The sequence below is a fragment of the Bacillus sp. AF62 genome, from assembly GCF_050312695.1.
GTDB lineage: Bacteria > Bacillota > Bacilli > Bacillales > Bacillaceae_G > Bacillus_A > Bacillus_A cereus.
Genome location: NZ_JBNPJZ010000055.1, coordinates 1 through 50,584, shown reverse-complemented (window position 1 = coordinate 50,584; position 50,584 = coordinate 1). Strand labels below are relative to the sequence as shown.

The window sequence follows — 50,584 nt, the reverse complement described above, 5'->3', positions numbered from 1 at the left end:
ACTGGTTCCACTGGACTTACTGGCTCCACTGGGCCTACTGGAACTACTGGCTCTACCGGTTCCACTGGAACTACTGGGGCTACTGGTTCCACTGGGGCTACTGGCTCTACTGGGCCTACCGGGGCGGCTAGTGTAGGATTAACAAACTATCTATATGTTTTTGATACTACTAACCAATCAATTGCAGTAGGAAGTAATGTTACTTTTAACACAAATGGACCTATAACAGGAACTGCCCTTAGCCACATCACAGGTACTGGAAATATTATAATTAATACACTAGGAACATATGTAGCAGAGTTTCAATTACAAGCATCTCGCGAAAACCAATTCTCCCTCGAACTAAATGGTACACCAATTTCAGGTGGACGTTTTGGTACGGGGTCACCACATACAATAAATCAAGGTACTGCTGCTTTTACCGTAACAGTTGTTCCTTCAACATTGACTTTAATAAATAACACCTCTTCAGCAGGTACTATCACTCTCTCAAATAGTGATGGTGGCTCTTTAACAAATGTATCTGCAAGTATAAGTATTTTTCAGGTCGGATAATTAATTTGGTTAGAAAAGTAATTCATAAAGTTTACAAATAAAAAAATGAGGCTTCTCTTTTCTAGAGAAACCTCATTTTTTTTATTAAATTTTAAACTGACTCGTATACAAATCAAAATAAAACCCTCTATCTTCCATGAGAGATTCATGATTCCCTCTTTCTAAAATATTTCCATCTTTTATAACAAGAATTTGATCTGCTTTTTCAATTGTTTTAAGTCGATGAGCGATCACAAAACTTGTGCGACCTCTCATTAAATTATTTAGTCCTGCTTGTATTTGTAATTCTGTTCTTGTATCAATATTTGATGTCGCTTCATCGAGAATTAATATATCTGCATCTGCTAAAATTGCTCGTGCAATCGCTAGAAGTTGTTTTTGTCCTTGACTTAAATTCGATCCTTCTGAAGCAATTTCTGTTTCATATTGATTTGGCAAATGCTTAATAAAAGAATGTGCAGATGCTGCCTTAGCTGCAGTGATAACTTCTTCATCACTAGCATCTAAGCGTCCATAACGGATATTATCCATAATCGAACCAGCAAATAAATACGTATCCTGTAAAACTACTCCTATTTTACTTCGTAAAGAATTAATATCATAATCTTTTATATCTTTTCCATCAATATGAATTTGTCCTTGCTGTATATCGTAAAAGCGAGTTAACAAATTAATGATTGTTGTTTTCCCTGATCCAGTTGGACCAACTAAAGCAATTGTCTCTCCTGGCTGCGCTTTAAGACTCACTTCTTTTAAAATCGTTTTATTTTCTGCGTAGCCAAATGAAACATTCTCAAGTGCAACATGCCCTTGTAAATTTTGTACAACGAATGCGTCTTTTTTATTTTGAATTTCTGGTACCTCATCCATAATTTCAAAAACACGTTCTCCACCAGCAACTGCCGCTTGAATTGTATTCATTAAAGTCGCAAATTGACTTAGCGGTCTTGAGAATTGACGAGAATAATTAATAAAAGCCGCAATAACTCCTACTGTTGTCATTCCGTTTAAAACCATAACTGATCCAGTCCCAATGACAAGCCCCATACCTAAGTTATTAATAAAGTTCATACTTGGAAAAATAAAAGCTGAAAATGTATCAGCCTTCGTAGCTGAAACTCTTAGCTGTTCATTAATTTTATTGAAATTTTGTACAGTTTCTTTTTCTTTTCCGTACAACGTTGTAACATCCGCACCTGTAATTGCTTCCTCAATAAATCCATTTAATTCACCTAAATCTTTTTGACGCTTCGCAAAGTTTTTACCACTATATGCAACTAGTTTTTTTGTAACGTAAAACATAATAGGTACTGTAATTAAAGTTACAATTGCTAAAATCCAATTTAAGGCGAACATTGCAATCGTTACACCTATAAAAGTTAACGCTGATGAAATGATTTGTACAACACTTTGTGTCAAAGCTTGATTCAAATTATCTATATCATTTGTCACACGGCTCATTAAATCACCTTGGGAACGCACATCAAAGAACCGTAAAGAAAGCGTTTGGATTTTCTCAAAAATATCTTGTCGTATTTTTTGAATTGTTTTTAATGCAACGTTAATCATGACAAATGTTTGTAACCATGTTAAAAGTACAGTTACACCGTAAATCACGATAAGTAACATACACATTCTTGCTGTACCACTTAAATCTTTCGGTACAATATATTGATCTATAATAACTCCCATAAAATAGGGACCTAATAATCCAAGTAATGTAGTAACAACGACTAGAAATATAACAAACATAAGAGCAGCTTTTTGATAGCCCATATAGTTCCATACCCGCATTACAGTTCCTTGAGCATTTTTAGCTTTTCCCATCTTTGGGGTGTTTCGTCCACCTTTATTAGCAAATTGCCCTTGAAAATTACGCATGTTCTTCCCCACCTTCTTTATCCAAATTACCACCTTGGGAAAGATAAATTTCCTGATAAACCTCACTTTGTTCTAACAATTGTTCATGTGTACCATTGCCAACTAATTCACCATTATCTAATACAAGTATTTTATCCGCATCCATTATGGAAGAAATTTTGGACGCAATTAATAAAGTTGTTGTGCCTTTATATTTTGTTTTTAAAGCTATTTGAATAGTAGCCTCTGATTTTGCATCAACTGCTGATGTAGAATCATCTAATATGAGAATCGGTGGCTTTCTCACAAGTGCCCTTGCAATTGATACACGTTGTTTTTGTCCACCTGATAGATTTGTCGCGCCTTGTGTTAAATTATATTGATAAGATTCTTCCAGCTTATTGATAAACTCAGTCGCACAAGCTGATGCAGCTGCTACTTCCAGCTCGTCATGTGTTGCATCTTCTTTACCATAACGTAAATTTTCTTCTATACTGCCTGAGAACAACAACGCCTTCTGAGGTACAAACCCTATTGAAGCACGAAGTTTTTGCAAATCATATTTTTTAACATCTATTCCATCTATACATATTTCACCATGATCCACATCATATAGACGTGGTAACAGTTTCGCTAAGGTAGATTTACCACTTCCAGTTGATCCAATAATCCCTACTTTTTCACCTTTTTGAATGCTAAACGAAATATCTTTTAAAACGTATTCATTATTTTTCGTATAGCTATAACTAACATTTTTAAATTCGATATTTCCTTCAATTTTCTCAGGTTCGATCGCATTCGCTTCGCTTATAATATCAACCTCGGTATTTAACACTTGCTGTACACGATCCGCAGATGGAAAAGCTCGCGCAATTTGAATAAATACCATGCTAATCGACATAAGTGACATTAAAATGATATTCAAGTAATTAATAAATGCCAAAATCGCTCCTACTTGGAGCGTTCCATCGAATACTTTTTCTCCACCAATCCATAATGTTGCGACAATCCCGCCACTTACAACTAGCATAATGATTGGCATCATTAAAGAAATAAGTTGCACAGCTCGAATATTTATCTTCGTTAAATTTGTATTTACATTTCCAAATTGAGCGATTTCGTATTTTTGTCTTACATACGCTTTTATAACACGCACACCAGATAAATTTTCTTGTAGCTTTGTATTCACTTTGTCTAATGCCTCTTGCACCTTTTTAAATGTACCACTTGCTTTACTTGCAATTAAAATAATCGCAAGTAATAAAATCGGAACAACTACAAGTAATATTGGAAATAACTCTCGCGCTGTTACAAAAACAATAATTATACTTCCGATAAATAACAGTGGACCACGAACGAGAACACGTAATGTCATCGTCATTGCCGATTGAATGGAAGTGATATCATTTGTCACGATTGTTAATAATTTACCTGTTCCAAATGAGTCCCGATTATTACTAGAAAATGTTTCTATTTTCGCAAACACATCTTTTCGTATGTCTGTAGCGAAATTAACAGCTGCTTTTGTAGAATACATCATACACCCAAGCCCTCCAACTAAACCGAGTGCTGCTGCTCCTATCATAAGAAGCCCCATTTTTATTACATAATTTAAATCCCGATTTGCAATCCCAACATCAATGATATGTTGCATAATAGTCGGTTGAATTAAGTCCATCGCAACCTCAAGTACCATAAATAGCGGCCCAATAATAGCGAAGAACATGTATGGTTTTAAATACTGTAATAACTTACGAAATGATTTCATACATAATCTCCTTTTCCCATGAAATTACCACTGAATAATTCATATCCCTCCTTATTTAAGCGATATTTTTTGTAATTTCTTCATTACTTCTATTATATTATGTAAATTAATATTTAACATTATTAAATGATAAGTATTAATGACTTTCTGGTCAATAAATGTGCTTTATATTATGTAAATACAAAAACCGCATTCTTAATGAAAAGAATACGGTTTTTAATCTATATTTCTTCAATTGTAAAATGTAAAAACTCAGTCTCAAATCCCTTATTTTTAGAAGGACTACACGTGTAAAAACCTATTTTAATAGGCTCATTCCCTATATCCTCCATTAAATGAGCGATTCTTATTTGTTCCCACTGATGGCTCTTTTTCACATATATTGTATAATCACCGCGTTTTCGAATAATTCGAAAACGAAGTTGTTGCTTAGCTGCTTCAGTTGGATAATCTTGCGTTGACCAGTCAGAATATCCATTATTCGTTACGACAGCACCTAAGTGAGATGGCCCTTCAGGGATATATTCTAAAGATGTTTTTAACCAACAGTTCTCCGAAATCATAACAAAAAGACCTGCTTGATCGAATTTTGAATTTGGATTCATACGTAACTGAACTTCAGCTTGAAAGTCTGTCATCATCTCATTATAAAATACATGACCATTCATTACTTCAAAACCATAATGTGTTTTAAGCCAAAAATCAGTTTCTGCTTTCGAACGGACAATAAACGCATGATTATCATTAATTTTATAGTATTCAGGTACATTCATTATAGTGAGTTGCTCAATATGTTCTGGTATATACGATATATTCATAGCTCCTCCATAATAAAGCATTTATATAGACATTTAAAACTCCGCTAATACTGGGAATTTATAACCTTTAAAATCTAACTCTTTATCACTTCGAACCATTAAATACTTGCTAGACTGTACTTCTGTAAACTGTACATCCTCAACCCCTAATTGATCCGGAGAAAAATAAAATTCGATTTCCGTAAACCTTTCATTGATTTCTCCACATAATTCATCTAAAACCGGAAGTACTGGCGCAAATACTCCAAATAATTTCAACTTTTCATTTTCTACTTCATAAACGATTAGAGCATCTAGTTTCTCTGAATAATACAATTTCTCATTCCATTCCGAATCATACATATTCAAATAAAATGAAGGATGGAAGTTTAAAGTTGAAAAACTATTTGAAAGTCTTTGGCTACTATCAATAGTTTCATGTATTAACTGTCTATTCTCTATATTATAGTAATCTAACTTTTTAAGTAGTGAATCGTTATTATTAATATTTTTATCATATGGTATAGTCATCAAATATTCCTGCACAACTTTAAATCCAAATGCTGTATATAGTTCAGGGTTTTCCGTAAACAATAATGCACATTCACATTTCTTATCGATTTCTTCTATCATTTTACCCATTAATTGTGTCATTAACCCTTGTCTACGGAAATTAGGGTGTGTCATTACTGATTGAATACCCGCCGCATTTATTTTTTCACCATTAATTAATAATGGGAGTGAAAATGCCGCAACATTTGCAATCACTTTATCTTCTTGTAAAAACGATAAAGCTTTATATGTATCATCCCAATATCCTTTATCCGAAAAATCATTCAATGTTTGAGTTTTAATTCCAAACACTTCTTCAAATAAAGGAAATAACTGCTCTCTTTTCGGTTCTTCTATTAGAAGACTTGCCAATTTTTCAACATTCCCCATGTTGTACCTCCAAATGTTAAATTCCATTAAATTAGATATACTTATATGACCTACTCTTAAAAATAGAGGTCTTACCAATCAATATACTATCATAAAACATAAAAAAAAAGTCTAATTAATTTTATGTTTTGACTATTTGAAAATAAGTCGAATAAAACAATATTAAGATTTCTGGATATTAATTAGTTTATTATATAAAAATAGCGCTTTCTAATTAGCTTTTACTAATAGAAATACACTATTTATAATAAAATTTTTTTATTCTTTTATCCCTTCAAGTCTTTCCTTCGTATTAATTTCTTCTCCACTTATACGCTTTTCAAAAGACTTTCTCCAACTACTTGAAAGTGCATTTACTTCTAATATTCTTTTTACCCCTTCAATATTTTGTTTTTCCTTATGCATGATACGATTAGCAAACGCTATTGAAACACCTTTCGGATCAGACTGTAGACTTTTTAATGTATCGACTGATGATACCCACCCTTCTTTTAATACACGAAAATAAAATCCTGTATATCCTGTTTCTTGAAAATATAGTGGTAACTTTGGAATATTATATTTTTTTGCTAATTTAAAACAAGGTTGCCTTGGTTGTGTTACCTGTACGATTGCCTCTCCGAGCTCAAACGTATCACCAATACAAACATCCTCTTCGCGCATACCACTAACTGTTATATTTTCTCCGAAAGCCCCATATACAAGATCTTGATTCAATTCTTTTTCCCAGTATGGATAGTGATCACCAGTATAAACACAAACTGCTTTAACTACTCCTCCATGATGAACTAAGTCCGCCTGTCCATCTCCATTAAATTTTACAAAGGATAAATATACCGGTTCCTTTACTTGTTTCTTATTTATGCCTGTATGAATTACTTTTCCGCCGTATATAACCTCTTTTGGTAATCCTATATTTAAAGATAATAATTGATATTCATTAGCCATTCTATTTCCTCCTTTACAGGTGTTACATGTATTTTCTCTCGATTAATTTTTACAACCCTCTCTGTTACATAAAGATGATTATAAAACCTCTAAAATCATTGTTCAATTCAATTATTTATATAATAATGATAGGTATAACCTATCATTATACTTGAGGTGATTCCAATCGAATTACGACAACTTGAATACTTTTTAGCTGTTTCAAAAGAATTACATTTCACAAAAGCAGCTGAAAAATTAAATATTTCACAGCCTTCACTAAGTCAACAAATACGTGCATTAGAGCATGAAGTAGGAATGCCACTTTTCGATCGAATTGGTAAAAAAATATCATTAACTGAAGCAGGGAAGATTTTATTATCACATAGTAAAACCATTTTTCATGAAGTCGAACAAGCTCGTTCAGCTATTCAAGACCTAAACGGATTACAGCAAGGTTCCTTAACAATAGGGGCTTTGTTAACCGTCGTAAATTATTTACTACCACCAGCTATTTTAAATTTTAATAATTTATATCCCAATATAGAACTTTCTGTATTAGGGCTTCGTACAGGAGATATTCGTGAAAAATTATTACAAAACGAACTAGATATTGGAATTACATTTCTCCCGGTGCAAGATAAAGAGATTATCTCCATCCCTCTATACACAAGCGATCTTACATTAGTCGTGCCCACTGGTCATCGATTAGCTGAACGTAACCATGTATCTATTGCTGAATTACAGAACTACCCTTTAATTCTTTTGCCTAAAAATTTCTTTTTAACCGAACTAATTACATCTCATTGTCAAAAATTCAACTTTAAACCAAGGCCAATTTTAGAAATTAGTACGATGGAATCTTTAATCCAAATGGTTTCCAAAGGAATGGGAATTACAGTGTTACCCAAACCATATATAGACTTTTTACAAAATAAAAACATTCAAGCTATTAAAATAGAAAACCCTACTCCAATAATTGAAATAGGGCTAATTTATAGAAAAGATAAATATATGTGTGCTGCAACTCGAGAATTTATTGAGCAACTAAAAATCACAGTACGTTCTTTCCAAAACTAAACAAAAGAGATTATCCTATGAAACCGTTTCACAACAATTTAGTAGAATAATCTCTTTTCAAAACAAAGTAAACATTATATTTAACTCTTATAAACTTTAATGTACCTTTTTAGATATTGGAATATATTTAGTAAAATATGCACCAACTAGCAATAATACAATTGAAAATAACCAAGTAAAAGCACCGCCAAAATGAAACCAATATGCAAACATATTTAAGATTGCAAGTGAAAAGAAGCAAATAGAAGTTAACGAACTTTTCAATCCTTTTATCCCAGATTTTTTTCTCTTTTGATAAGCAATATACATCGCAATGACAAGAAAAAAGATAAGAACAAATGGTAACATAACTTTTAGTATTGATAATCCCTCCAGTATAAATGCACTCTTTACATCACCATCTTATCCCATTTATCTTTTAGGTATCAATTCATTCTTATCTTCCTTCCAAAAGTCAGTATAAGTTTTATTTTTAAAGTTCACGTTCACCTCAGAAAACGGCATACTTCCTCCAACTTTCAATGAATACCAGTCGTTTAAAAGTGGTGATCCGAAACAAATCTTCATTGTACGATCATGTAAATCGAATAATACAGAATGTAAAGTTCCAAACCATTCTTCATAGTTATGCACAGTAAGTCCAGCAGGATATTCTTCTTCTACTAACTTTTTTAAAGACTCTATGCTTACTTGTTCACATCTATTTAAATGCTCATGTAAAAGGTGATATCTCTTTGTTGATTGTTCTAATTTCCTATTATTTAATTTCTGAATTGATGAACTAACTGCATGGTTTGTTGATACAATAAAAGCTTGTTTTTCACCATCAATCGTTATTGTGGATTTATGACCGTCAAATATTTCAATATATGCTGCATTTAAAGGATCAGCTATTATTAAATTAATATTACTAGCAATTGGGATTTCTTCTATTAGTAACTTAGCTTCCTGCACATTTTTACATTTCTCCAACAACAATCGAATTACCGCAAAACATTGTAAACCACTCACCATTGGCTTTCTTAAACCTGCAATATTTCCTACTGGTTGACCACATGCTGAAAATGTAACAGCTAATCCATGCTCGTTTATCCCTTCCGTTCGGCCAAAATATTGAGTAGAAAAGCCACTATGTGCATACGCACCTTCAACATGAGTTGAACAAAAACGCATATCATCTATTACTGGTGACAAATCATAATTCCTTAATACATATGTGTGCTCTAAATCGGTCTTTTTAGGTAATACTGCACAATGACTACAACCTGCTTTCAATAGTGTTTGATAGTAATACATCATATTTTTTGAAGGAATTTTTAACACTTCACAAAACCCCTCAATTTCTTCATTTATGCCTGGACAATGTTTGTTTAGTATATTTCTCGATTCTGTCCAATGGTTATTAGATATTACATTTTCTTCGTGTATAAATTGCGGGATGAGATACGGATTTTGTTTCACGAATTCCCCTTGTTGCTTTCCAATCTCATAATAACTTCCTTTTAATGATGAAAAATACCCCTTTACTTGATACATCAAACTCCCCCTCACATTGGATATATCCATATCGTACCAAATGGATTTCATTCATCCTTGATGTTTTTTACTATCTTTCTTTAACACCATCCCATTTTAATATCTCCACTAATAATTATTTACTAGACAATTAAAGTTTTGTTAATATTGCTGTAATAGCTTTATTTCAAAATAAAGTAGTTTGGATATCAAATGAGCAAAATACTTTGTTAAACCCACTTATAAGCAATCATCTAATTCATGAAATCAAAAAACTTATTTATCAAAATAAAAGGAGAATTTATGTATAAGTAGTTGCAAACCAATTGATAAATTAACTATTGAGGACCTAAAACAAAACCCCATTTGGGAATGGGCAATAGATGAAGAGGAAAACGAAGAACATGACGAAACATGGGTAAAACCAGCGGCAACTACTAATTTTACAGAAGAATTAAACGGTTCAATCGTACTAGGCGAATTATTCTTACATAATGGTGAAAAATTCCCTATGATGTGTGAAATTGATATTGAAGGTGACGAGGCCGTAATTCGTTCTGTTGTTTATTATAAGGAAGCAAAAAATGAGTATATTTCTATAGAAGATATTGTGAAAACGGTCGAAATGCCGTTATCGATTATTATTAATCTTACAATTCATGCAGAATCCAAAACCTTACGCTTCACTGCACATAAAGTAGATATTTATAAAAATTCAATAACGACTAATTTTAATTAAAGTTGGCCGAAATAAAGAAAACAATTATGAAATACAAACTGGGGAATCATTAACGATTCCCCAGTTTTTTAAACTATATTAAAGTATCCCCTTTTCCACTAAAGTCTCTGCGATTTGAACTGAATTCCAAGCCGCACCTTTTAATAGGTTATCGGAAACAATCCAGAGGTGGAATCCGTTTGGCGTATCAGGATCTTTACGTATTCTTCCGACAAATGTATCTATTTTCCCTTCTGCATATAATGGCATTGGATACAACTGTTCACTAGGGGTATCCTGCAAAATAACACCTGGTGCATCCATTAGTATTTCCTTGATTTCCGCAACGCTTGCTTCTTTTTCCAGTTCTATATAAACCGATTCTGAATGCCCCGATACAACTGGAACACGTACACAAGTAGCTGCCATTTTCAGGTTTTCATCTTCTAATATTTTCTTCGTTTCTTGAATCATTTTGACTTCTTCAAAAGTGAAATCATTGTCTGTAAATATATCTACTTGAGGCAGTACATTAAACGCTATTGGATAATGTTTTTTATCTTTTTTCACCGGTAATATATCACTCTTCACTTCTTCACCTGCAAGTATAGACTTAGCCTGCTCTTTTAATTCATGAATCGCATGAATTCCAGAACCAGATACAGCTTGGTATGTTGAAACGATAATTCGTTCTAATCCGAATGATTTTCGTATTGGCTGAAGTGCTGTTACCATCTGTAATGCTGAACAATTCGGAACTGCAATGATACCGTTATGTTCCTTTAAAGTATGTGCATTTACTTCTGGAACAACGAGTGGTACATCGTGCACCATTCGGTACTCACTCGTGTTATCAATTACAATCGCACCGCTAGAAACTGCATGAGTTACAAATTGTCTAGATACCTCTCCACCAGCGCTAAAAAAAGCAATATCTACACCTTCAAAGCTAGTTGTTTTTGCCTCTTGTATAATTATCTCTCGTCCTTTAAATTGCACTGTCTTACCAGCAGATCGTTTTGACGAAAGCAATGTAACTTCAACTATATTAAACTTCATTTCATTCTCTAACAGTTCAATAATTTTCTGCCCTACTGCACCTGTAGCCCCAACAACAGCTACATGATAACTCTTTTTGATCATCTTTTCTCCTCCAATATCACTTGAATGAATATTTCTACAATTTCATTTTATAAGGGATTTAATCATTTGGAAAATTGAAATACATGATATAATCATTCACAAATCATGATAATAAAGGAGGGACCATTTATGGAGATGAGACACGTTAAAACATTTTGTGCCATCGTTAAGTATGGTGGTTTTTCTAAAGCTGCTCATGCGCTAGGTTATGCACAATCTACTGTTACAGCACATATGAAAGCTTTAGAAAACGATTTACATATCCCTCTTTTCGATCGGTTAGGAAAAAAAGTACTACTTACAAAAGCGGGTCATCAATTTCACCCTTATGCTTTAGAATTACTTGCAATATATGAAAAAGCACAAGAAATCCCCCAAAATACCGATCATTTGGAAGGGACATTAAGTATTACATCTAATGAATCATTAGCGGTGTACCGATTACCACAATTATTACGTACTTACAAACAGAAAAATCCGAAAGTAAATATCGTACTGGAAACAAACACAAATGAACAAGCATTACAAAAATTACGTGAAGGAGAAACAGATGTTATCTTCATAATTGGAGAAAGTATAGAACATAATGATTTTATTACGCGCACTTTTAGTAATGAAACATTTGGATGGATTCTACCCGCTTATTCCGCTGCACACGCAAATCCATTTCAGTTATTACAGGACACCCAGTTTATTTTTACAGAACAAAGCTGCGGGTATAGACCGATGGTAGATCGTTTTTTACGTCAAAGCGGGAATATTCCAGATAAAACATTTGAAACTTCCAGTGTTGAAGTCATTAAACAATCTGTTATGTGTGAGTTAGGTATTTCAATTCTTCCTTATATCGTTGTACAAGAAAGTTGTCAAAAAGAACAACTGTGTTTTCAGCCTATCGAAACTCCAGCAGTTATTCAAAGTCATGTCATCTATCATAAATCTAGATGGATTGCTCCGGTGTTACAGTCGTTTCTTTCCTTACTTGAACGAGATTAAGATATTAAGAAGTACATATAAAAAGAGTAATTGCCTAATAAGCAATTACTCTCTTACATTAATTAGTATATTATTTATTAGTCTGTCCGCCACCTGCAATTAATTTACTCCCTGAATATGTACCTTTGTTCATAAACACTTGATTAATTAATTCTTTTTGCTCAGCTTCCGACATTACTCCTTTTCCTTCTCCTAAATTCCCACTTTGTAATTTCCAAATCTTATTGTGATCTGCATCAACCTTTTCATATTTTCCTTGTTTCCATCGTTCTAAAATTTCTACATATGTACTTCCCTGTACAAGATCATTACTCTTTACAATATCAATTAAGCTTTCAATCCGCTCTTGTGTAATAAAAATATAGCCCCACTTTTGATCAGCTTTCGCTTTTTGATGTGCCATTTCATGTAATGCTGTCTGTATGTTCTCATCTGTCCATTTAAAATTTTTATTAAAACCACTATTTGGCAATGAATAATTGCCATTCTCTAAAAGCTTTGCATCTTCTGCTTTTACGTTACTATCAGCTAATACTTCTACTGCTGGAGCAGCTGGTGATGCCTTTTTCGCAGCTGGTTTACTATTATTTAAATAATGCAGCATACCATATGTTAAACCTACTCCGATTACCGCCATACCAGCTAGAATACCTATTATTTTAAATAGTGTTTTCATCGCGCTTGTTTCCTCCCAAATATCTCTGTTCTGACTACCTAATTATTTTTTATATAAAAACTGTTACTTCATTTAAAATATCGCATCCCATCCCCTATCATATTATTTATATATACTTTCTCATATTGTATTTCTTTTTCTTTAAAATTAAAAGATTATTCTGTTAAATATTGAAAGTATTCTACAAATTTTTCCTTTATATTTATAAAGAAGCAAAAAAAACAACGAGCGCGTTCTACAACACTCGTTGTTTTTACTTTATGCACGATTTTCTTTTAACCACTTCGTAATAGCATCTAACCTCGAAACATCAAAACTTCTTTCTTCACACACGTTCAAATTTTTTGAGTTTCTCACTATTTCTAATTCATTATTTCTTACACTTTTCGCCTCAATTAATTTACAATACCCATCTGTAACAGTATTTAAATTTTCATAATAACGCTGAAACGATTTTGATATATGTAAATGTTTTTCAAAGTTTCTCCTTCTTTTCGTTTCATCATATACTTTCCGCTTTCTAAGTTCTCCATCGTTCGTATATAAATAAAAATATTGATCCGGAAAACCAATTTCCCTATTTAACATCTTTTCTTTATAAAAATTTTCTATTAAAGATAATGGCTGATTAAATATATCAAAATGAAAACACCAATTATAACTAAGTGGCTGAAATATATCACCATCAAGTATTACTAATTCATATTGCTCTGACTTCTGAACAGCTATATTCCAGCGCTCAACTTGTTTTTCAAAATACCATGTTCTATGTTCATTTTTTGGCCTTTCAAATAAAGAATTCACTTCAGGTATTATATAAGCACCATAATTCTTTTCTAATTCACGGCACGTGGTACTTTTACCAACAGCGCTTGCTCCCTCAAATGCTATTATCCCCATAGTTTCTCCCTCTTTCATTAACTAAAATTTCGTTGTTTCACTTTTCTTCCCCATAACTTTCTCCATAAAACAATTGAAGCAATAGCGAGCATGATTGTTGTAATGATACTACCTTCAATTCCGAACGTGCCTCCATGAAGGAATTCGGGGCCATTTGTTATAGACTTAAAAATTGGAGTAGAATATACAGTTGTGCCACTAACTGCAAAACCATATACATTATATTGAGCCCAGTTCCAAATTGAGTGCCATGCACATATTCCCCACAGACCGTCTTCTTTCAATACGTATAAAGCTGCGAAAACACCCACTAATATTATATTCGATATAGATAATATTGTAATTCCCGGATTAAGTAGATGAAGAAATCCAAATAAAAATGAAGTTACAATTATTCCAACCCATATACGACTTCTAACAGAAAGAACCGGGAATAACCAACCTCGTACAATAATTTCTTCCGTTGCCCCTTGTATTAAAAATGCAACTAGAGATCCTACTATTCCTACTATCACTGTTGAGGTAATATGTTGTACTTGCAATTTCACACTCCCCATTAATAATAGTAGAATAACTGGCGTTGAAATAAATACAAACCCCATTAACGCACCTTTTAAATAATTTCTCATCCATTTCTCTTTCCAAAAACCAATGGATGAAAAAGGTCTTTTTTCTACAAAACGAACCCATATAAATAAAATAAATATAGCTCCGCCAAACGTTAACACCATTCTAACATTGTCATAAATACCTTTCATGAATATCGTTTCAGCTTTTGGTAAAAATAACATAAATAACATAAAAAGTTCGCCTAAAGTCAAAAATATAATGGCTAATATTACAGCAAAGACTGGGTGGACCTTTTTTCTCCCTGCTTTTGCTGCTTCAATTATTATAAATGAATTATTTTTCACTTTCTTTTCTCCTTTTATAATATTTAACTACCAACAGTAACAACCATATTTTACCACAAAAAATACATTATTAATATTTACTCTAAGTTTTTCTTACATGATTTTGCATAAATCCAAATTAGGAATAATATATAAATAAAAGAGGTGCCTTTGTGCCTTTACTATTATCACCCAGATTACTCAGTGGTATTACCAGCACTTGCTATTTCCCACCATTTGTTGTAAGATAGTAATTAAGGTCAATTTAACACTATATTTTCTTTGCATATTATCAAGTATCAATCAGGGACATTTTGTACTCCTTATGGGTTTTTGATAATATGTGAACTTTTATTTTCATTCAAATAAGGCCGATCATATTGTAATTTTTCTACTTTTAGGAGGCATTACCATGACATTAACAGGTAAAGTAAAATGGTTTAACAGCGAAAAAGGTTTCGGTTTCATCGAAGTTGCAGACGGTAACGACGTATTCGTTCACTTCTCAGCTATCACTGGCGACGGCTTCAAGTCTCTTGACGAAGGTCAAGAAGTTAGCTTCGAAGTTGAAGAAGGTAACCGCGGACCTCAAGCTAAAAACGTTGTAAAGCTATAATTCAAACAATAAAAAGGTTGTTACCAGCAAGGTTAACAACCTTTTTAATATATAACTAAAATTTTTTACATAAAAGGAGTGGTTACATGTATCGCAATCGAAAGAACGATGTAGCAGAAGTACCACCAGAACAAACCCCTGTTTGGGAATGTGAATCAGAGGATTGTTTAGGATGGATGAGAAAGAACTTTTCATTTGAAGAAGAGCCTAAATGCCCTTTATGTAAAAGTAGCATGAAAAGCGGAGAACGTTTATTACCTAAATTAGGTTAATTTATAATAAAAAAAAACCTCTTTTAATTAAGAGGTTTTTTTTATTATAAATTTATGTCTTCAATATCAGTTCGCACTATAGAATACAATAATGCATCGTGTTGCTTATTTCCTTGATGAATATATCCGCGCAATAGACCTTCCTTTTGAAAGCCGATTTTAGATAACATTCTACAAGAAGTAACATTTTCAGGATATGTAATAGCTCCAATTCTAAACAAACCCAAATCTTTAAACCCATAATCAATAATTTCTCGAGACGCTTCTGACGCATAACCATTTCCCCAATAACGAGGATGCAGGTCATATCCAATCTCAGATCGTTTACTCCATAATTGTAAATTGTTTAGTCCAATTGTTCCTATTAAAACGTTCGTTTCTTTTAACACAATTCCCCATCGTATTGCCTTTTTCTCAAAGTAATTTTTCGAAAAAGATTCGATCATACGTGAAGCTTGTCCAAACTCCGTAAAAGAATTCATACCGTAATAACACGTTACTTCATCCAATGAAAAGATTTCATATATTTTTTGACAATAAGATTGTTCTATTTCAACTAAACGTAAGCGTTCTGTTTCTAATATAGGAAATGCCATAGGATCACTCCTTTCTCTCTACTCATTCATTATATCAGAAAAAATATTTATAATTACTAAAGTCCTTATTGTTCCATAAATCAAACATTTCTAATGACGCATTCCCTCTTTATTCTATATACACGAATTGGATACCTTCTGATTACTACTCAAACATTACGCTATAATTTCCATAAATCGAATTTCAAATTATCAAGAACTGTAAAAAAAATTGTTTCTTCATTTTCTCCTTCCAAACAACCACCCTACCCCATACATTTATGGTAAAATATAGTTAATATATTATTTTATTGTGGAGGTGTAAATTTCCTATGTATATATTCATCGGCTTATCCCTCTTACTCATATTACTTATTTTTTTATTCGCAAAAAAATTCACACCAAACTCTTTCATGATGACTAACTTTAAAGGCAATAGCTTTAAGACATTTTCAATCGGTATTTTAATCGCTGCCATACTCTCACTTTCATATGGAACTTATCATGCAGTAACATATCAACCTAGTTATTTAGATATTAAATTAAAAAATCAAAACTACACTGTTTTCGGTAATGTAGGCGAATTCGGTTATTTCTCCGAAGAATTATTAAAAAAAGATACTGAAGTTCAACTATATTTCGTCTCTTGGAAAAAAATGCAGTTAAAAAATCCGGTAATACTTATAGAATATCCTTCAGGAAAACAAGAAACATGGAAGCCAAATATCGTATTAATACCGATAAGTAAATTACAAGAAAAACATGATATAAAAGATATTTATCAACTATCACCGTATTCATTTAAAGAATCTGGAGAAATAACATTAACAATAAAAGAAAACAATGTAAAAAACAATAAAATTTCCATTCAAATAAAATAAATAAAAACTGTTCCTTCATTTTGCTGAAGGAACAGTTTTTATTTATTCTACAGTATTATTTATTTAATGTAGCCATTATTTCATTGGCAATATTCTTTCCATTTCCAATACACGCACCAATTCCAACACCGTAATATGAGGCACCAGCTAAATATACATTTGGATAAAGATTTGTCATTTTTTCTTGCAATGCTTGAACCGCTTGATTATGTTCTAAATGATATTTCGGCATTAAATCTTTCCAATTTGTAACTTCAACTACTTCTGGTTCACCTTTAATTCCGAGACTCTTTTCAATATCATATAAAGCTACTCGTACTAATTCTTCTTCATTGTAATCCTTGATTGTTTCATATACCGGATTGGTACTCTTATAAAACATTCTAACTAATAATTTTTGTTTACCCGATGTATGTTTCCACTTTCGACTTGTCCATGTACAAGCATCACAATGTAAATCACTGTTTTCCGTTACAATAAACCCCGTACCGTCAGCTGGTAGTTGTTCATCTAGTATGTCAAATCCTAAATAAATACTAATAAGAGATGAGTTTTTAAATGTATTAAACTGCTCATTTAACTCATTAGACTGTAATAAAGTTTGCGCTATATCATGTGGAGCTGCTAAAACAACATAATCTGCTTGTATTGTTTCATGATTTGCAAAAGAAATCTCATATCGATCTTCTTGTTTACTTACAGCCGTCGTTATAGCACCTTTTTTTACGACAGTTTCAGTCAGCACTTCTTCTAAGCGATTAATTATCGTAGATAATCCACCCTTAAATGATACGAATTTTTTATTTCCTGCTGATTGAAATTGTTTTTTATTCTCTTCAAAACCTTTAATAATACTTCCATACTTATTTTTATAATCCAGTAAATACGGTAATGTAGATGCCATTGTAAGCTCATTCAATTTACCAGAATATACGCCTGAAAGCACAGGAGCAATTTGTCTTTCCACTAACTCTTTCCCTAAAAAGCTTTCTAAAAATAGAGCAAGTGATGTATCTTTCGTAAACTCTTTATTTTTCGTTATGAAATCTTTTAAAGCTACGATTTTCCCCTTCGTTGAGACTAGCGTACTGCTAAACAACGACCGGGCACTCATCGGTATCCCAAATATAGTATCAGAAGGAATTGGATGTAACATGTTTTCAGAATATATGTAAGAAATACCCGTTTCATTATATACCATTTCATTTTCTAAATTTAAATCTTTTACAAGTGGCATAACATGTTCATTACGAGCAACGATTGAATCCGCCCCTGACTCCATAATGAAATCCTTTTCTTCCACACTATGGATTTTACCACCTAAATACTCTTCTTTCTCAATAAGAATTAAATTTAAATCGATATTATAATCCTTTTTTAATTTTTCTAAATAAAACATAGTAGAAAGTCCCGTTATACCTCCACCGATAACAACAACTGTTTTCATATGTGCTGCGCTCCTAACCGATACAATTAATAATTCCTTTTTATTATAACCAAAAGTCCTTATATTCGACTAGCAAGTTGCGCATTCTGTAAGAAATTAGACAATATATTTTAATATATTTTCAAATTACCTAATAAAAAAGAACTATAACATTTACAAACCCCGTCATAGTTCTCTTTATTTTAAAAACATAAAGTAATTGATTAATTTGTCTAGTTCTTGACTCAATGCCAATACTTTTTCATGTTGAATTCCATAATCCGATACTAAATATAAAAGTTCTTCTTTTTTTATTTCAATTACTTTCTCCAATTTCGCTAGTTCCATGTCGTTTTACATCTCTCCAAAAATAAAATGTATGTATTTCAGTATAGCCTACTTACATAATTAGTAAAAGTAAAATACGCATGTAAAATCTTACATATTTGAAAAAATAATATACTACTAACAAAAAAAGAAACTAGATTAAACTTCCTTTTACAGATCATTAACGTTCATTAAGAATTAATAACATAACGGAATTTTTCTAATGTGATATCTTTATAATTTGGAGCTCTCTGTATATGATTAAAATAACTATATGAGAATTTAAATACATGACCAAAATCCCAATCGAATTCACTATAGTCTTTTATCCAAAATATATTTTCAGTTGGTAAAATATTTGCACGTTTAGATTGAATTAAAGGTAATCGATCTATAGGTGAGTGTAAAGTTATTTCCGTATTCAGCTTGAGCTTTTGGCTAGCTCTTAGTACGTATACTAGTTTTAAAAGCGGACGTATCCCTCGTTGAAATATATCTATATGTCCTAAATCGTACATTATATTAATTGCGTGGGAGTATGTAAGCAAATGGCCAATTAAATCATGATGTGATTCCGCTCGATAAATACTATTAAATTTCGATAACTCATTTAAAATGAACTGAGATACTTGTGTTGGATTATTCAATTCACTTTGTATCTCCTCTTCAAAACTTAATTGTTTTACTTCTTTCGTCGTATAACCAATCCACGATCTACCTGGAATTGTTTTTCGAAATGATAAAATAAGAGTAGTAATCCCTTCAATTGCTTGATTATCACCCCATTTTTGTAGCTCTTTCATAGCTAATAAACTCAATGACGCATAAATGACGTTATGCCCCACCCAATGAAGCTCATCAATCGTTTGTTCTAAAGATTTTATAATCATATTTTCCGCAATCTGAAAATCTATTTCTTTTTTATCATCAATCATCTCACCAATTTTTTTCTTGTTCAGCATCATCCTTGTTTGCGAATACATATTACGAGCTGTTTCTTCATCAATATTATTATCTTTCATAAAAAAATAACTAGCAATTGCAGCTGCTCCAAAATGTGCATGCCAAATATCATTTGTTTCTTTTTTACATTGAGAAATAATTGAAAGACCGCCTTTTAAAATACTTTTGTTTTCCATTTTTTTCCTCTCCTAATAAAAATCACTATATTTTCATCCTAAAGATGGTGTCAGGACAAATAAAATGTGATTCGATTCATCACTTTTATTCAAAAATCGATGCTTCACATTCGGTGGAATACGTACAACATCGCCTTCTTCTAAAAAATATTCTTTTCCCTCCAATTCCACATACACTTCCCCTTTCATAATAACAGCAATCTCTTCCTTATCTTCATGGGAATAATGGCTTTCTGTTGTATTTGCTTGTTTATTTAAATCCATCATTAACATTTCAATACGTGCTTTCATAAAATCAGGTGTTAATACATCATATACAATGTGATCATTGTTTTCCCGATATACTTTTTTTCGATCTTTTTTCTTAGAAATGAGCGAATCTGTATCAATATCGTTAATAAAAAGTGTAAACAGCGGTACATTTAATGCTTTTGCAATTAATTCCAAAACATTTAAAGAAGGATTAGCATGTCCTCTTTCAATTTGGCTAATTAGTGATGTACTAATCCCCGCATAATCAGCGAAATCACGAATTGTCATATTATTTTTCTTACGATAACTTAATACCGTTTGTCCAAGCCTATCATGTATCATAGTAAAACTTCCTTTCGTCCATCATAATGCATGTTTCGTTGTCTTTGTGCTGACATACTAAACAAAGGCAAATAACCCTTCCCTATTATCTCTGGGACTTATATACTTACTTTTGTACATTATATCGCATTAAGTTTATTATAATAAACATTCTATCGGAGGGACAAACTTTGAAATCAACTATTCTTTCATATTGCAGCTTATTTTTTGGTGTATTCGCCTTATCAACTTCAGCAATTTTTGTAAAATTGGCAGATGCTCCTGCGACAATCATTGCTTTTTACCGATTATTCTTTGCCACACTAATTCTGTTACCGTTATTACTATTTAATAAAAATAGTCGAAATGAGCTAAAAACTTTAACGAAAAAACAATGGGCACTTGGATTCGTATCTGGGCTATTTTTAGCTGCACATTATGTACTATGGTTTGAATCATTACAATATACTTCTGTAGCAAGCTCTACAGTTATCGTAACGTTACAACCTTTGTTCTCAATGATTGGTGGTTATTTTTTATTTAAGGAGAGATTTACGAAAGGAGCAGTTATTGGTTGCCTCATCGCTATTTCAGGTAGTATCATCATTGGCTGGCAAGATTTCCAAATTAGTGGAGAAGCTTTATATGGAGATATTTTAGCATTTATTGCTGCCGGTATCATTACTGCTTATTTTTTCATTAGCCAACACGTTCGTAAAGATTTGTCACTTATACCCTATTCAGTAATTAGTTATGGAAGTAGTGCTGGCTTTCTTGGCATATTTGCTTTCACGCAACAAGAATCTTTCATCCATTACTCTACACAAACTTGGTTGTGCTTTATTGGATTAGCTTTCATTGCTACAATTTTAGGACAAACCATTTTTAATTGGTTATTAAAATGGATGAGTGCTACTGTAATTTCAATGAGTATTTTAGGTGAAACAATTGGCACTTGTATACTAGCGTACTTTATATTACATGAGACCATTTCTTTACAACAAGGACTAGGAATTACCGTTATTTTTATCGGTTTAGTATTATTTTTATTGCAGCCAAGTTCTAATAAAAAAGCATGACAGTATACTGTCATGCTTTTAACTATTCATTATGTACAATTAAACCATTCGGTCTAAAACGACTCATCATAATTTCATTAATAAACTTTCCATGAGCTTTCAAATTCCCTATCTTTACTCCCTCTTCTACAAATCCAAATTTTTCATATAAAGCTTTTGCTTTTGGATTCGTTTCTAACACACCTAGTTCTACTCTCTCTAACATTAACCAATTATCAGCCAAATCAAGCATCTTCGTAAGAAGTACTCTCCCAATTCCTTTATTATGATATTCACTGTCTACCCCAATGAATAAATCGCCTGAATGAGATCTTCGGCCCAGACTTTGTGTTAAACCTACAAACCCAACAACTTCTCCATCATATTCTGCAACAAATTCAAATTGATTTGGTGCTAAATTTCGAATTCTATTTTCCATAGCTTCTACACGCATGCTAGGTAAGAAAACCATATACGGTAAAACGCCATCCTGTATACATATACGATGAATTGCTCTAGCATCTTGTATTTCTACTGCTCTAACGTTGATTCCCATCTTTCTCTCCTCCATATAAATAACAATATATTTGTGTGTATTCTAGAAACGTTCACGAATGACCTTCTCGCCCGTATTTCTTTATGTCATTTTTACATAATTATTTCGATATAATACTTAATTTCCAAAAAGATTAACGACTATATGGATTTGGTTAACTTTTCACCTTGTTATATAAATCAAGCAAATTTTCAATCAGAATACCATTTAGTTTCATGCCGACTATATCACAATTTTCTATTTCAATATTTTTCAGATTACTATTACTTATAGTGCTACCTTCCAAATCACATTTATCGAATACAATAGGTTCCTTCTCATCTCCGAGACTTGTATTTTTAAATTGCACTCCACCTAAAGTCACCAAATTAAATTTACTGCCAGAAAGATTTAAATCTGCATATGATGACCTTCTAAAATTTATATTTCTAAACTTGGATTGACTTACATTACAATTACTCATATTCATATTCATTATATTGCTACCAACAAATGAACTGTTTTTTAAATTCACTTGATAATACTCTGTATTTGCTAAATTACAGTTTTCGTATTGACTATTTTTCATATCTTTATTTGTAACTACACTCGCTTTGTTTGAGCTTGTTTTTATTCTTTTCACGTAACAATACTCATCTTCCGATTCAAAAATCATTTGGTAACCCATCTTTTTATAAAAGTGATGATTGTTAATTTGTCTACTAGATGTTTCGAGATCCCAAATCTTTATGTTCGGATATTCCTTTTCTATTAATTTCATAACATGTGATCCAATTCCTTTTCCTTGATAAACAGGATCTACAAAAATACGATCAATTCGACCGTACGACTTACCAGAAATCGTAACTATTATCCCTCCGATTATTTCTTTATCCATTACAACTTTGAAAGAATCCAATTCTTCAATGGAATATTCCATCATTTCAACTGAAGAATATCCTGGCGGTTGAATGTTATAATCAATGACATCATCTTGGCCGTATAGCCATTGTTTTGCTTCTGCATCAAATGTTCTTTTCATTATTTCTGTTAATTTCTCAGCATCTAAAATTGTAGCTTTTTCTATAGATATTTTCGTCATTTTCGTTTTCCCCTTCATTATTACAAACCAACCATTTTTGTGAATGGCATAATTATCAATTCACTTTTGTTTTTAATGCTTTTCCCATTATTACATATGGTACATCATTTTTACTTGGATGAACTGGTTCTAATACATTTACCCAATCTAATCTTTCATATAACGAACGTGCTTTTTCATTGTTTATTTGTGTTGTTAAAACACTCGTTCTATTTGGAATCCCTTCTAATAATTCATTATGTAATTTCGTTCCAAGACCTTCATTTTGATATTGTGGGTGGACTGCTAACTCTACAAATTCAAAACAATCTTGTAACCATTCGTCTACTTGCTCTAGATGTAACGCTTCTCTCATTAATTGATTATAGTACTGTCCCTCGATTGAGCGATAACCATAAGTAAAACCAACTACTTCATTTTCATCATTTATTGCTACTATACCTTTAAAACCTGTATATTCTATATGCCTGTTCATTCTCTCGATCATTTCATTGAAATTTGTTTTCTCAAATACTTTACAATACAAATTTGCCATATTCTCAATTAGGATCTCATCTTTTTCAATGCTTATGAACTTCACTTTATTACCCCCTATTAAAACATTTATATCCTTAAATTTTTAAAAACAAAGAAAATTAACACTAATCACCCTCTTTACTATTAAACTACAAATCACCCTATATTTTCCACGATTACTTAGTATTAATGAATAATAAAAAGAGACCATGTAATATAAACATGGTCTCTTCTTTTATTCATTTTCAATTTTATCCCGCTATTTGCCGGGCAGTAAGACCCCCACCTCAAAATTCAGCGAAAGCAAAGAAGTTAGGTGGGGGTCGGGCTAATAATCAGCGGGGGCTGACACCCCACTGATTAAAGTTTCACTTTATATAATTAAAAATTAGATATTACTTAAGCCACTCGTTGCAAGTATTACTTAACTGCTGTAAATCTTCTATAAATTGACTCGCATCATATCCATCACAAACCGAATGATGTACTTGTAATGAAACTGGTAGCATAACCTTGTTTCCATCGTTAAAATATTTCCCACAAGTTATAATTGGCAATAGAAAATTTTCATCATTATTAATATTAAGATTAAATCCAGTAAAACTAGTCCAAGGTATGCTAGAAATCGGAAATACATTAGGCGGAATATTTTCTTTCGTGAAAAGACCATGAACACTAGCATAGCATCTCATATCGTCTTCATAATTATTATAGAAAGTGCGGAAATCACTTGAATAATCCGTCCATATACTTGAAAAAGACTTATCATCTTTATGAAAGATTGTATAACTCGGTATCATTTCCTCCCAATAGCCTACAACTCCTTCATCGTTAAAACATGTTCGAAATTTTTTATGATTATTTACTACTCTAGAAATTAAATATATAAAAACGGGATAAAATTTTATTCCCTTTTGATATACTTTCCCTAATAACATCGTGATATCAACATTCACAGTCATACTAAATGTACATTTCAACTTTAAATAATGCTCAAAATGCTGCTCTCTATTCCAATCTTCTCTATCAATTACATGAAACTTCATTCTAATAGCCTCCTAAAATTTTCTTTTTATTTTAGAAGGCTAATTCCCTTGCTTTCACCATAATTGTTCACTCCTAACAGTTTACATTTGACCCTAATTATTTATTTATATAACATATGTAAGAATCAATTCACATATTTCTGGAAATCCATCCACATACTATAGATAAATCAAATGAAATTTGGAGGATACATACATGAATGACAAAAATATGAATAAAAAAGAACATGTTACTGAAAACACTACATCTATTCAAAATAATACTACTGCAAACCTTACTATCGAAGAACAAGCAATGAACGGCTTATACGGAATGCCCGAAACAACAATTGAAGATGCTGATCACGCTGCAGCTGATGATTTGACTTCAAAAAATTAATTAACTACATTGAAAAAAGCCAAGGGAAATATCCTTGGCTTTTTTCACTATGCATCCACCTTTTGTATTTCTTCACTCTTTCTTGAAAGTTTACCTGGCCAAAAAGCAAATCGACCTAAAACTACTGTAATCGCGGGTACAAGTAACGGTCTTACGATAAACGTATCTAGTAATACGCCAATTGCAGTTACAATACCAAATTGAACTAATACTTGAATTGGAAGTGTACCTAACACAGCAAAAGTTCCTGCTAAAATTAAACCTGCCGATGTAATAACACTACCTGTTTGTATTACACCATTTTTTACTGCATCCAAGTGATTTTGTGTCTTTCTGTTTTTCCATATTTCTGAAACCATAAAGATATTATAATCTTCACCTAAAGCAACTAAAAATACGAATGCGTACAACGGTATCGCACCTTGAATGGCCGGCGCTCCCATACCGTAATGAAGTAATATCCATCCTGCTCCTAACGCTGAGAAGAATGATAGGACAACGGTTACAATTAAATAAATCGTCGCAACAACCGATCGTAAATAGACAAGTAATAGTAAAGCGATAATGCTAATCATTACTGGAATAATTACTGATTCATCACGTTCCGTAATTTGCTTTGTATCATATAATGAAGCTGTTTCTCCACCAATCCACAATTGCTCTTCAGCATTACTAATCCCAGCATCTTTTAATACTTTTTCTACATTACTTTTCAATTTAGGAATTTGATCTAACGCTTCAATTGAGTATGGATTTTCCGCTAAAGAAACTTCATACATTTGTATTTGCTTATTTTCTTTTCCCTCTTTTGGCTCTTTCACTGTATTTACGAAAGAAAATTTCTCTAGTTCTTGTTTAATAGGAAGCTCTTTGCCTTTCGTATCAACAACAACTTTTACTGGTGCTAGTTCACCAGCTGAGAAATGATCACTAATTAACGTAAACCCTTCACGAGAAGGCATATCCTTTGGAAACGACTCTAATAAGTCATATGTGTATTGAATACGTGGTACGAATGAAGCCAATCCGCCTAATACAAATACAGTTAGCATAATTATTGTCCACGGTCTTCGTACTACAATATCTCCAAGTTTTTTACTAAAGGAGCCTTTTGATTTTTCAACTTTTACAGCTCTCTTTTTCTTTCTTGCAAACTCCTCATTCATTGAAGTTGTTCTCGGTATAAACGGGAAAAATGCAATTCTACCGAAAATTAATAATAGTGCTGGTAAAATCGTTAAAGCCGCGATTCCCATTATAAATACAGCAACACTAAATGGTACTGCAAATCGATGAAAGGCACCATAATGAGCAAGTAGTAATGTTCCTAATCCAAGTACAACAGTTAACGCACTCATTATTATTGCACCGCCAGATGCTTTAATCGCAAGTTGCAATGCTTTATATTTACTTTCTTCTTCTAACAAGTACTCTCTATATCTCGAAATTAAAAATAGACAATAGTCCGTTCCAGCGCCAAACAATAATACTGTCATAATTGATATCGCTTGGGCATCTACTTTAATCCATCCGTGATCAGCTAAAAAACCGAGTGTAGGACTAATAATACCGTATGCAAAGCCAACAACAAGTATAGGTAAAATCGCTAAAATTGGTGAACGATACAGTAAAATTAACAAAACTAACACTAGTAGTACAGTAGCGACTAACAATTTCACATCTGCTTGACTAAATAAACTAACTGCATCCGTTTGAATACCTACAGGTCCTGATAATCGAACATGTAAACCAGATTCACTTATTTTTTGTTTAAATGGATCTTCATCTACCTTACTATTCACTATTTTTCTAAACTCTTCAAGATTTCCTTTTAATATATCCGTACCAGCAGATTTATTAAAAAATACCGGTGTAACAAATGATGTACCATCTTTTGACGCACTTTTTGATAATACTTGCTCTGGGATTGTATCAAATGGTGGTAACGTTGATTGTTCTTTTAAAGGACTAGCTTTTAACTCCTTATAAACATCTTGTATGAGTTTATAATCCTGTGACTGTAATCCACCATCTCTATACCATACTACTAACAACGGATTCCCTGCATTATTCGGAAACTCTTTTTTCATAAGCGCTTCCGCTTGCTGTGACATAGCTGTTTCAGGTAAATTTTTCGGATTCGGCTCTTTCGTACTGTTTACTTGTGGTAACGTAAATGAAAGTAATAATGTAATAAGAATCCACACCGATAAAGTGATCCACTGCGTATTTCTCCCTGCTACAAGCCTCCCTAACATATGTAACGGGTGCTTTTTCATAAAAACCCACCTTCCTTTTTTCCTCCATTATTAATTATATATACTGGTCGGTTAATTAATCAAGAATGATTGAAAATTATGTTATAATTATCTCAATCATAAATGTCAGGAGCGAATGTATTTGGAACAAAAACAACGTCCTCTCGGAAGGCCGCGTCAAAATAAAAATACAAAATCTACAAAAGAAACCATTTTAGAAGTAGCAACTCGCTTATTTCTTACACAAAATTATCAAGTCGTTTCTATGGATGAGGTCGCAAAAGTTTGTGGTGTTACGAAAGCAACTGTCTACTATTACTATTCAACAAAAGCCGATTTATTTACCGCTACTATGATCGAAATGATGGTACGTATACGTGAGAATATGTCTCAAATACTCTCTACAAACAAAACGTTAGAAGAAAGATTATTAGACTTCGCTAAAGTTTACTTACACGCAACGATGGATATTGATATGAAAAATTTTATGAAAGATGCAAAACTGTCGTTATCTGAAGAACAATTGAAACAATTAAAAAATGCTGAAGATAATATGTATGAAGTACTAGAAAAAGCACTCGATAATGCGATGCACATCGGAGAAATCCCGAAAGGAAACGCTAAATTTGCGGCCCATGCTTTCGTATCTTTATTATCAATTGGGAATTTTAAAGATGAAAATCACAATCCTATTCTTGCAAATATAGATGAATTATCACAAGAAATCGTTTCTTTTTATTGGAACGGATTAGGTCATTCATATTAAACTGATTTGCTTTAATAAAAGAGCATGTTTGAATTTTTTCAAACATGCTCTTTTATAATTTATTTATATACTAATAATCAGATTATACTTCAATGCTGTTTAACACAAAATTTCACTTTAACTTTTACAAATTTTGAAGTTGAACATTTATATTCCCCTTACTAAATCCCCCATGGTAACAAACTACAGATTCAATATGTAAATTTAAATACTTCTTCAAAGACTGCCGTGCTTCCATAATATTTAAAGTTGTTGGGGCATGAATTCCTCCTAACACTCCATTCACACTATACATCGAGTCTCCAGCGACAAGAATTTTGCTTTGTTTCAAATATAAACTAATATGACCCGGAGTATGCCCTGGAGTATGAAGAATTAGTATTCCACCGCAATACGGAAGTTCTTGCCCGTCAATCACAGTATCACTCACTTTTCCTTTTGGTCGGTTCTCTATATTTCCGTCCTTCAATAAAGGTAAATCCCCCTCGATATATGGCTTATCTAGTTCGTGCGCATAAACTTTAATATTACTTCGACAGCGCTGCAACAACTCCGGAAGACTACCTATATGATCAATATCCTGATGCGTCAAAATCACGACTTTTAACTTATCAAATGATACCCCAACCTTTTCCATCTCTACTTGTATATCTTCAATTTGTCCTGGGAAACCCGTATCTATTAATACTGCCATTTCATCATTCCATAAAAGAATTGGATGAATAACAAATTCTTGAAATTCAAGTTGTAACATTTCTATCCCTTTAGCAATCTCCATACAGCCATTCTCCTTTATGTTGAAGTTTGAAAATATGTACGAGTAAACTGAAAATATAAAGTGAAACTTTAATCAGTGGGGGTTTTACTACCCGGCAAATAGCGGGATAAAGCACCTCTATCTTATAATATGTTTTGTCATCCCAATAGAGAATGCTTCAAACCCTATAGATTCATAGTAAGATTGCAACTTTTCTACACACATAAGTTGTGGAATAACCTTGTTTTGTTCACAGTGCTGGATTAATCGTTTCACTATTTCTTTTCCGATGCCACTAGACTGATATTTTGGCAATACACCAACTCCACAAATAATGCCTGTTATGACTCCATCTGATATGACACGCCCCATCCCTACTAACCTCTTATCATCAAAAACATAAATTGCATACCAACTTTGCTTACACATTCGTTCTAACTCGTTAACCGTTAATTTAAGAGAATTCCATCCTAAAGATTCGTATAAGGATAATAATCCATTAAAATCTGTAGGATGTTCACTTGTGTAGCGTATACTATTTTCCATGTAAATACTCCCTATTCTCTGGCTTGTTTATATTTCATAAAATTCCCTTTACACAAATCTGATTGATGTAAAAATAACTAGAACAAACTTCAATAAGAAAGATAGAATTCCTTCTCAATATAAAGTAAAAAGAAGTTATCTCACTTAAGATAACTTCTTTTATATAAGACTCTCATTATATTATCAACCAAAAAATATACAACTGCATACGATTAGCACAAACAAAACTAATAAACCATTTGAGAAATAACCCATAGAATACTACCCCTTTATTTCATTATGTAAAAGATTTTATCATAAAATTATTTACAACATAATAACCGAAAAAGACATTGTATTCATTAGTTATATACGTTTAGTAATATTTTTTTTCGGTTATATTCTCCTTACCTAAAACCACTTCTCGCACCCTTATAATTCAGTCCACATAAATTCAAAAAAACAGTTATTAGTAAACATTCATTTACTATAAAGAGTAATTTTAATTGATTTATAGTAAATTTAGTAATAAAATAATAACTAAATTCATAAAGGAATCAAAAACAATGACCCAAAACGAATTATTAAACGAATACATGAATTTATTATTAAATATGTCAGGTACTTTTAAATTACTATCGGAGAAATCCTCAGAATTTACACATTTAGAACAACACGTAGTAGAGTATATCGCCCAGCAAAAGGTGCCTGTAAACTTAAAAATGATTGCTAGTTATTTAAACATCCCTAAACAACAATTAAGTGTAACAGTGCGTAACTTAGAACAAAACGGATACATCATAAAAAAGCAAGATATGGTAGACAAAAGAGCTATATTAATCTCTCTGACAGAAAAAGCCGAAAAAGTACATTATGAGAGATGGAAACAAATATATAATAATTTCACAGTAAACCTCGAAAAGTTATCTGAAGAAGATAGACGGGATTTAACTTATGGACTATATAAAACAAATACAATGCTCTCAAAAATGTTAAATAACGACTAGATATATTGTTTATTATTAAACGGAGGATGTTTCATGGTTAAAGAATTAGATTTGCAATCTGTACAAGGTACAATGCTTATTCCACTATGGGGAAGAGCATATGGCAGTGAGAAAAATAAGGATATTTTAGATGATATAGAAGCTATTCGAATAATTAAAGAATGTGATTTTGACTTCTCAACAATAGCAAATACATTTGGCGAATACGGATGTATCACATACATTACCCGTGCACGAAAAATTGACGATACGATAAAACAATTTATAATAAAACACCCGAATGCTACTATTGTAAACATCGGTTCCGGACTAGACACTACTTTTTCAAGAATCGATAACGGTACAATACATTGGTACAATCTTGATTTGCCCGATGCAATCTCTTTTCGCAAAACTTTAATTGAAGATACCCCTAGAAACATTAGCATTGCTAAATCATTTTTTGATACTTCTTGGTTTGACGATATAAAATATAATCCAAACGACGGTATTCTTTTTATATCAGCAGGTGTGTTTTATTACTTTAAAGAAGAAGATTTAAAAAAGATCGTAGTCGCTATGTCAAAACGTTTCCCTGCAGGAGAATTATATTTTGACGCTGAATCAAAGTTCGCACTGAATCTTTCGAATGCTACTGTAAAAAAATCTGGTAATAACGGTGCTATGATGTATTTTTACGTAAATAATCCAAAATCAATAGAAAAATGGTCCTCTACAATAAAAGTATTGAGCTGCTCCCCTTTCTTTAAAGATATAGCTACAAATAAAGATTGGGACGGTAGTACGCGTATAATGATGAGAATTGTAAACTTAATAAAAATGTTGAAGTTTGTTCATTTACGGTTCAAAAAATAAAAAAGTAAAGAAGAGCTCAATACATTTATACTTAGGTCATAAATGTTAATTTTAATAAAATCAAAGGCAGAAACATAATTGTGAAGTGAAACTTTAATCAGTGGGGGCTTTGCTCATCCCCCACTGATTATTAGCCCTCACCAATCGAGCTTTTACGGGCAGCCCGAACCCCACCTAACTTCTTTGCTCTCGCTGAATTTTGAGGTAGGGGTCTTACTGCCCGACAAATAGCGGGATAAAATCTTGCATGCACTTTACGTAGGAGCTAAAATATTGAATCTCATCGATTTCCAAATCATGTACACCATCTTGCAACATATGTTGAATCACTTACCCTCTCTTCTTATAACCCACTTACTACTTTTTAATTATATATGTTCTGACCGTCAACAGCTTTTACCTTTAAATTCTTTAGACCCTATCCTTTCTTATATGAATAGCTTTCTTATTCGAAAATAGATTTTTAAAAATACCTACTCCCACAATTAATAAACCTATACCAACTAATTTATTTGTAATGGAATGCTCTCCATTCCAAATAATCCAAATGTATCAATACATAACGCAACGACCAATTGAGTAATAAGACTAATTAGCACCGTATATGCTGGACCTAAACTCTTTATTGCACCCATTATACAAATAATTAACCCGATGCCAAACAGTCCACTTACATAAAACAAATAATTTGCAGTATACACTTTAATGCTAATACTGTTTTCTGTAATGATATAAAATAGAATAGAACTAATGAGACCTATTCCAAGGACACATGTAGTCGTTAACCACTGTCCTACATTTTCATTTACTTTTGCATTAAAAATAGATTGTAAGCTAATTAATATTCCTGCTAGTATAGCTAAACTAAATCCAATCAAAATCTTCCTCTCCCTTTCATTGCTCATATATATTATTTTTAGCGACTTCCTTCATTCTAGAAAAATCTTTAATGACAATAACTCCATTACTTTTTTCAATTAATTTTTCATTATAAAATCTTTGTAATACCCGAATTACGTGCCTATAACTTACCCCTATAAAGTCTGCAATACTCGTTACCGAAGTCGTATCCAAATCCCCTTTGTACATATTTCCGTTACTATCTGTTGAAATTGAAAGTAAATAACTAGCTACACGTACTTCTACAGGATAAAGTAAATTAAGAGCAGTAAAACGAGTCGATATTTTTAACGTGTTCGCAATGTTTTCAAGTAAGAATTTCATAAATATAGGATCATGTAATAACTTGTTTCTAATAACCGTATTAGAAATGGAAATCGCTACAACATCTGAACAAGCTTCAACGACATTATGTGCTTTGCTATTTTGAATTAATTCAATATCACCAACAATTGCGAGTGGATTGATAAAGCGAAGGATTAGTTTCTTCCCTTCAGGTGTAATCGTATAAACTTTTACTTTACCTTTAACAACAAAATATAAACGATCCATTTCGTCATCTATATTGCAAATAAGCTCGCCTTTTTCAAAATGATTTAATTGAAAATATGCTGTATCTATTTCTGAAAAAACCTCGAGCGTTTTATTGATTTTCAAATAATGCGTAATTAAACCTGATCTATTCTCCATATTCATTTCCTCCTTTCATTTACATATTAAATACAACAATACCTATAATCATTAATATTGTTCCCACAATATGATATCTCTCCATCTGTATCTTTTTTATATGAAACAGTCCTTTCATTTCAATAACTGTTGCCGTTAACAATTGAGCAACCATTAGTGTGCCAGCTGTCAATGTAACTCCTAGTGAATATATCGCCATAGTTTCTGCACAAATAATGAATCCACCAAATGCACCCGTTACTAAATATATTTTTTTTACACTCTTTAAATCCGTTACTTTCTCTTCTTTCTTTAACAAAAATACAGTTGTTGCAATAATGAATCCAATTAAATGGGTTATAATACTCGTCGACCATATACCGATATGTGAACTAAGTTTCGCATTAAAGGTTCCTTGAAGTGTTATAAATATCCCCGCAAAAACAGCAAATAGAATACCTTTCAAAAAATCATCTCCTCATCCTTTATTTCTGACTTAATTAAAAACCATCATCCTATAATGGCAAAAGGACAAATGTCACATCACTATGAAAATAACTTGGAATGAAAAAAACACACCTCAAAAATGCGAGATGCGTTTTTTAATTATTTATATATAATGTTTTATAAATAAAATTGCGCTACATTAAAAGATTTCTTTTTCATAACAAACTTTGCAAATAAGAAACGTACAAGCGGTCCCATAATAATTAATTGTAATGGATATGCCATTATGAAATTTTTAATAAAAATCGAAAAATAAATTGAAACAAATGAATCTCCTTGTAGTCCACCATGTAAATGCATCATAGCCATACCGAAAAATGACATAAAGAACACCATTCCGATTACCATAGTTGTCGCCATTGCAACGATAATATTTATTTTCTTAGATTTATCAAATGGCAACATGAATACAATTTTTTTCGCACAAGGTCCAACTATACTTATTTCAATTAATAGCGCAATAATAAAGCCAATTAATAGTTCTAATGCAATCTCTTTAATATAAATTGGTCCTCCTATTTCATTCATTAGTAAATTGTAAAACGTCATTACGATAACCATTCCAAGGCACATCATCATGCCAAATTGGAGGTTTTCTTTTCTTGTTGTTGGCAAATTTCATCATCCTCTCTCTTTGAGTCTTTGTCATTATATCGACATTGGAACCCCCTTCGTAAGTGAACATTTTGTGAACAAATTTAAAACGTTTTCATGTATTTTCTTTACTTTCAACTCAAATTCTCACTTTTACTTATAAAGGTTTTATATATTTCAATGTTGAATTACTAAATTTAACATTGCATTACATTATTACTAGGAGGATAACCATGAATGAAGCAGAATTTTACGCATATCACATCGTAACAAGGAAAAAAATGCATATTGGACAAATGATTCCTTTTAACAAAAATCAACAAAATACTCTATATCACTTCTTTTTTGAAAGAGAACAATTAAATGCTAATGGTGAAGATGGCATACAAATTTTAAATAATCACTATAAAAATGACGAATTACATATAAATAATGAAAATGCTAAAGTAGTTATGAGTTATATGGATCAAACAATTAGAGCAGTTAGAGAAACAATTGTAGAAATGGTTAGACTACAAGAATTCCCTGAATACCCTTCCAGGTTATCTTGTTTATACGCTTCAAAAAGCTATGAAGATACTTTAAAATGGAAAGCATTATTTGATTCTTACAATCGAGAAGTTTTACAGATTGTTAAACTACGAGTAATCGGAAGGTCTTTTGAAGGTGACGGGAATCTTTTACCGAAAGAAGATGGTATTCCTTTTTCTCAAAAAATCGAACAAGCTAGAAAGTATTGGAAAGGAAATATTAGAAATGAGCTTCCTGAGCTACTGATTAATGGAGAAATTGAAGTGGTGGAAATTATTGATGACTTTTCCTCAATTCATATTTAATTTCTAACTAAATCATATAGGATGGAGATTACAATGAAGAAAAAAGTATACTTCAATCATGATGGCGGCGTAGATGATTTAATTTCATTATTTTTATTACTTCAAATGGAAAACGTTGAACTTACCGGTGTATCTGTTATCCCAGCAGACTGCTATTTAGAACCTGCAATGTCTGCAAGTCGTAAAATTATTGATCGCTTCAGCAAAGATAATATTGCAGTAGCCGCTTCAAACTCTCGCGGGCAAAACCCGTTTCCGAAAGACTGGCGGATGCATGCATTTTATGTAGATGCTTTACCAATTTTAAATGAGTCTGGAAAAGTTGTAACACCCATGGCAGCAAAGCCTGCACATCACCATTTAATAGAAACACTTCTACAAACGGAAGGAAAAACAACTTTATTATTTACCGGGCCCCTAACTGACCTTGCTCGTGCGTTATATGAAGCTCCCATAATTGAAGATAAAATTGAATGTCTCGTTTGGATGGGTGGTACATTTCTTACAGCAGGCAATGTACATGAACCAGAGCATGATGGAACAGCTGAGTGGAATTCGTTTTGGGACCCTGAAGCAGTGGCTCGTGTATGGGATGCAAAAATTAAAATCGACTTAGTGACACTAGAAAGTACAAACCAAGTTCCGTTAACTATAAACATACGTGAACAATGGGCAAAAGAACGAAAGTATATTGGTATGGATTTCCTTGGTCAATGCTATGCAATGGTTCCCCCTCTCGTTCACTTCTCAACGAACTCTACCTACTATTTATGGGATGTACTAACTACCGCGCTTGTCGGAAACACTAACCTTGCAAAAACTAAAACAATTAATAGTATCGTTCATACATACGGACCAAGCCAAGGACGTACAGAGGAAACTGCTAATGGACGACCTGTAAATGTCGTTTACGATGTAAAACATGATACTTTCTTCGAGTATATTACTGAATTAGCAAAGAAAGCTTCTACTTGAATCACTATCTATACGAAAAATAAATAGATTGAAATCACTTCAGACGATGAACCCCCATATTTAGAATTTGGTTGAAACTACATATTTAACTATTAAAAAGAGTATTGAATTAAATTTCAATACTCTTTTTGTGCAATTTAATTATATTTGATTAATGTAGTGTCTTACAGATTATTCATTTCATAACCATTGACAAAATACGTTATTGTTTCTAACTCATCTTCATTTAATTCTCTATCTAGTTCTTGTTTGTACGCTACCTTTATCTTCTCTTCATCGCCCTTATGAGCTTCTGTATAAGTTCCTACTGCTTTTAACATGCGAATCTCTTGTAAAAACTCCTCTCGATTTATCGCTTCCCCATGAGAAAGAATATATGTCTCAGCATCAAATTTTTCTAATTCATCTATTAATGTAAACGTTCTTTTCGTCGTATAGTTCCACTTCGAGGAAAAAATATCTGCATATATACAGTCCCCTAAAAACAATATCTTTTCTTCTTTTATGTACATAACAACTGAATCATGTGCATGATCTCCGCCCACATGTTTTAACACGCATGTCACCTCACCAAGATCTAATTCAATTTGATCCTGGAACGTTAAGGCCGGAGGAATAATGTTAATATTTCTCGCTTTTTCTTCAAACTCTTTTTTTATGCAATCCGCACAAAATGCAATTTCAGTACCCTCTTTTACGCGTGCATCCAACGCTTCATCTGTCCATTCATAAGATACTAGTGACTGCATTTCTTTTTTCGTTTCAATATGCGCAATAGTTAAAGCATTTTGTAATACAGGCAATCCAAAAATATGATCCCAATGCCAATGCGTTAGTGCTACAAAATCAGAATTCGATACATTTTTTTCTTTTAACATTTCTAAAAATAATTGTGCATGTTCCTCTGAATTCCCTGCATCGATCATTAAAGTTTTTTCTTGTCCAACAACCATTCCTAAGATAGGTCTATCTGTTTCAGAAACAGGTGTCATATACCAAAATGAGTTTCCTATTTTTTTAATTTGTTGCATAACCAATTCCCCTTTTCATTTTCTCACTTAAATTTAATATATAAATTATAACGAATCACTACTTTTTTCTCTATAATCAAACACAATTACTTGGACTAATCTAACTTTCCTTTTCGTAAGCTAAAAATAAGGGAATAGAATCGGAGTGTGATACTATGGAACGTTTATGGATTCCAATGATTGTAACATTTTTTTCGTTCGGTGGATTACTTTTAGGAGGTGCTGTTGGAGTAGCAACACGCCAACTTATTGAAGAAAAGATGCATCGTTTATACGCATTATGTGGTGGTATTTTACTTGGGCTTTTATCTCTTGAAATTATTCCTGAAACTTTTTCAAGCTACGAAATGGTTGGGCCTATACTTGGTATAGCTATCGGTATTTTAGTTATGAGCTTATTAGATAACTATTGTCACCATCCAATGATACATAAAAAAGATCAACAAGCATGGCAAACCTTCCTTTTTCTCTCTTTCGCTATATTTATTCATAATATACCGAGTGGATTTGCGTTAGGTACAGCTTTTATAAATCATAATGACTCTGCCATTCCCTTTTTAATAGCAATTGTCGTTCACCATATTCCAGAAGGATTAGCTTTAATTATTCCATTTCTTTTTACAAAACATAAATATATTTCCTTTTTATTAACGACTTTATTACTTTCTCTTATTCTCGGTACTGGCACAGTTTTTGGCATTTTGATGGAAGGAAAAGCTCTTCACCTGCAAGGCCTCATTATGGGAAGTGCTATCGGTTCACTTGGATATGTCACAATTCATGAAATGCTTTGGAAAGCTAAGAAACAGCTCTCTTTCCTTACATTTCTAATGTGGGCAACTAGTGGTTTTTTACTAATAACAGTGTTCACTTTATTCGCTGGTCATCATTAAAGTTGCTAAAGTGAAACTTTTGTGCCTCCCACACTGATTCATAGGTCACAAATAACCAGATAAATTTTCTTATTTGTATATTTTTCCTTTTTATCCAAAACATAATGTTATCTACTTATTATAAGGAGGAACAATTATGTTTGGGAAAACAGCCGGTGAAGCATTAGTTGATTTATTAATTGACTGGGGAGTAGAACACATATACGGTATGCCTGGAGATTCCATCAATTCTATCATTGAAGCTTTAAGAAAAAAACAAGATAAAATTAAATTCATTCAAGTTCGCCATGAAGAAGCTGGTGCATTAGCAGCGGCTGCCTATGCGAAATTAACAGGAAAACTTGGCGTTTGTATGGCAATTGCAGGACCTGGTGCTATTCATTTATTAAATGGTTTATATGATGCGAAACTCGATAAAGCCCCTGTTCTAGCAATTTCAGGTCAAGTAGAAACCGATTTACTTGGAACGGACTTTTTCCAAGAAGTAAATTTAGAAAGAATGTTTGATGATGTTGCGGTTTATAACCAGCGTATTATGTCAGCAGAGCAACTACCTGCCGTAGTGAATCAAGCAATTCGAATGGCTTATACGAAAAAAGGTGTATCCGTTCTTACAATTCCAGATGATGTCCCGAAATTCGAAGTGAAAAATGGTGCTCGTATTACAAATACTTCTTTTACTTTACCTGAGTTGTTTCCACAAAAAGAAGATTTAGATGGAGCGAAACTCGCAATAAATGAAGCGAAAAAGCCTGTGATTTTAGCTGGAAAAGGAACAAAACATGCGAGAGAATCTTTACTTGCATTGGCAGAACATATTGGTGCTCCAATCGTACTTACATTACCTGCTAAAGGAATTATTCCTGATGAGCATCCTCTTTGTATCGGTGGATTAGGATTAATCGGAACGAAACCTTCTTATGAAGCAATGAAACATGCAGATACTTTAATTATGGTTGGTACTTCTTATCCGTTCACTGGTTTCTTACCTGAAAAAGCAAAAACAATTCATATCGATACAGATCCTGCCCAAATCGGAAAACGTTATGCGACAGATATTGGTTTAGCTGGTGATGCTGATAAAACATTACGATGGTTAATTGAAAATGTTGAAAAACACACAGACCATTCTTTCTTAGAACATCATCAAGAAATGATGAAAAAGTGGGAAGAAAAATTACACGATCAAGAAGAAGATTCTTCTATTCCAATTAAACCACAACGCGTTATGCATGCTCTGCAGCAAGTAGCACATGATGACGCAATTCTATCAGTCGATGTCGGAAATGTAACAGTATGGACCGCAAGGCACTTCCGTATGACAAACCAGCAATTTGTCATTTCAAGCTGGCTCGCAACACTTGGTTGCGGTTTACCTGGTGCTCTTGCTGGAAAAATTGCATTCCCGGATAAACAAGTATTTGCAGTTTGTGGTGATGGCGGATTTGGAATGACGATGAATGACTTCGTAACAGCTGTAAAATATAAATTACCAATCGTTGTCGTCGTATTAAACAATAATAAAATTGCGATGATTAAATTCGAGCAAGAAGTCATGGGTAACATCGAATTCGAAACAGATTTAACGAACCCTGATTTTGCAAAATATGCAGAGGCGTGTGGAGGTATTGGATACCGTGTTGAGAATTTAGATGAACTCCTTCCCGCTTTCGAAAATGCAGTAAAACAAAATAAACCGTGTATTATTGATGTAGTTGTAGATGCTAACGAAGCACCAATGCCAGCAAAAATCACATTTGGTCAAGCCGCTGGTTATACGAAGCATATGATAAAAGAATTATTTGAAGAAGGTAAGATTGATTTACCTCCACTTTAAGCGAAAAAAGATAGCTGAAAACGATTTGTCTTCAGCTATCTTTCTTTACTTTTGTATCTCCCTATAAAAAGAAAAGTCATTCATAGTTGATTGTACTTGTTTCTCTACTTGCACTTCTCTACCTTCCCGCCTTGACCTTCTCACATTTCCTAGCTTAATCGCATCTTGCATGCTATTACTAATTAGGTTTCCAGCTAAGATTGTCATACTATAAAAAGCAATCGGTATAAGTACAATCCATGTATGAGTAATTAAGTGCCGGAAGTTTTGACCAATTAATCCTGTCCATTCTTTTGTTACACTATCTGGATCCATTCCACTGAAGGTTATTGTTCCACCAAAAAATAATTGCAACAAACCAAGGTGTAAAAGAAGTAATAAAGTACTCACAAATTGTTGTGCTACTAATAAAAGAAATGATGGTAACATATGAGGCCATATATGGCGCTTCAACCTCTGCCATTTACTCCCGCCAAGCACAGTGGCTGCCAACATAAATTCTTCTTTCTTAATACGTTTAACTTCTTGCGCTACATACAACATAACTGTTGGTACAGCAAAACATGTAAGAACTATAATTTGAAATGTCACCCGCAAATACAACGGCACAACTTCCGCTCCACTATCAAACGTTAAAACTTCATTTAACATAAAATAAGAAATCATAACCATTGGTACAATACTAAAAGGATCAAAAAAGGATGAGATAACCGGAAAAGATCGCTTACCATACATACCAAGAAGTAAACCAATCCCTCCTCCAACTATAACTCGTAAAGTTGCTATAATTATACTCGCTCCAACTGTCCATTTCGCGCCTTCTATTATTAATTGGACAAGGTCACGGCCTTTCGTATCACTTCCGAACCAAAATTTACTTGATGGCGAAAATGGAGCAGCCTCTAGTTCTCCTTTTTCGTTATACATCATCGTAAGTTCACGAACATTCCCATCGAAAAATAACGTATATCCAATACTAATAATCATTAGTACACTCAGAAAAGTAACACCTATCCAAAATCTCACATCTCTTTTTACAACTTGCCACATGTTACACACGCTCCCTTATAACATTTTGTAAAAGCGTATGTAATATACGAAATAGTATAAAAAGCGGAACGTATAATATAACTAGACTCACTGTAAATATTTCTAATTTAGAATTTTCTTTTACAAAAACAAACATTCCATATGTATTGAAAATCCATTCGATAATATATAAATTGGATAGCATAAATAAAATGTTTGTTTTCGCATAGTAGATTGTCGTCAATAAAACATTCCTTGAAACGTGATGTGTTAAAATATGCTGCAAACTTAGTCCTTTACTCTTCGCAAATATACTATAATCTTTCTCCATTTCTTCTTTAAAACGTAATAACAATAGTTTAATAAATAATAACGTTGTTGGTATTGTAAGACATATAATCGGTAACAATCGTACTCTCTCTTCTCCTAATCCAGCAAGTTTTATTGGCATAAAACCTGTTTTTTGAAAAACAATTACGACAAGAAGTTGTGATAATAAAATAAGTAATATATCCGGTATACTCTCTAGCGTAAGAAAAACTCCATTCCACATTTTTTGCTTCATATGAGAACGCTGCAATACCCAAACAACAAGTACATACGCTATAAGCAAAGATAGTAAAAAAGCTGATAGAAATACAATCATAGTTTCAATATAATGAATCCATATTTGTGGAAATAATTTTCTTGAGTCTCGAAATCCATATGTAATTTCCCATGGTCGGAGTAACTTTCCTCCAATAAACACAATTGTGTTCCAAAACCGATTAAATCAATTTGCAATCCCTTAAATAATCGAGGGAGCGCACCTAAACAGATTATACATAGAATTGCAGCTAATAATTGTAAACAAGTAATCCAACACCACTTAGCAGTTCGCATGAACATAACTATTACCCCTTACCATTCGATAGAATATCTAGAAACAAAAAGAGCTAAATATGTCACATCTCTTTAGCTACAACATGTACTCGCTTTTGCCCACTAGGTAAAATAGCTTGGTATAAACACGTAACAAAAAATAATAAACCAAATAAAATAATATACAAAGTATCCGCCTCAATCCATTTCGGGAATAACATAGCTATCGCTCCAAGAGATAACAATTGAAACCCTGTCGTTAATGGACTTAACAAACTTTGAACACGCCCCATAAACGATTCTTCTACGATCTCATACATCCATCCTGATATTGCAACATTAATAAACGGTAAAAAGAATGTCGCTAAAGCGATACATACATAAAAAGACCATACGTAATTTACAAAGTAACACATACCAAAGAAGACTCCTGATCCTGCCATACCAAAAACTATAATAGATTTTGGCGCATATTTCTTACCTATACTCGTTGCTACTATGCTTCCAATTAGTAATGAAATCCCTCCAACTACACCGCCCACCATTGCTAAACTTTCATACGTTTCTGGAGCTAGTTTGTATTTTAATATGTAAGTAGTGGATACACTTAAAACACCATTTAATAATCCAAATACGATAAATCCTAAAAGTAATTTTTTTAAAGTTTCATTTTGGTATATATACCTAATCCCTTCTTTAAACTCTGTTATTAACATCTTCAAATTAACTTCTTTCCATTTTGTTCTACCATTTGGTAAACGAACTTTTTCTGGAATGGAGATTGTTTGAATCAAAATACCACTCATAATAAAAGTGAGCGTATTTACTAAAATACTCCCGTAAATTCCAAAAGTCCAGTACACCATCGTTGCAATTCCTACACCAAACAAAGCATACAAACTATTTACCATTTGATTAATACCCGCTGCTGCACCTTATTGGTCTGATTCAACTACTCCCTGTATCATCGATTGTTCTGCTGGAGAGAAAAATTGTATACACGCATTTTCCAAAAATAAAAATATAAAGACAAGTATAATCATCCCGTAATAAAGCGAAATTAGGATTCCAATATTACAGAGCGAGCAACATATGTTACTTACTGTACATATACGTTGTCTATCAAATCGATCCACTACTGTCCCTACCAATAGAAAAAAGATTAATGCAGGTAATGCAATCATAATTTGTGTCATCGTTGCGTAAACTGGTTGTTTTCCGTATTGATCTAGCAAATAAAACATTAAAGAAATTCCAGCTATCATAGAACCGAGTCGCTCTAAAATATTTGCTAGAAAAAAACGTGCATACACTTTGTTGCGAAATAACTGTAGCATTTCTTTCATACTTCGTATCCTTTCTCTCGACAAAATAGTATTGTTTTAGTCATTTCTTGGAAGTTACATTATATTTTTCGACCATTATCCAATCTTTTCCTTCTTTATAAAAAACATAAAAAAAGAGCCCTTATTCTCAACACAAGGACTCTTTTCATAAACTATTTAGCTACCTCTTCTTTCGGCATTACCATACCTTTATAAAGTTGAACAGTTATCCAGTAATAAATGAAATAAATGACTAAGAAAATTCCTATTGGCACCCACACTTTCACAAACGGGTCAACTAATATAAAGCTAAATAAGTTAAGCCCTACTAAAACGTGAGAAATGCCAATGATCGCTGGGAAGATAAATAAATATGAAATTTCTTTATATATACTTTTCGTTAACATACTGCGTCTCACACCAATTTTTCGTAACATTTCATAACGGCGTACGTCGCGAGAAGCACCTGTTAATATTTTGAACATAAGGGAACTTGCCATCATTGCTAAAAAGGCAATTCCGAGGAAAAATCCCATAAACATTGTTCCGCTCATGAAGCTGTTCATAAACTGATAAATTGTCATTTTCGTAAATAAGTCTACCTTTTCACCTGTTGCTTTTTCAATTTGTGCTTTTTGTCTCTTGTCTATTTCGATCAATAACGGTTTATATTTTTTCATATCATCTACTGTTGCTAATGTTACAGTGTGTTCTGTTCCTTGAATTCCTTGATAATGCTCTTCGTCTGCAATTCTTACTGGTTTTCCGCTAAATTGATTATGCGTAATTTGTATCTCTCTTACAACTGCGTCTTCCCAATCCTTTGGCATACGAGGGAATTTTGCTAATTCAGGAGCCTCTAAAGCTGAATATACAGGTTCAGTTAAAGGTTCAGTCACACGTTTACGAACAGGCTCTTTTAACGTTTTTGTATCAAAATGGTCTGAAACAAGTGGTGGTTTCGCAGTTAAGTCGTTACGTAAATAATAAACCGCTTCTCCATCTACTTTATATTTGTACTTGCTTTCTTCAACAATTTCCATTTCTTTTAAGGCAGCTTTGTCTTGATCATTCGGATCATGAATTACAACATCATATACACGAGAAAAGTCTGTCATAATACCTACATTTTTTTGGAACGCCATACCTGCCGTCATCGCACCTGCGCCTAATGCAATTAACATAGCTACAGTACCTAATACTCTCGATAAACTATTTACTCGAAAGCGTAGCTGTGCATATGTAAAACTATTTAAGCCCGTTTCATTTCGTTTTTTATTCCCCTTAATTTTCATCACAAAAAATGGGAGTAATGAACTAAAGATAAAATATGTTCCAAGTGTTGTAACGATGGTTGCTATAATAAAACCTAATTCAGCATATATTTTTACATTGATCATAAAATAGTACCCTGTACTTACTAGTAATACACCAAGTACTGTCATTATAATAATGCGAGTTTTACTTTTCTTTACTTCATCTAGTGTTTCATCTTCACGAATTAACTCTAGTTCAGTTTTACGTAACAATCGGACACTGTTCATTAAGCCAGTAATGAAAAATAGTATTAAGAAGAAAATAGCTGTAACTAAAATTGCTGGTGTGTATACAGATGCATAACTACCTTTTGCTGAAATTTCCATTCCATTCATTAAAAAGTTTCCTGCTACACTTGCAAGTAACATCCCTACTAAAATACCGATAATAATACTGACAATACCCATACCGAATGTTTCAATAAATAATAACTGTGCTACTTTTTTCTTTTTTGCACCAAGCATCATGTACATACCGAGTTCTTTTCTTCTTAACGTGAGTAAGAAAGAGTTGGCATATATAATATAAAATACAGTAATGAAAGATAATAGTATTGCACCTACCCAAAAGACGAGTCTAATACTACTAATTAGGCTATTATCTTTCGTAAATTCACTATTCATCGCCATCGTTTGGAACATGTAGAAAATACTAATACTAATAACTAGGCCAATAAGTAAAACCATATAATCTTTTAACATCTTTTTCATGCTATGACGTGATAATTTAAATAACATAGTTTCGCCCCCTACTTAGACTCAGCAGCTGAGCCCATATGAGCGAGCACACCTAAAATGTCTTGATAGAAATTCTCTCGAGTGCCTTGACGATTTAATTCTTTATAAAGAAGACCATCTTGAATAAATAAAATACGCTCACAATAACTTGCACTAAATGCATCGTGTGTAACCATTAAAATACTTACATTATGATTTTCATGTAAATCTTGCATCGCTTCTAATAAACTTTTTGCATTTTTACTATCAAGCGCGCCTGTCGGTTCATCTGCTAATACAATTGCTGGATTATGTACTAAAGCTCTTGCCGCCGCTGTTCTTTGCTTTTGTCCCCCAGAAACAGCCGTCGGATATTTTGTTAAAATTTCAGTGATGCCTAATTTCTTCGCAACGTCATTTACCTTTCCAGTAATCTCACTTGATGGGACGCCTTGCAAAGAAAGTGGTAAAGCGATATTTTCATAAATTGATAAATTTTCTAGTAAGTTAAAATCTTGAAAGATAAAACCTAATTTTTGAGATCGAAAATCTGATAATGCATTACCTTTCATAGAAGTAATATTTGTACCAGCTATCGTCACACTACCACCTGTCGCCTGGTCAAGTGTACTTATCACATTAAGTAATGTCGTTTTTCCAGATCCAGAAGGCCCCATGATCCCGACAAATTCTCCTTCTTTAATACTTAACGATACGCCTCTTAATGCTTTTGACTGATTCTCATTTCTTTTCCCATACGTTTTTTCTACACTTTCTACAGTAACTACATTTGTTGACATCTCTTTCACTCCATCCCTTTTGTATAAAATCAATTTCTCACATATTTCTTATTATTTTGTCATGTAAATTCTTAAGAATTTTTTAATTATTCATCCAATAAGATTTACACCCTTAACATGATCCTATTTCCTACTTCATATTCTCATTTTTCTACAACTCGTTCCCTCGATTTCGCTTACATTTACCTTACATTTTTGTAAGATAAAAAAGAAAACACACTAATTTCTAATAGTGTGTTTTCTTTACAATCAATATTTTCTATTCTTTATTTCTTCTTCAATACTTGCCACAAATACATCTAGCGCAACAACTTCTGACTTCTCTTCTCCATATTTACGTACATTTACAGCTCCGTTTTCCATTTCCTTATCCCCAATAACAAGAACATACGGTACTTTTTGCATTTGTGCTTCTCTTATTTTATATCCTAATTTTTCATCTCGTGCATCTTGTTCAACACGAACGCCAGCTTGTGCTAATTTAAGTGTAATCTCATTGGCATATTGTTCATGTACTGCATTTGAAACTGGAATTACTTTCACTTGAACTGGTGCCACCCATGCCGGGAACGCACCTCCAAAGTGCTCAATTAATATTGCTAAGAAGCGATCTAATGACCCTAAAACTGCCCTGTGAATAACAACTGGTCTTTTCTTTTCATTATTTTAATCTATATAATTTAAATCAAATTTCTCTGGCATTTGGAAATCAAGCTGGATTGTTCCGCATTGGTGACTTCTATTTAAAGCATCTTTAATATGAAAATCAATTTTCGGCCCGTAAAATGCACCGTCACCTTCATTTAGTCTATATTTATAATTTAGCGATTGTAATACATTTTCTAATGCTGCTTCTGCTTGCTCCCATAATTTATCGTCACCCATTGAATCTTCTGGACGAGTAGAAAGCTCTACTTCATATTCGAATCCAAAAGTTTTATATACGTAATCAATTTGCGCCATTACGGATTTGATTTCATTTTCAATTTGTTTTGGAGTTACAAATAAATGTGCATCATCTTGGCAGAAAGTACGTACTCTTAATAATCCGTTTAACGCACCACTAAATTCATGGCGATGTACTTGACCGAATTCACACATACGAATCGGTAATTCACGATAAGAATGCAATTTATTTTTAAACATAAGCATGTGCCCTGGGCAGTTCATCGGTTTTAATGCAAAACTTTTATTATCTACTTCAGAGAAATACATATTATCTTTATAATGTCCCCAGTGCCCTGATCTCTCCCATACTTCTTGGTTCATCATGAACGGAGTGCGTACTTCTTGATAATTGTACTCTTTTTGAATTCCTCTTAAAAATGCTTCCAATTCGTTACGAATCATTTGTCCTTTCGGTAAATAAAACGGCATTCCCGGAGCCTCTTCAGAAAACATAAATAACTCAAGCTCATTGCCTAACTTACGATGATTTCTTTTTGCTGCTTCTTCAACGAAATGTAAATACTCTTCTAATTCTTTTTGAGAAGAGAATGCAACACCATATATGCGCTGAAGCACTTGGTTATTACTATCACCTCGCCAATATGCACCGGAAACGTGAGTTAATTGAAATGCTTTCAAATAACCTGTTGATGGTAAATGTGGCCCTCTACATAAATCTACAAATTCACCTTGTTTATATAGTGTTACACTTTCCCCACTAGGAATTGCTTCTAAAAGTTCTAATTTCAAGCGATCGTTCATTTCTCGAAACAATTTTGCTGCTTCTTCTCGAGAAACCTCAACTCGTTCTATCTTTATATTTTCATTTATAATCTTTTTCATTTCTTTTTCGATTTTTCGTAAATCTTCTATGTTTACACTACTTGGAAGATCCATATCATAATAAAATCCATTTTCAATAACAGGCCCTACCCCAAGATTTATATCACCATACATTCTTTTTACAGTTTGCGCTAAAATATGTGCCGCAGAGTGTCTTGCAATTTCTACACCTTCATTTGAATCTATAGTAATGATTTCTACTTCCGCATTTTCTTCAATATTTCGGCGTAAATCATATAATCCATCATTTACTTTCCCCGCGACTGCTTTCTTTTTCAAACTACTACTAATAAATCCCGCAATTTCTTCTAAAGTAATTCCTTTTCCAAATTCTTTCACGCTACCATCTGGAAATTTAATTTCAATCATTTGTTCTTTCATTTTTCATCTCTCCATTTCATAATAAAAAGCACACTCATCCCTAAAATAGGGACGAGCGTGCTTATACCCGTGGTTCCACCCAGATTCCCATCACAAAATGCAATGGCTTCTTTTACGGTAACGTCGTTTATACGGCACTAGATACTTAATTTCCCTAGTGCAGCTCTAAGGTGGTAAGTTATTTTTCTGCGTTAGGAAGTTCTCAGCTTTCCTTCCTTCTCTGTATAACCGGGTAAAATAACTCGTGTCCTTTTCTTTGCTTTTTGTAAAACATCCATTTATTGTTATTTAATATATCTTATTCATTTTATTTTTGCAAGTGTTTAAAAAAATTATTTATTTAATTAAAAAAGTGAAACCAAATTTTTTTGGTTTCACTTCACAATTTTACCAATCTTGTGGTTCGTAATTCAAGTCTGCAAATAGACGTCTTTTCTCTTTCTTCGTTAAATCTCTCCACTGCCCAACTGGTAAATTATTCAATTCGATATTCATAATTCTCGTACGTTTTAACGTGTATACTTGATAACCTAAAGCTTCACACATACGGCGAATTTGACGATTTAGCCCTTGTGTTAAAATAATTTGGAACTCATATTTTGATAACTGTGTAACCTCACAAGGAAGCGTTTTTGTTCCTAAAATTTTAACACCCGCTGCCATTTTCTCTAAGAAATCAGGTGTAATTGGCTTATCTACTGAAACGATATATTCTTTCTCATGTTTGTTTTCAGCACGTAAAATTTCATTAACAATATCACCATCATTCGTTAATAAAATTAAACCGTCTGAGTCTTTATCAAGACGTCCAATGTGACTAATTCGTAAAGGATGGTTCACTAAATCGATAATATTACCTTTTACAGCTTTTTCACTCGTACATGTAATACCTACTGGTTTATTTAAAGCGATATATACGTGATCTCGAGCAATTCGAAGCTGCTCTCCATTTACTCGTACATCATCACCTGGATTTACTTGGTCACCAATTTTTGCAACCTTACCGTTAATAATTACTCTTCTCTCATTAATTAGTTTATCCGCTCCACGTCGAGACGCTTTTCCAGCTTCACTAATAAATTTATTAATACGCAAATTAGGCACATCCTTTTCTAAAAAAAATTTCAAGCTCACACTGCTTCTACCGTACAATACAAAAGGGTAAGCCTCCTATTATAACTTAAATATATTAACATGAAAGGGTATATAACGTCTTCTATTAATTGCTTGTTTATAAGAAAATATCGTTATTATACAATCATTTATGCACTTTTTCAGCGTTTAATATACAAGCCATTCTTCCTTACATACAGCTTGTTTTCCTTGTATCTTTTCTATATCTTCATGAATATTAGCTAATTTATATAAATCTGGGAAAATCTCTTCCACATAATGTTGGTGCGCTATTTCATCTTTCCAATACGTTAACACTATGTAACGATTTTCATTTTTTAAAGACTTCCCAACTACCCCACCTAGCATTCCTTTTGCTTTTTCCATTCCTTTATTCCAAATTGTTTCTTGCTTATGTAAAAAATGCTTTTCCTTTTCCAATTTTACATCACATATAGCAACTCTTACGAATGCTCCCTCTATTACAACGTCTTTCAAATGCATATCAGTTATATCATACAACGTTTGAAATAATTCAATTTCACATGAAAGAAACGTATCCTCTTGATTACTATTTAAATAAATTGTATCGTGAGCACCATTCATAAATGATTGATATACACTTCTATCTTCCCATAAAGTAAATACACATGCCTCATCTTCATTCCATCCACCAAATTGTCCATGAAAACCATCTAGGTGCTGTATATCACGCCATTTTTCTTGCGCATTTGAAAACAATTCCTTTTTCTCTTCTTCCACCTTACAGTAGATTGTTTTTAGTAACATTTTTAATTCCCCCTTATGATCCGATACATTTCCCACTCGCCATACTTTCTATTTTTCCATATACACAAACGTTAATTTATTTTGTTATCAACTCCATTACTTATTCAAAGTTTGATGCCCTCCGTAAATGTTGTAAGTTGATTATTGGAATACTTACCGTGTAAAAATACATCTAAAATATAAAAATTAAAATCTCTTGATTTGCTTTCTTCCCCTGTTTATAGTTTACATAACATTATTATATATTACTTATTATCTATATCATTCAATAAAACATATTATTTTATTCTATACGCATAATAATTTTAATTCAAACAATTCAGAATTAAAATCCAAAAAAGATAGAAAGTAAACAATCTTACATTATCATCTACTCCCTATCCCTTTTATCATCAATTATTTTTCAAATAAATAATACGTAATGTCTCCTGGATAATGTACTACTGCTACCTTCCGCTCCCCTTTTTTAAAACTAACAGTATGCCCGTTTTCCCCTAAGTTCTCCCATCCACTCGCCTTTGTAATTGGCATTACACTTATATATTGATAGTCCTCTTCCTTATCATCGTTAATATGAATTGCTGACATTGGTACTGGAAAACCTTTAATTTTAGATTCTTTATTCATAAATATGAATGCAATTACACCAACTAATAACATAGCCATTGAAATACTTGAAACTAGTTTTCTTCTATTCATTTTCACTAAAAACCCTCTTTTCTCACATATAACTTTCATCATTTTACTAACTTTAATTATTTATGAGGGTGTTGCAAAACTAAAATAAATATGCAATGTTATGAATCAGAAAAACTAGCTGAACATGCAATAGATAGC

Annotated in this window: 48 protein-coding genes, 5 pseudogenes and 1 other annotated feature; of the genes and pseudogenes, 16 read left to right on the top strand and 37 right to left on the bottom strand. The window is 32.7% G+C overall.

What is annotated here, in order from left to right; translation table 11 throughout:
* A pseudogene (locus tag ACQRBL_RS11590) lies at window positions 1-555 on the top strand (collagen-like protein); the annotation flags it as partial.
* Window positions 556-639: 84 nt separating this feature from the next.
* Here the strand turns inward: ACQRBL_RS11590 and ACQRBL_RS11585 are convergent.
* The 5 genes from ACQRBL_RS11585 to ACQRBL_RS11565 form a co-directional block, all read right to left on the bottom strand.
* Window positions 640-2,436 (bottom strand): ABC transporter ATP-binding protein, encoded by a 1,797-nt coding sequence (locus ACQRBL_RS11585; RefSeq protein ID WP_023521904.1) that lies wholly within the window; start codon window positions 2,434-2,436, stop codon window positions 640-642.
* Window positions 2,429-4,183 carry an ABC transporter ATP-binding protein gene (locus tag ACQRBL_RS11580; RefSeq protein ID WP_000834774.1) on the bottom strand — a complete coding sequence of 585 codons (1,755 nt, stop codon included), beginning with the start codon at window positions 4,181-4,183 and terminating at the stop codon, window positions 2,429-2,431. Before ACQRBL_RS11580 ends, ACQRBL_RS11585 begins: the two co-directional genes overlap by 8 nt.
* Before the next feature lie 221 nt (window positions 4,184-4,404).
* A complete protein-coding gene (locus tag ACQRBL_RS11575; protein WP_097919977.1) occupies window positions 4,405-5,001 on the bottom strand; it encodes a DUF1349 domain-containing protein in 597 nt (198 codons plus the stop codon).
* 33 nt (window positions 5,002-5,034) lie between these two features.
* Window positions 5,035-5,922, bottom strand: coding sequence for a GNAT family N-acetyltransferase (locus ACQRBL_RS11570; RefSeq protein ID WP_000528665.1), 888 nt, complete (start codon window positions 5,920-5,922; stop codon window positions 5,035-5,037).
* 258 nt (window positions 5,923-6,180) lie between these two features.
* Window positions 6,181-6,870 carry an MOSC domain-containing protein gene (locus tag ACQRBL_RS11565; RefSeq protein WP_411996327.1) on the bottom strand — a complete coding sequence of 230 codons (690 nt, stop codon included), beginning with the start codon at window positions 6,868-6,870 and terminating at the stop codon, window positions 6,181-6,183.
* Window positions 6,871-7,026: 156 nt separating this feature from the next.
* On the opposite strand from ACQRBL_RS11565, the gene ACQRBL_RS11560 reads away from it, so the two are divergent.
* On the top strand, window positions 7,027-7,929 hold the full coding sequence (locus ACQRBL_RS11560) for a LysR family transcriptional regulator (protein ID WP_000612240.1): 903 nt from the start codon (window positions 7,027-7,029) through the stop codon (window positions 7,927-7,929).
* 96 nt (window positions 7,930-8,025) lie between these two features.
* Here the strand turns inward: ACQRBL_RS11560 and ACQRBL_RS11555 are convergent, their stop codons facing one another.
* Window positions 8,026-8,289, bottom strand: coding sequence for a hypothetical protein (locus tag ACQRBL_RS11555; protein ID WP_024927934.1), 264 nt, complete (start codon window positions 8,287-8,289; stop codon window positions 8,026-8,028).
* 51 nt (window positions 8,290-8,340) lie between these two features.
* Window positions 8,341-9,465: a C45 family autoproteolytic acyltransferase/hydolase gene (locus tag ACQRBL_RS11550; RefSeq protein WP_000285230.1), complete on the bottom strand. Its 1,125-nt coding sequence runs from the start codon at window positions 9,463-9,465 to the stop codon at window positions 8,341-8,343.
* 286 nt (window positions 9,466-9,751) lie between these two features.
* On the opposite strand from ACQRBL_RS11550, the gene ACQRBL_RS11545 reads away from it, so the two are divergent.
* The gene (locus ACQRBL_RS11545) at window positions 9,752-10,183 is read left to right on the top strand and encodes a hypothetical protein (RefSeq protein ID WP_411996331.1); all 432 of its coding nucleotides are present in this window, start codon (window positions 9,752-9,754) and stop codon (window positions 10,181-10,183) included.
* Between the two features lie 78 nt (window positions 10,184-10,261).
* Here ACQRBL_RS11545 and ACQRBL_RS11540 read toward each other — a convergent pair whose 3' ends face one another.
* Window positions 10,262-11,305: an aspartate-semialdehyde dehydrogenase gene (locus tag ACQRBL_RS11540; RefSeq protein WP_078993331.1), complete on the bottom strand. Its 1,044-nt coding sequence runs from the start codon at window positions 11,303-11,305 to the stop codon at window positions 10,262-10,264.
* A gap of 129 nt (window positions 11,306-11,434) precedes the next feature.
* Between ACQRBL_RS11540 and ACQRBL_RS11535 the strand changes: the two genes are divergently transcribed.
* Window positions 11,435-12,301, top strand: a complete 867-nt coding sequence (locus ACQRBL_RS11535) for a LysR family transcriptional regulator (RefSeq protein WP_411996326.1) — start codon at window positions 11,435-11,437, stop codon at window positions 12,299-12,301.
* A gap of 70 nt (window positions 12,302-12,371) precedes the next feature.
* Here ACQRBL_RS11535 and ACQRBL_RS11530 read toward each other — a convergent pair whose 3' ends face one another.
* The 3 genes from ACQRBL_RS11530 to ACQRBL_RS11520 form a co-directional block, all read right to left on the bottom strand.
* Complete coding sequence (locus ACQRBL_RS11530) at window positions 12,372-12,977, bottom strand: PRK06770 family protein (RefSeq protein WP_000853593.1); 606 nt, start codon at window positions 12,975-12,977, stop codon at window positions 12,372-12,374.
* Between the two features lie 258 nt (window positions 12,978-13,235).
* Window positions 13,236-13,895: a chloramphenicol acetyltransferase gene (locus ACQRBL_RS11525; protein WP_411996325.1), complete on the bottom strand. Its 660-nt coding sequence runs from the start codon at window positions 13,893-13,895 to the stop codon at window positions 13,236-13,238.
* Window positions 13,895-14,791, bottom strand: a complete 897-nt coding sequence (locus ACQRBL_RS11520) for a CPBP family intramembrane glutamic endopeptidase (protein ID WP_000794825.1) — start codon at window positions 14,789-14,791, stop codon at window positions 13,895-13,897. The genes ACQRBL_RS11525 and ACQRBL_RS11520 overlap by 1 nt, the downstream gene beginning before the upstream one ends.
* Before the next feature lie 391 nt (window positions 14,792-15,182).
* Here ACQRBL_RS11520 and cspD point away from each other — a divergent pair, with 391 nt between their 5' ends.
* Window positions 15,183-15,386, top strand: coding sequence for a cold-shock protein CspD (gene cspD / locus ACQRBL_RS11515; protein ID WP_000176366.1), 204 nt, complete (start codon window positions 15,183-15,185; stop codon window positions 15,384-15,386).
* A gap of 86 nt (window positions 15,387-15,472) precedes the next feature.
* Entirely contained in the window at window positions 15,473-15,658 is a 186-nt protein-coding gene (locus tag ACQRBL_RS11510) for a cold-shock protein (protein ID WP_000286203.1), read from the top strand.
* Between the two features lie 44 nt (window positions 15,659-15,702).
* On the opposite strand, the gene ACQRBL_RS11505 is transcribed toward ACQRBL_RS11510, so the two are convergent.
* A complete protein-coding gene (locus ACQRBL_RS11505) occupies window positions 15,703-16,254 on the bottom strand; it encodes a GNAT family N-acetyltransferase (protein ID WP_000885400.1) in 552 nt (183 codons plus the stop codon).
* Window positions 16,255-16,565: 311 nt separating this feature from the next.
* Here ACQRBL_RS11505 and ACQRBL_RS11500 point away from each other — a divergent pair, with 311 nt between their 5' ends.
* Window positions 16,566-17,114 (top strand): hypothetical protein, encoded by a 549-nt coding sequence (locus ACQRBL_RS11500; RefSeq protein ID WP_000275232.1) that lies wholly within the window; start codon window positions 16,566-16,568, stop codon window positions 17,112-17,114.
* 55 nt (window positions 17,115-17,169) lie between these two features.
* On the opposite strand, the gene ACQRBL_RS11495 is transcribed toward ACQRBL_RS11500, so the two are convergent.
* From ACQRBL_RS11495 to ACQRBL_RS11480, 4 genes are all read right to left on the bottom strand, one after another.
* A complete protein-coding gene (locus ACQRBL_RS11495; protein WP_078993332.1) occupies window positions 17,170-18,561 on the bottom strand; it encodes a protoporphyrinogen oxidase in 1,392 nt (463 codons plus the stop codon).
* Window positions 18,562-18,738: 177 nt separating this feature from the next.
* Entirely contained in the window at window positions 18,739-18,888 is a 150-nt protein-coding gene (locus ACQRBL_RS11490; RefSeq protein WP_000417698.1) for an aspartyl-phosphate phosphatase Spo0E family protein, read from the bottom strand.
* A gap of 170 nt (window positions 18,889-19,058) precedes the next feature.
* Window positions 19,059-20,006 (bottom strand): hypothetical protein, encoded by a 948-nt coding sequence (locus ACQRBL_RS11485; RefSeq protein ID WP_411996324.1) that lies wholly within the window; start codon window positions 20,004-20,006, stop codon window positions 19,059-19,061.
* Window positions 20,007-20,039: 33 nt separating this feature from the next.
* Entirely contained in the window at window positions 20,040-20,600 is a 561-nt protein-coding gene (locus tag ACQRBL_RS11480) for a helix-turn-helix domain-containing protein (protein WP_000581028.1), read from the bottom strand.
* 170 nt (window positions 20,601-20,770) lie between these two features.
* On the opposite strand from ACQRBL_RS11480, the gene ACQRBL_RS11475 reads away from it, so the two are divergent.
* Window positions 20,771-21,658 carry a DMT family transporter gene (locus ACQRBL_RS11475; RefSeq protein ID WP_000843094.1) on the top strand — a complete coding sequence of 296 codons (888 nt, stop codon included), beginning with the start codon at window positions 20,771-20,773 and terminating at the stop codon, window positions 21,656-21,658.
* Between the two features lie 22 nt (window positions 21,659-21,680).
* On the opposite strand, the gene ACQRBL_RS11470 is transcribed toward ACQRBL_RS11475, so the two are convergent.
* From ACQRBL_RS11470 to catA, 4 genes are all read right to left on the bottom strand, one after another.
* A complete protein-coding gene (locus ACQRBL_RS11470) occupies window positions 21,681-22,193 on the bottom strand; it encodes a GNAT family N-acetyltransferase (RefSeq protein WP_411996323.1) in 513 nt (170 codons plus the stop codon).
* Window positions 22,194-22,347: 154 nt separating this feature from the next.
* Entirely contained in the window at window positions 22,348-23,292 is a 945-nt protein-coding gene (locus tag ACQRBL_RS11465) for a GNAT family N-acetyltransferase (protein WP_043924656.1), read from the bottom strand.
* A gap of 37 nt (window positions 23,293-23,329) precedes the next feature.
* On the bottom strand, window positions 23,330-23,854 hold the full coding sequence (locus tag ACQRBL_RS11460; RefSeq protein WP_411996322.1) for a GNAT family N-acetyltransferase: 525 nt from the start codon (window positions 23,852-23,854) through the stop codon (window positions 23,330-23,332).
* Window positions 23,855-24,185: 331 nt separating this feature from the next.
* Complete coding sequence (gene catA, locus ACQRBL_RS11455; protein ID WP_097961598.1) at window positions 24,186-24,836, bottom strand: type A chloramphenicol O-acetyltransferase; 651 nt, start codon at window positions 24,834-24,836, stop codon at window positions 24,186-24,188.
* A gap of 196 nt (window positions 24,837-25,032) precedes the next feature.
* Here catA and ACQRBL_RS11450 point away from each other — a divergent pair, with 196 nt between their 5' ends.
* Window positions 25,033-25,215, top strand: coding sequence for a DUF4021 domain-containing protein (locus ACQRBL_RS11450; RefSeq protein ID WP_411996321.1), 183 nt, complete (start codon window positions 25,033-25,035; stop codon window positions 25,213-25,215).
* A 47-nt stretch (window positions 25,216-25,262) separates the two neighbouring features.
* Here ACQRBL_RS11450 and ACQRBL_RS11445 read toward each other — a convergent pair whose 3' ends face one another.
* On the bottom strand, window positions 25,263-27,494 hold the full coding sequence (locus ACQRBL_RS11445; protein WP_000716587.1) for an MMPL family transporter: 2,232 nt from the start codon (window positions 27,492-27,494) through the stop codon (window positions 25,263-25,265).
* A gap of 121 nt (window positions 27,495-27,615) precedes the next feature.
* On the opposite strand from ACQRBL_RS11445, the gene ACQRBL_RS11440 reads away from it, so the two are divergent.
* Window positions 27,616-28,239: a TetR/AcrR family transcriptional regulator gene (locus tag ACQRBL_RS11440; protein ID WP_000436026.1), complete on the top strand. Its 624-nt coding sequence runs from the start codon at window positions 27,616-27,618 to the stop codon at window positions 28,237-28,239.
* Between the two features lie 124 nt (window positions 28,240-28,363).
* On the opposite strand, the gene ACQRBL_RS11435 is transcribed toward ACQRBL_RS11440, so the two are convergent.
* On the bottom strand, window positions 28,364-29,017 hold the full coding sequence (locus ACQRBL_RS11435; RefSeq protein ID WP_000401481.1) for an MBL fold metallo-hydrolase: 654 nt from the start codon (window positions 29,015-29,017) through the stop codon (window positions 28,364-28,366).
* Between the two features lie 117 nt (window positions 29,018-29,134).
* Complete coding sequence (locus ACQRBL_RS11430; protein WP_000431735.1) at window positions 29,135-29,542, bottom strand: GNAT family N-acetyltransferase; 408 nt, start codon at window positions 29,540-29,542, stop codon at window positions 29,135-29,137.
* A 545-nt stretch (window positions 29,543-30,087) separates the two neighbouring features.
* Here ACQRBL_RS11430 and ACQRBL_RS11425 point away from each other — a divergent pair.
* Entirely contained in the window at window positions 30,088-30,528 is a 441-nt protein-coding gene (locus ACQRBL_RS11425; protein ID WP_000192923.1) for a MarR family winged helix-turn-helix transcriptional regulator, read from the top strand.
* Window positions 30,529-30,561: 33 nt separating this feature from the next.
* Window positions 30,562-31,383, top strand: coding sequence for a class I SAM-dependent methyltransferase (locus ACQRBL_RS11420; RefSeq protein ID WP_000237901.1), 822 nt, complete (start codon window positions 30,562-30,564; stop codon window positions 31,381-31,383).
* 411 nt (window positions 31,384-31,794) lie between these two features.
* Here ACQRBL_RS11420 and ACQRBL_RS11415 read toward each other — a convergent pair.
* The 4 genes and pseudogenes from ACQRBL_RS11415 to ACQRBL_RS11400 all read right to left on the bottom strand — a co-directional run bounded on the left by ACQRBL_RS11415 (window position 31,795) and on the right by ACQRBL_RS11400 (window position 34,074).
* Window positions 31,795-32,261: pseudogene (locus ACQRBL_RS11415) on the bottom strand (DMT family transporter).
* Between the two features lie 16 nt (window positions 32,262-32,277).
* Window positions 32,278-32,973 (bottom strand): Crp/Fnr family transcriptional regulator, encoded by a 696-nt coding sequence (locus ACQRBL_RS11410; protein WP_000431597.1) that lies wholly within the window; start codon window positions 32,971-32,973, stop codon window positions 32,278-32,280.
* A gap of 19 nt (window positions 32,974-32,992) precedes the next feature.
* The gene (locus ACQRBL_RS11405) at window positions 32,993-33,418 is read right to left on the bottom strand and encodes a DMT family transporter (protein WP_411996320.1); all 426 of its coding nucleotides are present in this window, start codon (window positions 33,416-33,418) and stop codon (window positions 32,993-32,995) included.
* Between the two features lie 158 nt (window positions 33,419-33,576).
* Window positions 33,577-34,074, bottom strand: coding sequence for a DUF2798 domain-containing protein (locus ACQRBL_RS11400; RefSeq protein WP_411996319.1), 498 nt, complete (start codon window positions 34,072-34,074; stop codon window positions 33,577-33,579).
* Between the two features lie 212 nt (window positions 34,075-34,286).
* Here ACQRBL_RS11400 and ACQRBL_RS11395 point away from each other — a divergent pair, with 212 nt between their 5' ends.
* Complete coding sequence (locus tag ACQRBL_RS11395) at window positions 34,287-34,889, top strand: DUF2441 domain-containing protein (protein ID WP_001001050.1); 603 nt, start codon at window positions 34,287-34,289, stop codon at window positions 34,887-34,889.
* 21 nt (window positions 34,890-34,910) lie between these two features.
* Window positions 34,911-35,864, top strand: coding sequence for a nucleoside hydrolase (locus tag ACQRBL_RS11390; RefSeq protein ID WP_120460459.1), 954 nt, complete (start codon window positions 34,911-34,913; stop codon window positions 35,862-35,864).
* Window positions 35,865-36,028: 164 nt separating this feature from the next.
* On the opposite strand, the gene ACQRBL_RS11385 is transcribed toward ACQRBL_RS11390, so the two are convergent.
* Entirely contained in the window at window positions 36,029-36,895 is an 867-nt protein-coding gene (locus ACQRBL_RS11385) for an MBL fold metallo-hydrolase (protein WP_142419383.1), read from the bottom strand.
* A gap of 155 nt (window positions 36,896-37,050) precedes the next feature.
* Between ACQRBL_RS11385 and ACQRBL_RS11380 the strand changes: the two genes are divergently transcribed.
* Both ACQRBL_RS11380 and ACQRBL_RS11375 read left to right on the top strand, forming a co-directional pair.
* A complete protein-coding gene (locus ACQRBL_RS11380; RefSeq protein WP_000440632.1) occupies window positions 37,051-37,788 on the top strand; it encodes a ZIP family metal transporter in 738 nt (245 codons plus the stop codon).
* A 136-nt stretch (window positions 37,789-37,924) separates the two neighbouring features.
* Window positions 37,925-39,625 (top strand): pyruvate oxidase, encoded by a 1,701-nt coding sequence (locus ACQRBL_RS11375; RefSeq protein ID WP_078993335.1) that lies wholly within the window; start codon window positions 37,925-37,927, stop codon window positions 39,623-39,625.
* Between the two features lie 45 nt (window positions 39,626-39,670).
* Here the strand turns inward: ACQRBL_RS11375 and ACQRBL_RS11370 are convergent, their stop codons facing one another.
* From ACQRBL_RS11370 to ACQRBL_RS11330, 9 genes and pseudogenes are all read right to left on the bottom strand, one after another.
* Window positions 39,671-40,675, bottom strand: coding sequence for an ABC transporter permease subunit (locus ACQRBL_RS11370; RefSeq protein ID WP_097919969.1), 1,005 nt, complete (start codon window positions 40,673-40,675; stop codon window positions 39,671-39,673).
* A gap of 1 nt (window position 40,676) precedes the next feature.
* Window positions 40,677-41,542 (bottom strand): annotated as a pseudogene (locus ACQRBL_RS11365) (ABC transporter permease subunit).
* Between the two features lie 56 nt (window positions 41,543-41,598).
* Window positions 41,599-42,870, bottom strand: a pseudogene (locus ACQRBL_RS11360) (MFS transporter).
* A 143-nt stretch (window positions 42,871-43,013) separates the two neighbouring features.
* Window positions 43,014-44,894: an FtsX-like permease family protein gene (locus tag ACQRBL_RS11355; RefSeq protein ID WP_097919968.1), complete on the bottom strand. Its 1,881-nt coding sequence runs from the start codon at window positions 44,892-44,894 to the stop codon at window positions 43,014-43,016.
* 11 nt (window positions 44,895-44,905) lie between these two features.
* Window positions 44,906-45,673 carry an ABC transporter ATP-binding protein gene (locus ACQRBL_RS11350; RefSeq protein ID WP_000106426.1) on the bottom strand — a complete coding sequence of 256 codons (768 nt, stop codon included), beginning with the start codon at window positions 45,671-45,673 and terminating at the stop codon, window positions 44,906-44,908.
* Window positions 45,674-45,922: 249 nt separating this feature from the next.
* Window positions 45,923-47,845, bottom strand: a pseudogene (thrS, locus tag ACQRBL_RS11345) (threonine--tRNA ligase).
* A 44-nt stretch (window positions 47,846-47,889) separates the two neighbouring features.
* Window positions 47,890-48,111 (bottom strand) — a binding site (T-box leader).
* A gap of 121 nt (window positions 48,112-48,232) precedes the next feature.
* Window positions 48,233-48,940: a 23S rRNA pseudouridine(2604) synthase RluF gene (rluF, locus tag ACQRBL_RS11340; protein ID WP_001222162.1), complete on the bottom strand. Its 708-nt coding sequence runs from the start codon at window positions 48,938-48,940 to the stop codon at window positions 48,233-48,235.
* 186 nt (window positions 48,941-49,126) lie between these two features.
* Window positions 49,127-49,747, bottom strand: a complete 621-nt coding sequence (locus ACQRBL_RS11335) for a YdbC family protein (protein WP_000925163.1) — start codon at window positions 49,745-49,747, stop codon at window positions 49,127-49,129.
* Between the two features lie 396 nt (window positions 49,748-50,143).
* On the bottom strand, window positions 50,144-50,488 hold the full coding sequence (locus ACQRBL_RS11330) for a hypothetical protein (protein WP_065483481.1): 345 nt from the start codon (window positions 50,486-50,488) through the stop codon (window positions 50,144-50,146).
* Window positions 50,489-50,584 lie beyond the last annotated feature (96 nt).

What these genes read in the sequence shown, in the direction of transcription:
- ACQRBL_RS11585 (WP_023521904.1), bottom strand. Translation starts at nt 2,436, where the DNA reads ATGCGTAATTTTCAAGGGCAATTTGCTAATAAAGGTGGACGAAACACC.
- ACQRBL_RS11580 (WP_000834774.1), bottom strand. Translation starts at nt 4,183, where the DNA reads ATGAAATCATTTCGTAAGTTATTACAGTATTTAAAACCATACATGTTC.
- ACQRBL_RS11575 (WP_097919977.1), bottom strand. Translation starts at nt 5,001, where the DNA reads ATGAATATATCGTATATACCAGAACATATTGAGCAACTCACTATAATG.
- ACQRBL_RS11570 (WP_000528665.1), bottom strand. Translation starts at nt 5,922, where the DNA reads ATGGGGAATGTTGAAAAATTGGCAAGTCTTCTAATAGAAGAACCGAAA.
- ACQRBL_RS11565 (WP_411996327.1), bottom strand. Translation starts at nt 6,870, where the DNA reads ATGGCTAATGAATATCAATTATTATCTTTAAATATAGGATTACCAAAA.
- ACQRBL_RS11550 (WP_000285230.1), bottom strand. Translation starts at nt 9,465, where the DNA reads ATGTATCAAGTAAAGGGGTATTTTTCATCATTAAAAGGAAGTTATTAT.
- ACQRBL_RS11540 (WP_078993331.1), bottom strand. Translation starts at nt 11,305, where the DNA reads ATGATCAAAAAGAGTTATCATGTAGCTGTTGTTGGGGCTACAGGTGCA.
- ACQRBL_RS11535 (WP_411996326.1), top strand. Translation starts at nt 11,435, where the DNA reads ATGGAGATGAGACACGTTAAAACATTTTGTGCCATCGTTAAGTATGGT.
- ACQRBL_RS11530 (WP_000853593.1), bottom strand. Translation starts at nt 12,977, where the DNA reads ATGAAAACACTATTTAAAATAATAGGTATTCTAGCTGGTATGGCGGTA.
- ACQRBL_RS11525 (WP_411996325.1), bottom strand. Translation starts at nt 13,895, where the DNA reads ATGAAAGAGGGAGAAACTATGGGGATAATAGCATTTGAGGGAGCAAGC.
- cspD (WP_000176366.1), top strand. Translation starts at nt 15,183, where the DNA reads ATGACATTAACAGGTAAAGTAAAATGGTTTAACAGCGAAAAAGGTTTC.
- ACQRBL_RS11510 (WP_000286203.1), top strand. Translation starts at nt 15,473, where the DNA reads ATGTATCGCAATCGAAAGAACGATGTAGCAGAAGTACCACCAGAACAA.
- ACQRBL_RS11505 (WP_000885400.1), bottom strand. Translation starts at nt 16,254, where the DNA reads ATGGCATTTCCTATATTAGAAACAGAACGCTTACGTTTAGTTGAAATA.
- ACQRBL_RS11500 (WP_000275232.1), top strand. Translation starts at nt 16,566, where the DNA reads ATGTATATATTCATCGGCTTATCCCTCTTACTCATATTACTTATTTTT.
- ACQRBL_RS11495 (WP_078993332.1), bottom strand. Translation starts at nt 18,561, where the DNA reads ATGAAAACAGTTGTTGTTATCGGTGGAGGTATAACGGGACTTTCTACT.
- ACQRBL_RS11490 (WP_000417698.1), bottom strand. Translation starts at nt 18,888, where the DNA reads ATGGAACTAGCGAAATTGGAGAAAGTAATTGAAATAAAAAAAGAAGAA.
- ACQRBL_RS11485 (WP_411996324.1), bottom strand. Translation starts at nt 20,006, where the DNA reads ATGGAAAACAAAAGTATTTTAAAAGGCGGTCTTTCAATTATTTCTCAA.
- ACQRBL_RS11480 (WP_000581028.1), bottom strand. Translation starts at nt 20,600, where the DNA reads ATGATACATGATAGGCTTGGACAAACGGTATTAAGTTATCGTAAGAAA.
- ACQRBL_RS11470 (WP_411996323.1), bottom strand. Translation starts at nt 22,193, where the DNA reads ATGGGAATCAACGTTAGAGCAGTAGAAATACAAGATGCTAGAGCAATT.
- ACQRBL_RS11465 (WP_043924656.1), bottom strand. Translation starts at nt 23,292, where the DNA reads ATGAAGGGGAAAACGAAAATGACGAAAATATCTATAGAAAAAGCTACA.
- catA (WP_097961598.1), bottom strand. Translation starts at nt 24,836, where the DNA reads ATGAAGTTTCATGTAATTGATAGAGAAGATTGGAATAGAGAGCAGCAT.
- ACQRBL_RS11450 (WP_411996321.1), top strand. Translation starts at nt 25,033, where the DNA reads ATGAATGACAAAAATATGAATAAAAAAGAACATGTTACTGAAAACACT.
- ACQRBL_RS11445 (WP_000716587.1), bottom strand. Translation starts at nt 27,494, where the DNA reads ATGAAAAAGCACCCGTTACATATGTTAGGGAGGCTTGTAGCAGGGAGA.
- ACQRBL_RS11435 (WP_000401481.1), bottom strand. Translation starts at nt 29,017, where the DNA reads ATGGAGATTGCTAAAGGGATAGAAATGTTACAACTTGAATTTCAAGAA.
- ACQRBL_RS11430 (WP_000431735.1), bottom strand. Translation starts at nt 29,542, where the DNA reads ATGGAAAATAGTATACGCTACACAAGTGAACATCCTACAGATTTTAAT.
- ACQRBL_RS11425 (WP_000192923.1), top strand. Translation starts at nt 30,088, where the DNA reads ATGACCCAAAACGAATTATTAAACGAATACATGAATTTATTATTAAAT.
- ACQRBL_RS11420 (WP_000237901.1), top strand. Translation starts at nt 30,562, where the DNA reads ATGGTTAAAGAATTAGATTTGCAATCTGTACAAGGTACAATGCTTATT.
- ACQRBL_RS11410 (WP_000431597.1), bottom strand. Translation starts at nt 32,973, where the DNA reads ATGGAGAATAGATCAGGTTTAATTACGCATTATTTGAAAATCAATAAA.
- ACQRBL_RS11395 (WP_001001050.1), top strand. Translation starts at nt 34,287, where the DNA reads ATGAATGAAGCAGAATTTTACGCATATCACATCGTAACAAGGAAAAAA.
- ACQRBL_RS11390 (WP_120460459.1), top strand. Translation starts at nt 34,911, where the DNA reads ATGGAGATTACAATGAAGAAAAAAGTATACTTCAATCATGATGGCGGC.
- ACQRBL_RS11385 (WP_142419383.1), bottom strand. Translation starts at nt 36,895, where the DNA reads ATGCAACAAATTAAAAAAATAGGAAACTCATTTTGGTATATGACACCT.
- ACQRBL_RS11380 (WP_000440632.1), top strand. Translation starts at nt 37,051, where the DNA reads ATGGAACGTTTATGGATTCCAATGATTGTAACATTTTTTTCGTTCGGT.
- ACQRBL_RS11375 (WP_078993335.1), top strand. Translation starts at nt 37,925, where the DNA reads ATGTTTGGGAAAACAGCCGGTGAAGCATTAGTTGATTTATTAATTGAC.
- ACQRBL_RS11370 (WP_097919969.1), bottom strand. Translation starts at nt 40,675, where the DNA reads ATGTGGCAAGTTGTAAAAAGAGATGTGAGATTTTGGATAGGTGTTACT.
- ACQRBL_RS11355 (WP_097919968.1), bottom strand. Translation starts at nt 44,894, where the DNA reads ATGTTATTTAAATTATCACGTCATAGCATGAAAAAGATGTTAAAAGAT.
- ACQRBL_RS11350 (WP_000106426.1), bottom strand. Translation starts at nt 45,673, where the DNA reads ATGTCAACAAATGTAGTTACTGTAGAAAGTGTAGAAAAAACGTATGGG.
- ACQRBL_RS11335 (WP_000925163.1), bottom strand. Translation starts at nt 49,747, where the DNA reads ATGTTACTAAAAACAATCTACTGTAAGGTGGAAGAAGAGAAAAAGGAA.
- ACQRBL_RS11330 (WP_065483481.1), bottom strand. Translation starts at nt 50,488, where the DNA reads ATGATGAAAGTTATATGTGAGAAAAGAGGGTTTTTAGTGAAAATGAAT.